The sequence below is a fragment of the Curtobacterium flaccumfaciens genome (genome assembly GCF_051548005.1).
Classification (GTDB): domain Bacteria; phylum Actinomycetota; class Actinomycetes; order Actinomycetales; family Microbacteriaceae; genus Curtobacterium.
The window spans coordinates 1-57,085 of record NZ_JBPUGH010000003.1 but is presented as its reverse complement, the minus strand read 5'-3'; the positions used below and the strand labels follow the sequence as shown (position 1 = coordinate 57,085).

54 protein-coding genes (1 of these 54 cut by a window edge) are annotated in these 57,085 nt (G+C 70.9%); 29 read left to right on the top strand and 25 right to left on the bottom strand.

From position 1 onward, the window contains the following. Positions 1 to 1,042, top strand: the 3' portion of a protein-coding gene (gene alr / locus ACSW7Y_RS01065) for an alanine racemase (RefSeq protein WP_438124504.1). The gene continues 119 nt to the left of window position 1, outside the view; 1,042 of the gene's 1,161 nt are visible here — the last part of the coding sequence; the start codon falls outside the window, past its left edge; its stop codon occupies positions 1,040 to 1,042. Then, a complete protein-coding gene (gene tsaE / locus ACSW7Y_RS01060) occupies positions 1,039 to 1,551 on the top strand; it encodes a tRNA (adenosine(37)-N6)-threonylcarbamoyltransferase complex ATPase subunit type 1 TsaE (protein ID WP_438124503.1) in 513 nt (170 codons plus the stop codon). The genes alr (ACSW7Y_RS01065) and tsaE overlap by 4 nt, the downstream gene beginning before the upstream one ends. A 6-nt stretch (positions 1,552 to 1,557) precedes the next feature. Here the strand turns inward: tsaE and ACSW7Y_RS01055 are convergent, their stop codons facing one another. Next, complete coding sequence (locus ACSW7Y_RS01055; protein ID WP_438124502.1) at positions 1,558 to 2,262, bottom strand: alpha/beta hydrolase; 705 nt, start codon at positions 2,260 to 2,262, stop codon at positions 1,558 to 1,560. A gap of 89 nt (positions 2,263 to 2,351) precedes the next feature. Here ACSW7Y_RS01055 and tsaB point away from each other — a divergent pair, with 89 nt between their 5' ends. From tsaB to ACSW7Y_RS01035, 4 genes are all read left to right on the top strand, one after another. After that, a complete protein-coding gene (gene tsaB, locus ACSW7Y_RS01050; RefSeq protein WP_438124501.1) occupies positions 2,352 to 2,993 on the top strand; it encodes a tRNA (adenosine(37)-N6)-threonylcarbamoyltransferase complex dimerization subunit type 1 TsaB in 642 nt (213 codons plus the stop codon). Beyond that, a complete protein-coding gene (gene rimI / locus ACSW7Y_RS01045) occupies positions 2,990 to 3,562 on the top strand; it encodes a ribosomal protein S18-alanine N-acetyltransferase (protein WP_438124500.1) in 573 nt (190 codons plus the stop codon). Before tsaB ends, rimI begins: the two co-directional genes overlap by 4 nt. Further along, on the top strand, positions 3,549 to 4,604 hold the full coding sequence (gene tsaD / locus ACSW7Y_RS01040) for a tRNA (adenosine(37)-N6)-threonylcarbamoyltransferase complex transferase subunit TsaD (protein WP_438124499.1): 1,056 nt from the start codon (positions 3,549 to 3,551) through the stop codon (positions 4,602 to 4,604). Before rimI ends, tsaD begins: the two co-directional genes overlap by 14 nt. Positions 4,605 to 4,702: 98 nt before the next feature. Continuing rightward, positions 4,703 to 5,488 carry a DUF4190 domain-containing protein gene (locus ACSW7Y_RS01035; RefSeq protein WP_438124498.1) on the top strand — a complete coding sequence of 262 codons (786 nt, stop codon included), beginning with the start codon at positions 4,703 to 4,705 and terminating at the stop codon, positions 5,486 to 5,488. 63 nt (positions 5,489 to 5,551) lie between these two features. Here ACSW7Y_RS01035 and ACSW7Y_RS01030 read toward each other — a convergent pair whose 3' ends face one another. Further along, entirely contained in the window at positions 5,552 to 6,754 is a 1,203-nt protein-coding gene (locus tag ACSW7Y_RS01030) for a class I SAM-dependent methyltransferase (RefSeq protein ID WP_438124497.1), read from the bottom strand. A 159-nt stretch (positions 6,755 to 6,913) separates the two neighbouring features. Between ACSW7Y_RS01030 and groES the strand changes: the two genes are divergently transcribed. Together groES and rarD are read left to right on the top strand one after the other, a co-directional pair. Further along, positions 6,914 to 7,210, top strand: coding sequence for a co-chaperone GroES (gene groES / locus ACSW7Y_RS01025; RefSeq protein ID WP_022904625.1), 297 nt, complete (start codon positions 6,914 to 6,916; stop codon positions 7,208 to 7,210). A gap of 224 nt (positions 7,211 to 7,434) precedes the next feature. Continuing rightward, the gene (rarD, locus tag ACSW7Y_RS01020) at positions 7,435 to 8,397 is read left to right on the top strand and encodes an EamA family transporter RarD (protein WP_438124496.1); all 963 of its coding nucleotides are present in this window, start codon (positions 7,435 to 7,437) and stop codon (positions 8,395 to 8,397) included. A gap of 213 nt (positions 8,398 to 8,610) precedes the next feature. On the opposite strand, the gene ACSW7Y_RS01015 is transcribed toward rarD, so the two are convergent. Beyond that, positions 8,611 to 9,945, bottom strand: coding sequence for an ABC transporter substrate-binding protein (locus tag ACSW7Y_RS01015; RefSeq protein ID WP_438124495.1), 1,335 nt, complete (start codon positions 9,943 to 9,945; stop codon positions 8,611 to 8,613). A gap of 235 nt (positions 9,946 to 10,180) precedes the next feature. Continuing rightward, the gene (gene guaB / locus ACSW7Y_RS01010; protein WP_290133608.1) at positions 10,181 to 11,683 is read right to left on the bottom strand and encodes an IMP dehydrogenase; all 1,503 of its coding nucleotides are present in this window, start codon (positions 11,681 to 11,683) and stop codon (positions 10,181 to 10,183) included. 454 nt (positions 11,684 to 12,137) lie between these two features. Between guaB and ACSW7Y_RS01005 the strand changes: the two genes are divergently transcribed. The 10 genes from ACSW7Y_RS01005 to ACSW7Y_RS00960 all read left to right on the top strand — a co-directional run bounded on the left by ACSW7Y_RS01005 (position 12,138) and on the right by ACSW7Y_RS00960 (position 22,607). Then, positions 12,138 to 13,349, top strand: a complete 1,212-nt coding sequence (locus tag ACSW7Y_RS01005; protein ID WP_438124494.1) for a branched-chain amino acid ABC transporter permease — start codon at positions 12,138 to 12,140, stop codon at positions 13,347 to 13,349. An 11-nt stretch (positions 13,350 to 13,360) separates the two neighbouring features. Beyond that, positions 13,361 to 14,347: a branched-chain amino acid ABC transporter permease gene (locus ACSW7Y_RS01000; RefSeq protein WP_058725419.1), complete on the top strand. Its 987-nt coding sequence runs from the start codon at positions 13,361 to 13,363 to the stop codon at positions 14,345 to 14,347. Next, entirely contained in the window at positions 14,340 to 15,224 is an 885-nt protein-coding gene (locus ACSW7Y_RS00995; protein WP_058725420.1) for an ABC transporter ATP-binding protein, read from the top strand. The genes ACSW7Y_RS01000 and ACSW7Y_RS00995 overlap by 8 nt, the downstream gene beginning before the upstream one ends. Beyond that, entirely contained in the window at positions 15,221 to 16,048 is an 828-nt protein-coding gene (locus ACSW7Y_RS00990) for an ABC transporter ATP-binding protein (protein WP_438124493.1), read from the top strand. The genes ACSW7Y_RS00995 and ACSW7Y_RS00990 overlap by 4 nt, the downstream gene beginning before the upstream one ends. Before the next feature lie 186 nt (positions 16,049 to 16,234). Continuing rightward, complete coding sequence (locus tag ACSW7Y_RS00985; RefSeq protein ID WP_438124492.1) at positions 16,235 to 16,450, top strand: hypothetical protein; 216 nt, start codon at positions 16,235 to 16,237, stop codon at positions 16,448 to 16,450. 75 nt (positions 16,451 to 16,525) lie between these two features. After that, complete coding sequence (locus ACSW7Y_RS00980; RefSeq protein ID WP_438124491.1) at positions 16,526 to 17,173, top strand: M15 family metallopeptidase; 648 nt, start codon at positions 16,526 to 16,528, stop codon at positions 17,171 to 17,173. A 29-nt stretch (positions 17,174 to 17,202) separates the two neighbouring features. After that, positions 17,203 to 18,456 carry an alanine racemase gene (gene alr, locus ACSW7Y_RS00975; RefSeq protein ID WP_438124490.1) on the top strand — a complete coding sequence of 418 codons (1,254 nt, stop codon included), beginning with the start codon at positions 17,203 to 17,205 and terminating at the stop codon, positions 18,454 to 18,456. Next, positions 18,453 to 19,571 (top strand): D-alanine--D-alanine ligase family protein, encoded by a 1,119-nt coding sequence (locus tag ACSW7Y_RS00970; protein WP_438124489.1) that lies wholly within the window; start codon positions 18,453 to 18,455, stop codon positions 19,569 to 19,571. Before alr (ACSW7Y_RS00975) ends, ACSW7Y_RS00970 begins: the two co-directional genes overlap by 4 nt. Positions 19,572 to 19,580: 9 nt before the next feature. Continuing rightward, the gene (locus tag ACSW7Y_RS00965; protein WP_290133616.1) at positions 19,581 to 20,702 is read left to right on the top strand and encodes a GuaB3 family IMP dehydrogenase-related protein; all 1,122 of its coding nucleotides are present in this window, start codon (positions 19,581 to 19,583) and stop codon (positions 20,700 to 20,702) included. 33 nt (positions 20,703 to 20,735) lie between these two features. Then, entirely contained in the window at positions 20,736 to 22,607 is a 1,872-nt protein-coding gene (locus ACSW7Y_RS00960) for a glycerol-3-phosphate dehydrogenase/oxidase (protein ID WP_438124488.1), read from the top strand. 63 nt (positions 22,608 to 22,670) lie between these two features. Here ACSW7Y_RS00960 and ACSW7Y_RS00955 read toward each other — a convergent pair whose 3' ends face one another. Continuing rightward, complete coding sequence (locus ACSW7Y_RS00955; RefSeq protein ID WP_438124487.1) at positions 22,671 to 23,174, bottom strand: hypothetical protein; 504 nt, start codon at positions 23,172 to 23,174, stop codon at positions 22,671 to 22,673. 113 nt (positions 23,175 to 23,287) lie between these two features. On the opposite strand from ACSW7Y_RS00955, the gene ACSW7Y_RS00950 reads away from it, so the two are divergent. From ACSW7Y_RS00950 to guaA, 5 genes are read left to right on the top strand one after another with little or no spacing between them, the layout of a single operon-like run. Continuing rightward, complete coding sequence (locus tag ACSW7Y_RS00950) at positions 23,288 to 23,818, top strand: cation:proton antiporter regulatory subunit (RefSeq protein WP_058725426.1); 531 nt, start codon at positions 23,288 to 23,290, stop codon at positions 23,816 to 23,818. A 3-nt stretch (positions 23,819 to 23,821) separates the two neighbouring features. Next, positions 23,822 to 25,312, top strand: a complete 1,491-nt coding sequence (locus ACSW7Y_RS00945) for a cation:proton antiporter (protein ID WP_438124486.1) — start codon at positions 23,822 to 23,824, stop codon at positions 25,310 to 25,312. 5 nt (positions 25,313 to 25,317) lie between these two features. Next, entirely contained in the window at positions 25,318 to 26,097 is a 780-nt protein-coding gene (locus ACSW7Y_RS00940; RefSeq protein WP_438124485.1) for an SURF1 family cytochrome oxidase biogenesis protein, read from the top strand. 10 nt (positions 26,098 to 26,107) lie between these two features. After that, positions 26,108 to 26,554 (top strand): DUF3817 domain-containing protein, encoded by a 447-nt coding sequence (locus ACSW7Y_RS00935; RefSeq protein WP_290133622.1) that lies wholly within the window; start codon positions 26,108 to 26,110, stop codon positions 26,552 to 26,554. Then, on the top strand, positions 26,551 to 28,146 hold the full coding sequence (gene guaA, locus ACSW7Y_RS00930; protein WP_438124484.1) for a glutamine-hydrolyzing GMP synthase: 1,596 nt from the start codon (positions 26,551 to 26,553) through the stop codon (positions 28,144 to 28,146). Before ACSW7Y_RS00935 ends, guaA begins: the two co-directional genes overlap by 4 nt. A 288-nt stretch (positions 28,147 to 28,434) precedes the next feature. Here the strand turns inward: guaA and ACSW7Y_RS00925 are convergent, their stop codons facing one another. Further along, positions 28,435 to 29,286 (bottom strand): Bax inhibitor-1/YccA family protein, encoded by an 852-nt coding sequence (locus tag ACSW7Y_RS00925; RefSeq protein WP_438124483.1) that lies wholly within the window; start codon positions 29,284 to 29,286, stop codon positions 28,435 to 28,437. Between the two features lie 214 nt (positions 29,287 to 29,500). Between ACSW7Y_RS00925 and ACSW7Y_RS00920 the strand changes: the two genes are divergently transcribed. After that, positions 29,501 to 30,511: a glycerophosphodiester phosphodiesterase family protein gene (locus ACSW7Y_RS00920; RefSeq protein ID WP_438124482.1), complete on the top strand. Its 1,011-nt coding sequence runs from the start codon at positions 29,501 to 29,503 to the stop codon at positions 30,509 to 30,511. 12 nt (positions 30,512 to 30,523) lie between these two features. After that, positions 30,524 to 32,986: an ATP-dependent helicase gene (locus tag ACSW7Y_RS00915; protein WP_438124481.1), complete on the top strand. Its 2,463-nt coding sequence runs from the start codon at positions 30,524 to 30,526 to the stop codon at positions 32,984 to 32,986. Between the two features lie 36 nt (positions 32,987 to 33,022). Here the strand turns inward: ACSW7Y_RS00915 and ACSW7Y_RS00910 are convergent, their stop codons facing one another. The 14 genes from ACSW7Y_RS00910 to ACSW7Y_RS00845 all read right to left on the bottom strand — a co-directional run bounded on the left by ACSW7Y_RS00910 (position 33,023) and on the right by ACSW7Y_RS00845 (position 48,062). Further along, entirely contained in the window at positions 33,023 to 33,658 is a 636-nt protein-coding gene (locus tag ACSW7Y_RS00910) for a pyridoxal 5'-phosphate synthase (protein WP_438124480.1), read from the bottom strand. An 18-nt stretch (positions 33,659 to 33,676) separates the two neighbouring features. Then, positions 33,677 to 34,390, bottom strand: coding sequence for an NUDIX domain-containing protein (locus ACSW7Y_RS00905; RefSeq protein ID WP_438124479.1), 714 nt, complete (start codon positions 34,388 to 34,390; stop codon positions 33,677 to 33,679). After that, positions 34,387 to 35,958: a nicotinate phosphoribosyltransferase gene (locus ACSW7Y_RS00900; RefSeq protein WP_438124478.1), complete on the bottom strand. Its 1,572-nt coding sequence runs from the start codon at positions 35,956 to 35,958 to the stop codon at positions 34,387 to 34,389. The genes ACSW7Y_RS00905 and ACSW7Y_RS00900 overlap by 4 nt, the downstream gene beginning before the upstream one ends. Further along, positions 35,955 to 36,785 (bottom strand): ribose-phosphate pyrophosphokinase, encoded by an 831-nt coding sequence (locus ACSW7Y_RS00895; protein ID WP_438124477.1) that lies wholly within the window; start codon positions 36,783 to 36,785, stop codon positions 35,955 to 35,957. Before ACSW7Y_RS00895 ends, ACSW7Y_RS00900 begins: the two co-directional genes overlap by 4 nt. Before the next feature lie 70 nt (positions 36,786 to 36,855). Then, a complete protein-coding gene (locus tag ACSW7Y_RS00890; protein WP_438124476.1) occupies positions 36,856 to 41,229 on the bottom strand; it encodes an FtsK/SpoIIIE domain-containing protein in 4,374 nt (1,457 codons plus the stop codon). Between the two features lie 180 nt (positions 41,230 to 41,409). Beyond that, the gene (locus ACSW7Y_RS00885) at positions 41,410 to 41,958 is read right to left on the bottom strand and encodes a hypothetical protein (protein WP_438124475.1); all 549 of its coding nucleotides are present in this window, start codon (positions 41,956 to 41,958) and stop codon (positions 41,410 to 41,412) included. A 70-nt stretch (positions 41,959 to 42,028) separates the two neighbouring features. Continuing rightward, positions 42,029 to 42,895, bottom strand: coding sequence for a hypothetical protein (locus ACSW7Y_RS00880; protein WP_438124474.1), 867 nt, complete (start codon positions 42,893 to 42,895; stop codon positions 42,029 to 42,031). Next, entirely contained in the window at positions 42,867 to 43,487 is a 621-nt protein-coding gene (locus tag ACSW7Y_RS00875; RefSeq protein WP_438124473.1) for a hypothetical protein, read from the bottom strand. The genes ACSW7Y_RS00880 and ACSW7Y_RS00875 overlap by 29 nt, the downstream gene beginning before the upstream one ends. Beyond that, positions 43,484 to 44,962 (bottom strand): hypothetical protein, encoded by a 1,479-nt coding sequence (locus ACSW7Y_RS00870; protein ID WP_438124472.1) that lies wholly within the window; start codon positions 44,960 to 44,962, stop codon positions 43,484 to 43,486. The genes ACSW7Y_RS00875 and ACSW7Y_RS00870 overlap by 4 nt, the downstream gene beginning before the upstream one ends. Continuing rightward, positions 44,955 to 45,413: a hypothetical protein gene (locus tag ACSW7Y_RS00865; protein ID WP_438124471.1), complete on the bottom strand. Its 459-nt coding sequence runs from the start codon at positions 45,411 to 45,413 to the stop codon at positions 44,955 to 44,957. The genes ACSW7Y_RS00870 and ACSW7Y_RS00865 overlap by 8 nt, the downstream gene beginning before the upstream one ends. Before the next feature lie 2 nt (positions 45,414 to 45,415). Beyond that, the gene (locus ACSW7Y_RS00860; RefSeq protein ID WP_438124470.1) at positions 45,416 to 46,081 is read right to left on the bottom strand and encodes a hypothetical protein; all 666 of its coding nucleotides are present in this window, start codon (positions 46,079 to 46,081) and stop codon (positions 45,416 to 45,418) included. Positions 46,082 to 46,083: 2 nt separating this feature from the next. Next, positions 46,084 to 47,370, bottom strand: coding sequence for a WXG100 family type VII secretion target (locus tag ACSW7Y_RS00855; RefSeq protein WP_438124469.1), 1,287 nt, complete (start codon positions 47,368 to 47,370; stop codon positions 46,084 to 46,086). After that, on the bottom strand, positions 47,370 to 47,663 hold the full coding sequence (locus ACSW7Y_RS00850) for a hypothetical protein (protein WP_412878931.1): 294 nt from the start codon (positions 47,661 to 47,663) through the stop codon (positions 47,370 to 47,372). Before ACSW7Y_RS00850 ends, ACSW7Y_RS00855 begins: the two co-directional genes overlap by 1 nt. Positions 47,664 to 47,768: 105 nt before the next feature. Continuing rightward, positions 47,769 to 48,062: a WXG100 family type VII secretion target gene (locus ACSW7Y_RS00845; RefSeq protein ID WP_058725445.1), complete on the bottom strand. Its 294-nt coding sequence runs from the start codon at positions 48,060 to 48,062 to the stop codon at positions 47,769 to 47,771. A 119-nt stretch (positions 48,063 to 48,181) separates the two neighbouring features. On the opposite strand from ACSW7Y_RS00845, the gene ACSW7Y_RS00840 reads away from it, so the two are divergent. Continuing rightward, on the top strand, positions 48,182 to 48,691 hold the full coding sequence (locus ACSW7Y_RS00840) for an FHA domain-containing protein (RefSeq protein ID WP_438124468.1): 510 nt from the start codon (positions 48,182 to 48,184) through the stop codon (positions 48,689 to 48,691). On the opposite strand, the gene ACSW7Y_RS00835 is transcribed toward ACSW7Y_RS00840, so the two are convergent. The 5 genes from ACSW7Y_RS00835 to ACSW7Y_RS00815 all read right to left on the bottom strand — a co-directional run bounded on the left by ACSW7Y_RS00835 (position 48,664) and on the right by ACSW7Y_RS00815 (position 52,696). Beyond that, entirely contained in the window at positions 48,664 to 49,491 is an 828-nt protein-coding gene (locus tag ACSW7Y_RS00835) for an oxygenase MpaB family protein (protein WP_438124467.1), read from the bottom strand. The genes ACSW7Y_RS00840 and ACSW7Y_RS00835 overlap by 28 nt on opposite strands. 88 nt (positions 49,492 to 49,579) lie before the next feature. Next, positions 49,580 to 49,987, bottom strand: coding sequence for a hypothetical protein (locus ACSW7Y_RS00830; RefSeq protein WP_438124466.1), 408 nt, complete (start codon positions 49,985 to 49,987; stop codon positions 49,580 to 49,582). 25 nt (positions 49,988 to 50,012) lie between these two features. Further along, positions 50,013 to 50,306 carry a hypothetical protein gene (locus ACSW7Y_RS00825; protein ID WP_438124465.1) on the bottom strand — a complete coding sequence of 98 codons (294 nt, stop codon included), beginning with the start codon at positions 50,304 to 50,306 and terminating at the stop codon, positions 50,013 to 50,015. A gap of 42 nt (positions 50,307 to 50,348) precedes the next feature. Next, positions 50,349 to 50,795: an ester cyclase gene (locus ACSW7Y_RS00820; RefSeq protein ID WP_438124464.1), complete on the bottom strand. Its 447-nt coding sequence runs from the start codon at positions 50,793 to 50,795 to the stop codon at positions 50,349 to 50,351. 275 nt (positions 50,796 to 51,070) lie between these two features. Then, entirely contained in the window at positions 51,071 to 52,696 is a 1,626-nt protein-coding gene (locus tag ACSW7Y_RS00815; protein WP_438124463.1) for a RecQ family ATP-dependent DNA helicase, read from the bottom strand. 261 nt (positions 52,697 to 52,957) lie between these two features. Here ACSW7Y_RS00815 and sucC point away from each other — a divergent pair, with 261 nt between their 5' ends. From sucC to ACSW7Y_RS00800, 3 genes are all read left to right on the top strand, one after another. Next, positions 52,958 to 54,127: an ADP-forming succinate--CoA ligase subunit beta gene (gene sucC, locus ACSW7Y_RS00810; protein ID WP_438124462.1), complete on the top strand. Its 1,170-nt coding sequence runs from the start codon at positions 52,958 to 52,960 to the stop codon at positions 54,125 to 54,127. Between the two features lie 15 nt (positions 54,128 to 54,142). After that, a complete protein-coding gene (gene sucD / locus ACSW7Y_RS00805; RefSeq protein ID WP_438124461.1) occupies positions 54,143 to 55,036 on the top strand; it encodes a succinate--CoA ligase subunit alpha in 894 nt (297 codons plus the stop codon). A 100-nt stretch (positions 55,037 to 55,136) separates the two neighbouring features. Then, the coding region (locus tag ACSW7Y_RS00800) for a cell division protein PerM (RefSeq protein ID WP_438124460.1) at positions 55,137 to 57,085 on the top strand (1,949 nt) is incomplete at its 3' end.

Below are 57,085 nucleotides of genomic sequence, written 5' to 3'. Positions count from 1 at the left end.
CGGACACGGACTCGAGCCGATCGCGCTCGCCGCGGTCGACGCCGGGATCCGGTGGATCGGCGTCCTCACGGTCCCGGCTGCACTCCGCCTGCGCGAGATCGGCGTCGACGAGGACGTCCGCGTGTTCACGTGGCAGCACGCTCCGGACCTCGACTTCCGTGACGCGATCGACTCGGCGGTCGACCTCGGGGTCTCCAACGTGCCGGAGCTGCAGCGCGTCGTCGACGCGGTCGACCAGCGGCCTGCTCGGGTGCACCTCGGGTTCGACTCCGGCCTGCACCGCGACGGCGCGACACCGGAGGACTGGCCGGACCTCGTCGCCGCGGCGCTCGACGCGCAGCGTGCCGGACGGATCGAGGTCGTCGCCGCGTACACCCACCTGGCGGAGTCGTCGGACGACGAGGACACCGCCGCCGTCGCCGCGTTCGACGCCGCCGTCGAGCAGGCCGACGATGCCGGTCTCGACATCCCGATGCGCCACGTGGCGGCGTCGCTCGCGGGGCTCGAGCGCAAGGAGTTCCGGAAGGACATGGTCCGGATGGGGGCGAACCTGTTCGGCATCCCCGGCGCGGACGGGGTCTCGGCGGCCGATCTCGGTCTCGAGGCCGTGATGACACTGCGGGCCTCCGTCGCGAAGACGAAGCGCGTGCCCGTCGGCACCGGTGTCTCGTACGACTACACGTACCGGACCGCCGCGGAGACGACCCTCGCGCTCGTGCCCGTCGGATACGCGGACGGTGTCCCGCGACTCGCGCAGGGGCGGCTGGACGTCGCGATCAACGGGAAGCGCTACCCGATCGCGGGCCGGGTCGCGATGGACCAGTTCCTCGTGGACGTCGGCGACGACGAGGTGCGGGTCGGGGACACCGTGACGCTGTTCGGCACGGGGGAGCACGGCGAGATGACGGTGCTGCAGTGGGGCGAGGCGCTCGACACCATCGGTGAGGAGATCGTCTGCCGCATCGGTGAGCGCGTGCCGCGTGTGTACGAGGGCCACGAGGCCGAGGGGCACGTGGCGGAGTACCTCCGGGGGGAGCGGTGACCGGACCGCGCGTCCTCCTGGACACCACGGTCGCGACGACCGACGAGATGGGCGTGATCGGTGCTCGGTTGGCAGCGGTCCTCCGCGCCGGCGACCTCGTCGTGCTCACGGGGCCGCTCGGTGCGGGCAAGACGACGCTCACGCGGGGGCTCGGAGGTGCGCTCGGGGCGCGCGGTCAGGTGTCGAGTCCGACCTTCGTGCTCGCCCGGACCCACCCCACGTCGAGCGGGCCGGACCTCGTGCACGTCGATGCCTACCGGCTGAGCGACCCCGTGGAGCTCGACGACCTCGACCTGGACTGGGACGGCTCGATCGTGGTGGTCGAGTGGGGCCGCGGCTTCGTCGACGGCATCTCCGACGACGTGCTCGACGTCGAGATCGTCCGCGCGACGGGAAGCGCCGGCGGATCGGACGCCGACGAGGACCTCGACCCGGACGACGTGCCCGACGAACCCCGGCGGGTCATCGTCACCGGCAGCGGATCCCGCTGGGCCGACGTCCGGCTCTGATCCTCGTCACCGCAGCGCGAGCACCCGTTCCGCGACGAGGTCCGGTCGGGTGGTGAACGGGTGGTGTCCCGTGGGGACGTCCACCGTCCGCGTCGCTCGTCGCGCGTGGGAGCGCTGGAGGTTGACGGTGGTGCTCCGGTCGTCGGTGCACACGAGGTAGGTCGAGTCGACTCCCTGCCAGCCCGCGGCGGTCGTCGGGGTGACGAACGAGGTCGCGTCCTGCGGAACCACGCGGTCCCAGCCCGCACGCTGCGTGTCCGGGTCGGCGTCCTGCAGGAACCGTGCGCCGAACGACGCAGCGTCGTACCCGCTGACCGCGAGCCGCCCCTCGCCGCCGTCGCCGATCGAGACCGGGTCCGGCTCGTCGGCCATGATCGCGCCCTGGGCGGTACCGACGTCGGGCAGGTACGACGACACGAACAGCAGCCGTGCGACGGCGGGGTGGTGGCCCGCTGCAGCGATCACGGTACCGCCGTACGAGTGCCCGACGACGATCGCGCCCGCCGGGTCGTCCACGTCGTCGAGTGCGGCGCGGAGTGCGGCCGCATCGGCCACGAGGCCGGACTCGCCTGCCGGTGCGGACGCCTCGCCGCAGCTCGGGAGCGCCACGGCCCGGCTGGTGACGCCGGCGCGGTCGAGCAGGGCCGCCGTCGGCGACCACCACCAGTCGCCGTCGCGGACGAGGGCGCCGTGCACGAAGAGCAGTTCCATGTCGGTGACGCTACGTCGTGGGCCCATCGGTGTCGCGGCGTTCCGCTCACAGCGATGGAGCCGCTGTCCGGGACGCCTACGATGGACGGGTGCTGCTCGCGATCGACACCTCCGCCGGGACGTCCGTCGCCCTCGTCGCCCCCGAGACCGGGCAGGCGCTGGCAGAACGCAGCACCGACGACTCCCGTCGCCACGCCGAGGTCATCGGCCCGTTCCTCGCCGAGGTCCTCGACGAGGCCGGCACCACCCCCGCCGAGGTCACCGGCGTCGTCGCCGGCATGGGCCCGGGACCCTTCACCGGCCTCCGCGTCGGCATCGCCGCCGCCCGGACCTTCGCCGCGGCACGCGGCGTTCCGTTCCTCCCACTCGTCAGCCACGACGCCGTCGCGGCCGACCAGCCCCAGACCGACCAGCCGCACGCCGGCCCGTTCGTCGTCGTGACGGACGCCCGCCGCCGTGAGGTCTACTGGTCGGCGTACGACGCCGCAGGCGTCCGTGTCGCGGGTCCCGGTCTCGCCAAGCCGGCAGACCTCGACGAGGCGATCCGCGCCTCCGGTCCGGATGCTGCCACGTGGGAGCGGGTCACCGCCGCCACGATCCCGGCCTGGAGGCTCGGCTCGCTCGCCGCGGAGCGTCTCGCCTCCGGCGCTCCCTTCGCCGACGACACCCCGCTCTACCTGCGCGACCCCGACGTGACGATGCCGGGAGCCCCGAAGCGGGTCGTCCGGTGACGGCGCTCCCCGACGGACTGCGACTCCGGCCGGCCCACCCGCAGGACCTCGACGACATCATGTGGCTCGAGCACGCGTCGTTCCCGACGGACGCGTGGTCGGCGTCGCAGATGTCCGGCGAGCTGTACTCGTCACACGGGTACTACGTCGTGGTGGAGACCGTGGCCGACGGGGCGGCGCCGACGATCGTCGGGTACGCGGGGCTCTCCTCGCTCTCGGGCAACCCGGTCGCCGACGTGCAGACGATCGCGGTCGCGTCGGACCAGCGGGGCAGGGGCATCGGCAGGGTCCTCTTCGAGGAGCTGCTCGCCGAGGCCCGGCGTCGAGGCGTCCACGAGGTCTTCCTCGAGGTGCGCGCCGACAACCCCGTGGCGCAGTCCATGTACGCCGCGTTCGGGTTCGAGCAGATCGCGACCCGGCCCCGCTACTACCAGCCGGACGGCGTCGACGCGTGGGTGATGCGCGCGGAGTTGTCCGCCGCTGCCGGCGCACCGGCCGCCGGCGCCGGGGCCGTCGGCACCGGGCCCGTCGGCCCCATCGGACAGGAGACGCTCGATGAGCACCGCTGAACCCCTCGTGCTCGGGATCGAGACGAGCTGCGACGAGACGGGGGTGGGGATCGTCCGCGGGAACACCCTGCTCGCGAACGTCATCGCGTCGAGCATGGAGGAGCACGCCCGGTACGGGGGCGTCGTGCCCGAGGTCGCGGCCCGAGCGCACCTCGAGGCCATGACGCCGACGCTGCACGAAGCACTCGACCGCGCCGGTGTCACCCTCGACGAGCTCGACGCCGTCGCGGTCACCGCCGGGCCGGGGCTCGCCGGTGCGCTCATGGTGGGTGTCGGCGCCGCGAAGGCGCTCGCCGTGGCGGCGGGCAAGCCGCTGTACGGGGTGAACCACCTCGTCGGGCACGTCGGCGCCGACGTGCTGCGCTCGGACGGCTCCGAGATCGACCTCCCCACCGTTGCGTTGCTCGTCTCCGGCGGGCACACCTCGCTCCTGCTCGTGCGCGGCCTCGTCGGTGACGTCGAGCTCCTCGGCGAGACGATCGACGACGCCGCGGGCGAGGCGTTCGACAAGGTCGCGCGGCTCCTCGGCCTGCCGTACCCCGGCGGCCCGCAGATCGACCGGGCTGCCGCGGACGGCGACCCGACCGCGATCCGCTTCCCCCGAGGGCTGACGCTGCCGAAGGACATGGCGGCGCACCGCTACGACTTCTCGTTCTCCGGGCTGAAGACAGCGGTCGCGCGCTGGGTCGAGAAGTGCCGCGACGAGGGGCGCGAGGTCCCCGTGGCCGACGTCGCCGCGTCCTTCCGCGAGGCAGTGGTCGACGTGCTCCTGACCAAGGCGCTGAACGCCTGCCGCGACACCGGGGTCGACCGGCTCCTGCTCGGCGGAGGCGTCGTGGCGAACGCCCGCCTCCGGGCCGTCGCGACCGAGCGCTGTGCTGCGGCCGGGGTCGAACTCCGCATCCCGCCGTTCGACCTCTGCACCGACAACGGGGCGATGATCGCCGCGATCGGCGCTCGGCTCGTCGCCGAGGGACACCCGCCGAGCGACCTCGGGATCGCCGCCGACTCGACGTTGCCGGTCACCACCGTCCAGGTCTGAGGCCCGCCGGCACCGCTCAGCGCCTGCACGGGCTCGGGCTCCGTGTGGAACGATGGGGACCGGTGTCCGACGAGTGGGTACCGGGAGGGGTGGACGCGGTGTCCGATCAGAACCAGTGGCCGAGGGCCGGCCGATCCGACGAGCAGGCGAGCAGCGGGTACCCCGGCGCGCAGCAGCCCGACGGCAGCCACGCGTCCGACCCGTCGTCGACCCCGGCGCCCGGAGAGGCACCGAGCGCACCCCAGCCGCCCAGCGCTCCGCAACCGCCCGAGAACCCGTACGGCCAGAACCCGTACGGCCAGAACCCGTACGGCCAGAACCCGTACGGCCAGAACCCGTACGGCCAGAATCCGCACGGTGCGCCGGGCCAGCAGCCGGGGTACGGCGGGCCACAGAACCCGTACGCCGCGCCGAGCAACCCGTACGCCGCGCCGAGCAACCCGTACGCCGCGCCGAGCAACCCGTACGCTGCGCCGAACCAGCAGCAGTACGGCGGTCAGCAGTACGGGCAGCAGCAGTACGGCCAGCAGCAGTACGGCGGCCAGTACGCCGCAGCGGGCTACCAGCCCTACGCACAGCGCCCGAGGACGAACACCCTCTCGATCCTCTCGATCGTGTTCGCGTTCGCCGGCATCCTGATCTGGCCGATCATCATCCTCACGAGCCCGGCCGGCGCGATCATGGGGCACCTCGCCCTCGGCAAGATCAAGCAGACCGGGGAGAGCGGCCGCGGGCTCGCGCTCACCGGGGTCATCGGCGGGTGGATCATGACAGCGCTGTACATCCTCGGCATCGTCGCGTTCTTCGCACTCATCGGTGTCGCGAACTCGCACGGGACCAGCGTCCACGACGACGGCGGGACCTCGGGCGCCTTCATCGGGTAGCTCGAGACGGGGCGGACCGGACGGCGGCGCGTGCTGGACGGGCACCCGTCGCCGTCGACGTCATCAGCCAGCCACCTCGCCCAGTCGCTCGCACAGGACCGCCGTGTGCCGTCCCTCCAGGCGGGTGAGCACGAGCGTCACCGCGCGCCGCCCGCGCAACCGCAACCGCTTGCGGAACTGCGCCGGGTCCACGTCGACCCCGCGCTTCTTGATCTCGACCGTCCCGACGTCGTCCGCCGCCAGCCGGGCCGCGAGCTGCTTCACGTCGAGCGGCATCGTGTCGACCACACGGAACCCCTGCGCGAACGGCGTCGACACCGGGCGGTCGGACGTCACGTACGCGATGCCGTCCGAGAGCATGCGGCCGTCGATCGACCGCGCGAGGTCCCCGATGAGCCGTGCGCGGATGACGGCCCCGTCGGGCTCGTAGAGGTAGCTCCCCAGCTCGCCGACGGGGACGTCCGGGGCATCGGCGCCCGCGGTCAGCTCGGCGACCCCGTGCGCCCCGATCACGGTCGCGGCACGGCGGACCCCGTCACGAGCGAGCGGGCCGAACCAGAGGGCGAGCTCGACGACCTCGCGGTCGACGGACACCCACTGCGCCTCGGCGGTGTCGGGGATGAGGTCGCGGTCGATGCCCGGTCCGAGCTTGACGCCGGTCGGGGTCGTGGTGGCGGCGGCGAACACGGTGTCGAGCGACGGCGACCAGTCGTCCGGGTCGGACAGGCGTCGGGTGTTCCCGTGCCCGGCCGTGCGGCGTGCCGGGTCCATCCACACGCCGTCCACACGGGAGAGGTCGAACGCCGCTGCGTCGCCCAGCTCCACGCGGGCGGAGTCCCACGGCGCGAGGTTGTGCGTGGCGACCGCTGCCGTGACCTCGTCGCGGTCCACCGCGGTGACGTCGAGGTCGAGCGCGGCCATCGCCATCGCGTCGCCGCCGATCCCGCAGCCGAGGTCGGCGACCCGGGTCAGTCCGGCCGCGGCGAACCGTCCGGCGTGCTGCGCGGCGACCTGCAGCCGTGTCGCCTGCTCGAGACCGGCCTCGGTGAAGAGCATGCGCGACGCGAACGGGCCGAACTTCGCGCCCGCCTTCTGCCGCAGCTTCGCCTGGGTCAGGACGGCGGCGACGAGCCCGGGGTCGTGCCCCTCGCCGCGGAGGCGCGAGACGACCCGGACGATCTCCCCGCCGTCGGAGACACTCGGGGTACGGTCGAGCAGGGCCATCCCCTCGGGGGTGAGCAGCTGGGCGAGTTCGGCGGCGTCCACCCGACGATCCTCCCAGGTCGCCGGGGAGCCCGACACGTGCTGGCACTCGGATTGACCGAGTGCCAGACTGTCCCTAGAGTTGGCGTTGGCACTCTCCTGTGCGTAGTGCCAACCGGTTCCCATCTGTACCGAGTCAGTACCGAGAAAGAAGAGGTCACCGTGGCCGTCAGCATCAAGCCGCTCGAGGATCGCATCGTCATCCGCCAGGTCGAAGCGGAGCAGACCACCGCTTCCGGTCTGGTCATCCCCGACACCGCCAAGGAGAAGCCCCAGGAGGGCGAGGTCGTGGCCGTGGGCCCGGGCCGTGTCGACGACAACGGCAACCGCATCCCGCTGGACATCGCCGTCGGCGACAAGGTCATCTACTCCAAGTACGGCGGCACCGAGGTCAAGTACTCGGGCGAGGACCTGCTGGTCCTCTCGGCCCGCGACGTCCTCGCGGTCGTCGTGCGCTGATCCAGCCCACACCGCGAACGCCCCGTCGACCAGCCGGTCGACGGGGCGTTCGTGTGTCCGGCGTTCGTGCGTCCGCCCCAGGTCCGGCAGGTGGCTGCCGCGGGTTCCGGCCTGGGCCCACGTCGCCGGTTCCGACGCGACGCGCCAGCGGCGTGGCGGCCGTGCCGATGAGGGGAGGCACGGTGCTGGTCGGCGGCGTCGGCACTCGTTCCTAGGATGGTTCCGTGAGTGAACCGACGTCCGTGCAACCCGCCCGCAGCGAGGCATCCGTCGGTGTCGTCCAGGCGATCGTCGCGTACGGGCTGTGGGGACTCATGCCGCTGCTGTTCGCGGCGATGTCCCCGGCCGGCGCGTTCGAGATCGTGGCGTGGCGGATCGTCTTCGGCCTGGTGTTCTGCGTCGTCGCGATCGCGGTGACCCGGTCGTGGGTGCGGACCCGCTCCCTGATCGCCCGGCGCCGGGTGATGCTCGTGATGGGGCTCGCCGCGGTGCTCATCCTCGTGAACTGGACCGTGTACGTCGCCGCGACGACCTCCGGCCACACGGTCGAGGCCGCGCTCGGCTACTTCATCAACCCGCTCGTCACGATCGCGCTCGGCGTGGTCGTGCTCCGCGAGCGCCTCCGTCCGGCGCAGTGGGCGGCCGTCGGCATCAGCATCGTCGCGGTCGTCGTCATCGCGGTCGGGTACGGGCAGATGCCGTGGATCTCGCTCGCGCTGGCGTTCTCGTTCGGGCTGTACGGGCTCGTGAAGAAGCGCGTGGGCGGGACGGTCGACGCGTTGAGCGGCCTGACGATCGAGACGGTGTGGCTGCTGCCGCTCGCGGTCGTCGCGCTCGTGGTGATGGGGGCGACGGGCCTCGGCGGTGGGGTGACGTTCACGAGCGAGGGGTGGGTGCACGTCCTCGTCACGGTGCTGACCGGCCCGGCGACGGCGGTGCCGCTGCTGCTCTTCGCGTCCTCGGCCAGGCGGGTGAGCCTGTCGACGCTCGGGCTGACGCAGTACCTCGCGCCGGTGATGCAGCTGCTCGTCGGTGTGGTCGTGCAGCACGAGCCGATGCCGCCCGAGCGGTGGATCGGCTTCGCGATCGTGTGGTTGGCGCTCGTCGTGCTCACGGTGGACAGCTTCGCTGCGGCACGGTCCTCGCGGCGTCGTGCCCAGGCCGCACCGGTGGCGGACCCGGCCTGACCCGTCGGACGCGCACCGTGCCTCCCGGCCGTCCCGCCGTGCCCGCGTCACCCGCCCCGCGAGAGCGACAGGACTCGCCGACCGGTCCCAACGCGAAAGCGACAGGACTCGCCGGCCGCAACGCGAAAGCGACAGTCCCCCGCGGGCGCACCGCGGGGGACTGTCGCTTTCGCGTACCGGGTCGGACCGACTGGTCGGGCCGCCTGGTCGGACCTACTTCGAGACCGAACCCTGGATGGCGCTCTGGTACACGGGCTTGTTGTCCGCGTCGAACTTGTAGATGCCGATGTAGGCGCTCGACGGGTCGTTGTTTTCGTCGAACGGTCCGATGCCGGACGGACCCGTGTAGTGGATGTCCTTGCCGTCACCGAGGAGCGCTGAGCAGTCCTTGAACGTCGAGCACTCGGTGCCGCCGTCCGCGCCGGAGACCGCAGCCATGTTCGCCTGGATCGTGCCGGAGTCGGTGCCCTTGCCCTTCACCGCGGCGAGGGCGGCGAGCATGGTGGCGTCGTAGGACTCGGCCGCGTACGAGTAGTCGGCGAGGTCCTTGCCCGACGACTGCTTGTAGAACTCGGCGAGCTTCTTCTTCAGGTCGTCCTTCGGCGAGGCGCCGGGGATCGTGCCCTGCGCGCCCTCGAGGGTGCCCTTGTCGAAGTCCTTCGAGTAGTCAGCGGTGTTGCCGTCGGACATGTAGATGCTCGACATCTTCGCGTTCTGCGCCTTGAGCTCCGGGATGATCGACTTCGTCTCGTCGAAGGCCAGGACGACGATCGCGTCCGGCTTCGAGTCGAGTGCTGCGGTCACCTCGGACGAGAACGTGGTCTGTCCGGGCGGGAACTCCTGACCCTTGCCCTTGCCGCCGTAGACGACCTGGCCACCGGACGCCTCGACCGCGGCCTGGACCGAGTTGCGGAGGCCCGTGCCGTAGGTGTCGTTGAAGACGAGGAACGCGACCTTGGCGTTGCCGTCACCCGTGATGAGCTGGCCGAGCGCCGAACCCTGCACCGAGTCCGGCGGTGCCGTCCGGAAGTAGTACGACGAGTAGCCGGAGAGGTCGGTCGCGGTGTTCGCGGGGGAGATCTCCACGATGCAGTTGCTCGTCAGCTGGTCGATCACGTTGAGCGTGACCGACGAGGACTCGGCACCGATCGCGACCGGCACCTTCGCGTTGACGAGCTTGGTGGCCGCGGCGCTCGACACGGTCATGTCGTTGCTGTCGCCGGAGTCCGTCGCCGGGCTGATCGAGACGTCCTTGCCGAGCACGCCGCCGGCCGCGTTGATGTCCTCGACCGCGAGGCCCACACCGGACTCGGCGGGCGGGTTGAGGTAGGCGAGCGAACCGGTGAGCGGCAGGATCGTGCCGATCTTCAGCGCATCGGTGCTGGGGGAGTCCGGAGCCTTGCAGCTCGCGGCCGGGTCCTTCTTCGCGCCGCCGGAGGCGGACTCCGAAGGCGAGCTGCCGCCCGAGGTGGTGGAACACGCGGCGAGCAGGAGCGCTGCAACTCCCGCCACTGCCAGTGCCGAGGTGGCACGGGTGGTTCTGATCATCCGTGGAGCCCTTTCTCTGCGCGGGGGCCGGACCGCATCGGGTCGAGCGCGGTGTCCTCCGCGTGGGATGTCGAGAAAGCTAGAGCGGATCTGTTTCGCCCGTGTGTCGATCATCCACCCCTGGATGTTTCGTTACAGACCCGTGATGAAAGCTGAGCGGCCGCACAACCCCGTCGTACCCCGGACGCGCGAACGCCCCGCTCCTCAGCAGGAACGGGGCATTCGGATGACCGGGTCAGCGGCTGTAGTTCGGCGCCTCGACGACCATCTGCACGTCGTGCGGGTGCGACTCCTTGAGCCCTGCGGGGGTGATCCGGACGAACTTGCCACGGGCCTTGAGCTCCGGGACCGTCCGACCGCCGACGTAGAACATCGACTGCCGCAGGCCACCGACGAGCTGGTACACGGCGTTCGCGACCGAGCCGCGGTACGGCACCTGGCCCTCGATGCCCTCCGGGATCAGCTTGTCGTCCGACGGGACGTCGGCCTGGAAGTAGCGGTCCTTCGAGTACGACGTCTTCTTGCCGCGGGTCTGCAGCGCGCCGAGGGAGCCCATCCCGCGGTACGCCTTGAACTGCTTGCCGTTGACGAAGACGAGGTCGCCGGGGGACTCGTCCGTGCCCGCGAGGAGCGAGCCGAGCATCACGGTGTCGGCACCGGCCACGAGGGCCTTCGCGATGTCGCCGGAGTACTGCAGGCCGCCGTCGGCGATGACCGGGACACCGGCCTCGCGCGCCGCGAGGGAGGCCTCGTAGACGGCGGTCACCTGCGGGACGCCGACGCCGGCCACGACGCGCGTGGTGCAGATCGAGCCGGGGCCCACCCCGACCTTGACCGCGTCCACGCCCGCATCGATGAGCGCCTGCGCCCCCGCACGGGTCGCCACGTTGCCGCCGATCACGTCGACGCCCGCGAACGCCGGGTCGGCCTTGATCCGGCGCACCATGTCGAGCACACCCTCGCTCTCGCCGTTGGCGGTGTCGACGACGAGCACGTCCACGCCGGCCTCGAGCAGGGCGGTCGCGCGCTGCCACGCGTCGCCGAAGAAGCCGATGGCCGCACCGACGCGCAGGCGTCCGGCGTCGTCCTTCGTGGCGTCCGGGTACTTCTCGCTCTTGTCGAAGTCCTTGACGGTGATGAGGCCCTTGAGGCGACCGGACTCGTCCACGAGGGGGAGCTTCTCGATCTTGTGCTCGGCGAAGATCGCGACGGCGTCGTCGGGGTCGATGCCGACCGGGGCCGTGATGAGCGGCGCCTTCGTCATGACGTCGCGCACGAGCGTGGTCTGGTGCTCGAACGGGGCGACGAAGCGCATGTCGCGGTTCGTGATGATGCCGACGAGCTTGCCGTCGCCCTCGACCACGGGCAGGCCCGAGACGCGGAACTGGCCGCAGATCGCGTCGACCTCGGCCACGGTGGCGTCCGGGGTGGTGGTCACCGGGTTCGTGATCATGCCCGACTCGGAGCGCTTCACCTTGTCGACCGCTGCAGCCTGGTCCGCGATGGACATGTTGCGGTGCAGGATGCCGATGCCGCCCTGGCGCGCCATCGCGATCGCCATGCGGGCCTCGGTGACGGTGTCCATCGCTGCGGAGAGCAGCGGGACGTGCACCTGGATGCGCTTGGTGAGCCGGGACGTCGTGGACGCCTCGCTCGGGATGACGTCGGTGTGCCCGGGCAGGAGCATGACGTCGTCGTACGTGAGTCCGATGAATCCGAACGGATCCGGCTGGTCCATGAGTCCCCTTCGTGGGCTGGGTGCCGTGGGGCGGCACCTGAAGTGGTCGAGACACCGGGAACGCAGCGACGGGTTCCGGATGAGCAATGGTAACGCGCGGGCGTGGGCGCGCATTCCGGACCGGACGCGACCGCAGAACCTGTGCAGGATCACGGTCAGGGCACGATTTCTCCAGGGAACGTGGTGGAAACACGGGGGACACAAAAACTCCCTAGGGTCCTCGACTATCCGAACGAGAGGCTCATCCGTGGGTTCCATCACTCCGCCGGGATCAGCGCTGCGGCGCCGGTTCCGCCGAGGAGCGCCAGGCCGCAGCCGCCTGGTCCTCGCCGCAGTACTCTTCCTCGCTTTCCTCGCCACCTTCGCGGTCGACTGGGCAGTGTCGCCCGCGGCCCACGCGGCGACGAGCAGTCCCTCCGCCAGCGCCAGCACGTCGGCGCCGAGCGGCCCGTGCGTGGTCAGCCCGACGAACGGGTGCATCCGCGGCACGATCCTCGACTCCGAGCGGGATCCCGCTGCGGGTGTCGCCGTGGACGTCGCGGGTGCCGGCGGCTTCGCCCAGACCGCGACGACCGACGACTCCGGTCGCTGGTCCGTGACGATCACGACGCCGGGGCAGTACACCGTCAGCGTCGACCAGGACTCCCTGCCGAAGGGCCAGTACCTGACGAACGCCGCGGACGCCGAGCGGAAGGTGACCGCGACGCTGAACGCCAACGTCGGGCAGATCTTCCAGCTCTCCGACCAGCAGGGCGCGACGACCCAGGCGGACACGAGCAGCTTCAGCTTCACGCGTGCCTGGCAGCAGTTCGCCTCCGGCATCCGGCTCGGACTCCTCATCGCGCTCGCCTCGATCGGCCTCTCGCTCATCTACGGCACGACCGGGCTCTCGAGCTTCTCGCACGGCGAGCAGGTCACCCTCGGCGGGCTCCTCGCCTACGTCTTCGCGAACCAGCTCGGCTGGAACATCTGGGTGACGGGCATCGTGGTCACCCTGCTGTGCGCCGCGACCGGGTACCTGCAGGACGCCGCGATCTGGCGCCCACTCCGTCGGAAGCGGATCAGCCTGACGCAGCTCATGATCGTCACGATCGGTCTGTCGATCGCCGCGCAGTACGCCTTCCAGTACTTCTTCGGCGCCGCGACCGTCCGGATCCAGCAGGGCAACCCGGAGACGGTGTCGTTCGCCGGCATCACCCTCACGGTGCAGTCCTACGTCGCGATGGCGATCGCGCTCGTCGTGCTCGTCGCCACCGGGCTCTTCCTCGCCAAGACCCGCTTCGGCCGGGCGACCCGTGCGGTGTCGGACAACCCGGCGCTCGCCGCGGCGTCCGGCATCGACGTCGACCGGGTGATCCGGTTCGTCTGGACGCTCGCCGCCGGCCTCGCGGGCCTGTCCGGCGTCATGCTCGGCCTCGTGCTGAACGGCGTGAACTGGCAGACCGGCCTCCAGCTGCTGCTCCTCATGTTCGCGTCGGTGACCCTCGGCGGTCTCGGCACCGCGTACGGGGCGCTCGTCGGCTCGATGATCATCGGCATCGTCGTGGAGCTCACGAACCTCGTGCTGCCGGGTGACTTCAAGTACGCGACGGCCCTCGTGATCCTCATCCTCATCCTGCTGTTCCGGCCGCAGGGCATCTTCGGCCGCGCCGAGCGGATCGGCTAAGGGAGCGCGTCATGGACTACTTCGTCAACCTGCTCAGCAGCCTCAGCCAGGAGGCCCTGGCACCCACCACGGCCGCGTTCGCCCTCGCCGCGATCGGCCTGAACGTGCACTTCGGCCTCACCGGGCTCGTCAACATGGGCCAGGCGGCGTTCCTGCTGCTCGGCGCCTACGGCTTCGCGATCTCGATCACGAACGGGCTGCCCTTCGTGGTGGCGGTGCTCATCGCCCTCGCCATCGCGATCGTCTTCGCGATCATCCTCGGCATCCCCACCCTGCGGCTCCGCGGCGACTACCTGGCGATCGTGACGATCTCCGGCGCCGAGATCATCCGCATGGTCGGCCGGTCGAGCCTGCTCACCGACACGACCGGCGGCTCGAACGGCATCGCCGGCTCGACCTACCGCGACCCGTTCAACGCGATCAGCCCCCTGCCGGACGGCACCACCACGATCCTGTGGTTCACGTACTCGAACAACGGCGTCAACGGCTGGTGGATCCGACTCGCGGCGTGGGGCCTCGTCGCCCTGTTCACCCTCGTGCTCTTCCTCCTCATGCGCAGCCCGTGGGGCCGTGTCGTGAAGGCGATCCGCGAGGACGAGGACGCCGTCCGCTCCCTCGGCAAGAACGTCTACTCGTACAAGATGCAGGCGCTCGTGTTCGGTGGCGCGCTCGGAGCCCTGGCCGGCGTCATCTACGTCCTGCCGAGCTCCGTCCAGCCCGACGCCATGGGCCGCTCGATGACCTTCTTCATCTGGACGGCGCTCATCCTCGGCGGCGCGGCGACGGTGTTCGGGCCGGTGCTCGGCGCGGTGCTGTTCTTCGTCGTCCGGCTCTTCATCCGCACGGTGGCGAGCGACTTCATCCCCGACTCGATCATGAACCAGCAGCAGGCGGAGCAGTTCTCCTACGTGCTCGTCGGCGTCGCGCTCATGCTCCTCATCGTCTTCCGTCCACAGGGACTCCTCGGCAACAAGAAGGAGCTGACGTTCAGTGTCTGAGTACAGCCACCCCAAGGCCGACCCGATCCTCACGGTCGACACCGTCACCCGACGCTTCGGCGGCATGACCGCGGTCGACGTCGACCACCTCGAGGTCCAGCGCGGCTCGATCACCGCCTTGATCGGGCCGAACGGCGCCGGCAAGACCACGTTCTTCAACCTGCTCACCGGGTTCGACAAGCCGAGCCCCGGCGCGACGACCCGCTTCAACGGCGACACGCTGCAGAAGACGAGCGCGACGCACATCGCGAACAAGGGCATGGTCCGCACGTTCCAGCTCACCAAGGCGCTCTCGCGGCTCACGGTGATGCAGAACATGCTCCTCGGCGCCCGCGACCAGCCGGGGGAGAACTTCTTCGCCGCGCTCGTCCCGGCGCTCTGGCGGCCCCGCGAACGGGCGATCACCGCGAAGGCCGAGGAGATCCTCGCCCGCTTCAAGCTCGACACGAAGGCCGACGACTACGCCGGCTCGCTCTCGGGCGGCCAGCGGAAGCTCCTCGAGATGGCCCGCGCGCTGATGTCCGACCCGACGATGATCATGCTCGACGAGCCGATGGCCGGCGTGAACCCGGCGCTGACCCAGTCGCTCCTCGGACACATCCAGTCCCTCCGCGACGACGGCATGACCGTGCTGTTCGTCGAGCACGACATGCACATGGTCCGGCACATCTCGGACTGGGTGGTCGTGATGGCCGAGGGCAAGGTCGTCGCCGAGGGGCCGGCGGACACCGTGATGGACGACCAGGCCGTCATCGACGCGTACCTCGGCGCCCACCACGACACCGACCTGGGCGACGACTCGCTCCTCACCGAGGAGACCTACGAGGAGCTCGCCGAAGAGGTCAAGGAAGAAGACGAGCAGGAGGCGACCCGATGACCGACGCAACGGACCCCACGAACGCGAGCCCTGCCTCCAGTCCGGAAGAGCGGGGAGCGCCGCAGGCGGCGACCGCCACCCTGGACCGCGAGCCGGTCCTGAGCGCCAAGAACCTCGTCGCCGGCTACCTGCCCGGCGTGAACATCCTCAACGGCTGCGACCTCGACTGCTACCCCGGCGAGCTCATCGGCATCATCGGCCCGAACGGTGCCGGCAAGTCGACGCTCCTCAAGGCGCTCTTCGGGCTCGTCTCCATCCGCGAGGGCTCGGTGAGCCTGCAGGGCGAGGACATCACGAACCTCAAGGCGAACAAGCTCGTCCAGGCGGGCGTCGGCTTCGTCCCGCAGACGAACAACGTGTTCCCGTCGCTCTCCATCGAGGAGAACCTCCAGATGGGGCTGTACCTCCGGCCCCGGAAGTTCGCCGAGCGCCTCGAGGTCATCTACGACCTCTTCCCGGTGCTCGCGCAGCGGCGCAACCAGCGGGCGGGGTCGCTCAGTGGCGGTGAACGTCAGTCGGTCGCGATGGCCAGGGCGCTCATGATGGACCCGAAGGTGCTGCTGCTGGACGAGCCGAGCGCCGGCCTCTCACCCGTGCGGCAGGACGAGACGTTCATCCGGACCCGCCGGATCAACAAGGCCGGTGTGTCGATCATCATGGTGGAGCAGAACGCGCGACGCTGTCTGCAGATCTGCGATCGTGGGTACGTGCTCGACCAGGGGAGGAACGCGTACTCGGGCACCGGGCGCGAGCTCGCCGACGACCCGAAGGTCATCGAGCTCTACCTGGGGACGCTCGCCAAGGACGTCGACTCGGCGCGGTAGCGCCGGTCGGCCGCGGGTCCCGCTGTGGGGGTGGGATCCGCACCGGGTGGGGCCGTGCGTGGACGCTCCGCGCCGCACGGCCCCATTCCCGAGACCGGGCGCGTCGGTCACCCGGTCGCCGTCGGCCGCGCCGCACACCGGCCTGGAGGCACGGGTCGGCCCCGCCGGTCGGCTACCGTTGCGCGCGTGCGCACCTCCGGCTCCCGTCCGCCCGGACTCCGTCCGCTCGGTCCTCGCGCGCTGGACGCCGTCGTCTGGCTGCTCTTCGTGGCGCTGTTCGTCGGCGCCGCACTGCTCGTGAAGGTCGCCGCGGTGCTCCTCGTCGTCCTCGTCGTGCTCGCGGTCCTCCTCGGTCTCGCACTGCGGATCCTCAGGAAGCGTCGGTCCCGCGGACGATCCTGAGGTCATCCTCCCGGACCAGCGCAGATCAGCCGAGCAACCGATCTGCTGGAACATCAGCGCTGCCACCATCATGAGGTGACCACGCTCATCAACGACCCTCGCGTCCTCGCGGTCCCCGTCCGCCCGGTAGGCGAGCCGCTGGTGCGCCTGGCCGACCGCGGTGTGCGCAGCGCGTCGTCCGGTCCCGGTGGGCTCGTCCGGCTCGGCGTGGCCGACCGTCTCGCCCGTGCCGACCGAGCGCTCCCCGATGGTGTGCACCTGCTCGTCGTCGAGGGGTACCGCACATTCGAAGCCCAGTGCGCGATCATCGACGACTACCGCGCGACCCTGACTCCACTGCACCCCGACGCGACCGCCGGCGAGCTCGACGACCTCGTCTCCCGCTTCGTCGCACCCGCGCAGGCCGCGCCGCACGTCGCCGGGGCCGCGGTCGACTGCACGCTCGTGGACGACGACGGCGCCCGGCTCTGGATGGGGACGGCGATCGACGACACCCCGGAGCAGAGCGGCGGCAGGTGCTTCACCGGTTCCCCGGACATCGACGACGAGGCCCGGGCGAACCGAGCGGTGCTGGCCTCGGTCCTCGAGCCGGTCGGCATGGTCAACTACGAGACCGAGTGGTGGCACTGGAGCCACGGCGACCGGTACTGGGCGTACCGGACCGGTGCCGCCGCTGCACGGTACGAAGCGGTCCCCGCTGCTGCGTCGGGAGCGGTGGCGTGATCGCCGGGGCGGCGCCGGTAGCGGCAGCCGTGCCCGATCGGGTGGCGACGTCCCGGACGGTCGTGCCCGATCGGGTGGCGACGTCCCCGACGGTCGTGCCCGATCGGGTGGCGACGTCCCGGACGGTCGTGCCGCTCCGTACCGTGCACCCCGCCGCGATCGCCTCGAACGTCCGCCGGGTCACCGCCCGTGGGCACGAGCTCGTCGCGGTGGTGAAGGCCGACGGCTACGGACACGGTGCCGAGGTCGTCGGCCGCACGGCGCTCGCCGCGGGTGCCGTCGCGCTCGGCACCGCCACGCTGGCCGAGGCACTCGCGCTCCGGGCTGCCGGCATCGACGCCCGCCTCCTGTGCTGGCTGCACCTCCCCGGTGCCGACTTCGCCGCCGCCGCACAGGAGCGGATCGAGGTCGCGGTCGGGGACGAGGACACGCTGGCTGCCGTCGCGATCGCCGGACGGCTCGCCCGCACCCCCGTCGTCGTGCACCTCCACGTCGACACCGGCATGGCCCGCGAGGGCGCCGAACCCCACCGCTGGCAAGGCCTCCTCGACGCCGCGGCCGCCGCCGAACGCGCCGGGGAGGTCGTCGTGCGCGCGGTGATGGGGCACGTGCCGAACGCCGACCGGGCCTCGGCGGCGCGAGCGGCGACCCTGCTGCGGCTCGCCGGACTCGCGGCCGACCTCACGCTCGGGCACCCCGTCGACCTCCACCTCGGCGGGACCCCGGCGGCGTTCGCCGGAGCCGACCTCACCGGCATCGCCGTGCGGGTGGGTGCGGCACTCGTCGGCATCGGCCCCTCGGACGCCGGGCTCGTCCCCGCGATGACGGTCACCGCGCCGGTCGTCGCGGTGCGCTCGGTCCGTGCCGGCACCCCGGTCGGCTACGACGGGACGTGGACCGCGCCGCGGGACGCCGTGCTCGCCGTGCTGCCGGTCGGGTACGCCGACGGGGTGCCCCGCGCCGCGTCGGGGTCCGCGCGGGTGCGCCTCCGAGGGCTCCTGGTGCCGGTGGTCGGTCGGATCAACATGGACCAGGTCGTGCTCGACGTGACCGGGGTGCCTGCGCCGCCGGTGGAGGCGGGAGAGCTCGCCACGCTGATCGGACCCGCCGACGCTGCCAGCCCGACCGGCACCGCCGGTCCCGCGGGTCGGTCCGGCGGCACCGGGCCGACGGCCGCGGACTGGGCCACCTGGGCCGACACGAACGCCCACGAGATCGTCACCGGACTCGGCGGCCGCATCGCCCGCACCGTCGACACCACGAACAGCAGGAGTACCGCATGAGCACCACCGAGCCCGTCCGCGTCGTCGTCATCGGCGGGGGTGCCAACAGCGAGCACGGGGTGGGGCTCGCGAGCGCCGCCTCCGTCGCGGCCGCCCTCGACCCGACCCGGTACGAGGTCGTGCGGCTGACGATCGACCGTGACGGCGGGTGGCGCTCCGCCGACCTGCCGTGCTCGTTCCCCGAGGCCGCCGCCGTGCTCGCCTCCGCCGACGTGGTCTTCCCCGCGGTCCACGGACCGGACGGCGAGGACGGCTCGCTCGCCGCTCTGGCGCAGCTCGCCGGGGTCCCGGTCGTCGGGTCGCCCGTGGGTGCCGGGGCGATCGCGATGGACAAGTGGGTGACGAAGCTCGTCGCCGAGGCCTCCGGGGTCGCCGTCGCACCGGGCGCACTGCGGACGCGCGACGAGCGTCTGGGTGCGGACGCGACGACGCTCGGAGCATCGGTCGGTCCGTTGCCGTGGATCGTCAAGCCCGTGACGGGCGGGTCGAGCTTCGGCGTGAGCCGCGTCGACGTGCCCGAGCAGCTCGACGCCGCGCTCGCCGAGGCCTTCGCCCACGACGACCGCGTGCTCATCGAGCGGATGGTCACCGGGCGCGAGGTCGACGTCGCCGTGCTCGAACGCCCGGACGGCGAGCTCGTCGTGGGGCCGCCGCTCGAGGTGCTGAACGACGCGGACGGGTTCTTCGACGCCGACACGAAGTACGACGGGTCCGCCCGGTTCGTGCTGCCCGCACTGCTCGACCCCGCCGTCGCGGAGCGCATCGAGGAGGTCGCCCGGATCCTGTTCAGCCGGCTCGGCTGCGCCGGTCTCGCGCGCGTGGACTGCTTCGTCACCCCCGAGGGCGAGGTCGTGCTCAACGAGGTGAACACGATGCCCGGCCTGACCGCGCAGTCCCAGCTGCCGAAGATGTTCGCGTCGGTCGGCATCGACTACCCCGACCTGCTGTCGGAGCTGGTCGAGACGGCCCTGCGGACGACGGCCCGCACGACGGCCCGCACGACGGCCGGCACGGCGGCCCGCACGACGGCCGGCACGGCGGCCCGCACGACGGCCGCGACGAGCGGTCCGGCACCGTCCACCCGGTCGGGGACCCCCGCGGAGGCCGCCCGCTAGGCTGTGCGCGTGAGTGAAGTCGAGATCGGTGCAGGCAAGCGCGGACGACGGGCGTACGCGTTCGACGACATCGCGGTGGTCCCCTCGCGACGCACGCGAGACCCGCGCGACGTCAGCGTGCAGTGGACGATCGACGCGTTCACCTTCGAGTCGCCGATCCTCTCCGCCCCGATGGACTCCGTCGCCTCCCCGGCCACGGTCATCCAGATGGGCAAGCTCGGCATCCTCGGCGTGCTCGACCTCGAGGGCCTGTGGACCCGCTACGAGGACCCGGCGCCGTACTACGAGGAGATCAAGGCCCTCGCCGACGGCAACGTCACCAAGCGCATGCAGGAGATCTACTCGGAGCCGATCAAGGCCGAGCTGATCACCGCGCGCCTGGCCGAGATCCGCGCGGCGGGTGTCCCCGTCGCCGGCTCCCTCAGCCCGCAGCGCACGCAGGAGTTCTCGCAGACCGTCGTCGACGCCGGTGTCGACCTGTTCGTCATCCGCGGCACGACCGTCTCCGCCGAGCACGTCTCGCAGGACGAAGAGCCCCTCAACCTCAAGAAGTTCATCTACGAGCTCGACGTCCCGGTGATCGTCGGCGGCGCCTCGACCTACACGTCGGCGCTCCACCTCATGCGCACCGGTGCCGCCGGCGTCCTCGTCGGCTTCGGCGGGGGAGCGGCGTCGACCACCCGGGCCGCGCTCGGCATCCACGCGCCGATGGCGACCGCGGTGGCGGACGTCGCCGGTGCCCGACGTGACTACATGGACGAGTCCGGCGGCCGGTACGTGCACGTCATCGCCGACGGCGGGCTCGACACCGCCGGCGACGTCGTCAAGGCGATCGCCGTGGGAGCCGACGCCGTCATGCTCGGCACCGCGCTGGCCCGCGCGACCGAGGCTCCCGGCGGTGGCTTCCACTGGGGCGCCGAGGCGCACCACCCCGAGCTGCCCCGCGGGCGCCGGGTCGAGGTCGGCACGATCGCCCCGCTCGAGAACGTCCTGCACGGCCCGACCCCCACGTGGGACGGCCGCGCGAACATCGTCGGCGCGCTGCGTCGGTCGATGGCGACGACCGGATACTCCGACGTCAAGGAGTTCCAGCGAGTAGAAGTGGTCGTGGCGCCGTACCACCAGCAGTGACGCTCCGGCGCCGACCGTGAACCGGAGGCGACCATGGCGAAGGCAACGACCACCAGCACCACGACCGACGGGCTGCCCGGCGGTGTCGGGTTCGACCCGACCGTGAAGCTCGGCCCCGACGAACGCGCAGCGGCGATCGCTGCGCTCAAGGAGCACGAGGTCGACGTCCTCGTCGTCGGGGGTGGCATCGTCGGCGCCGGGAGCGCGCTCGACGCCGCCACCCGTGGTCTGAGCGTCGGCATCGTCGAGGCACGCGACTGGGGATCGGGCACGTCGAGCCGGTCGTCGAAGCTCGTGCACGGCGGCATCCGCTACCTCGAGCAGCTCAACTTCGCGCTCGTCCGCGAGGCACTGATCGAACGCGGCCTGCTCCTCCAGCGCATCGCCCCGCACCTGGTGAAGCCCGTCCGCTTCCTCTACCCGCTCAACCACCGCGTGTGGGAGCGCTTCTACATCGGCATCGGCATGGCGATGTACGACGTGTTCAGCTGGTCCGGCGGCCGCCCGCCCGGCGTCCCGCACCACCGGCACCTCAGCCGCAAGCAGGTGCTCAAGAACATGCCGGGCCTGAAGAAGGACGCCTTCGTCGGCGGCATGACGTACTACGACGCCCAGGTCGACGACGCGCGCTACGTCGCCTCACTCGTCCGCACCGCCGCGTCCTACGGCGCCCACGCCGCGAGCCGGGTCCGCATCGAGGGCTTCATCAAGGTCGGGGAACGCGTCGTCGGTGCCCACGCGCACGACATCCAGACCGGCGAGAGGTTCGACATCCGCGCCAAGCAGGTCGTCAACGCGACGGGCGTCTGGACCGACGACACGCAGGCGATGGTCGGCACCCGCGGGCAGTTCAAGGTCCGCGCGTCGAAGGGCGTCCACCTGGTGATCCCGCGCGACCGTTTCCAGTCGAACACGGGCATGATCCTCCGCACCGAGAAGAGCGTCCTCTTCGTGATCCCGTGGGGCCGGCACTGGCTCGTCGGCACCACCGACACCGACTGGAACCTCGACAAGGCCCACCCGGCGGCGACCGCGGCGGACATCGACTACATCCTCGAGCACGTCAACAAGGTGCTCGCCGTCCCGCTCACCCGCGAGGACGTCGAGGGCGTGTACGCCGGCCTCCGCCCGCTGCTCGCCGGGGAGTCCGACCAGACTTCGCAGCTCAGCCGTGAGCACGTCGTCGCGCACACCGCCCCCGGACTCGTCGTGGTCGCCGGTGGCAAGTGGACGACGTACCGGGTGATGGGCAAGGACGCCATCGACGAGGCCGTCGCCGCGATGGACGGCAGGATCCCGGAGTCGACGACCGAGGACATCCCGCTGCTCGGTGCCGAGGGGTACCCGGCCGCGTGGAACCGCCGCGGTCGCACCGCTCGGCAGGTCGGCGTGCACAAGGTCCGGATCGAGCACCTGCTCAACCGCTACGGGACCCTCGCGACCGAGGTCCTGCAGCTCGTCGAGCAGGACCCGTCGCTGGCCGAACCGCTGCCCCAGGCGGACGACTACATCGGCGCCGAGGTCGTGTACGCGGCCTCGCACGAGGGCGCACTGCACCTCGAGGACGTCCTCGCCCGCCGCACCCGCATCTCGATCGAAGCGTGGGACCGCGGGGAGTCGGCGGCCCCGGTCGCGGCGAAGCTGATGGCCGACGTCCTCGGCTGGGACCAGGAGACCACCGAGAACGAGGTCTCGAACTACCTCAAGCGCGTCGCCGCCGAGCGCGAGTCGCAGCTCCAGCCCGACGACGAGTCGGCGGACCGCGTCCGCCTCGAGGCGCCCGACATCGCGTTCGGCTTCGACGAGGACGACGTCGTCGTCGGCGGTGGCCGGTCGAGCGGCGCGGACGGTGCGAAGGCGTCCGACGAGCAGGTGGTGGGGGAGAAGACGAGCGAACCCCGGTAGGCGACGGACGTCGCCGAATCGCACCGTGCCTCCAGACCGGCCTGGAGGCGCGGTGCGCGCCCGTCAGGCGGCCCGCGTCCGGCGTCGGCTGCGTCGGACGTGCACCGCCTGCCCGACGACGAGGACGAAGGGGAGCGCCGCCAGGCCTACGGTGCTCATGCCGACCAGGACCGTGAACCACGCGGTGTGGTACCCGCCGCCCACCATGAAGGCGTCCGCGACGTCCATCCCCAGGGCCGTCCCGCTCGCCCACGCGGGGAAGATCCCGGCCGCGAGGACGCCGAGGTTCGCGGCGACCATCGCGAACAGGGGTGCCCGCTGCTCCGCGAGGACCCACTGCACTCCTGCAGCGAGCAGGATCCCGACCAGACCGACGCCGACGACGACCACGATGTCGAGACCGGTGTGGAACCCCTGCCGCTCGAGCTCGGCGTAGATCGCGGCGAGCGACCGCCCCGGGACCGCCGCCAGCGGATCGAGCACCAGCTGGACGAGTACGAGCAGCGCGGCGTACACCGCGACGACCGACACCCCGGCGACGGCCACGACCCCCCGAGAACGCTGCATCCCCCGACGCTAGACCGGGCACGGTACGGCACGCGTCCGTCGCCCGGATGACCCGGAATGCGCGGCCACCGCCGGTGGTTATCATCGTGGTACTCGGAAAGGGAGGCCATCTCATGGTCGACGTCCATCGCGTCAAGCTCCCCGGAGTCGGCGTGCTGCACAGCTTCTACACCGACGACGGTGGCAAGTGCGGTGTCATCACGCACCGGTCGGGACACTCCGACCTCATCTCCTTCGCGGACGTCTCGGACGGCGCGGACAAGTCGGAGAAGGTGTCGCTCCGCCTCAGCGAGGACGAAGCGCACACGCTCGCGGAGCTGCTCGGCGGCACGCGCATCACCGAGGGCCTCGACAAGCTCGACGAGATCCCCGGCCTCAGCATCGACTGGTTCTCCGTCGACTACGAGGACGCCATCGCGGGCAAGCCCCTCGGCGACCTCCACGACTCGGGGTTCATCGGCCTGACCGTCGTCGCGGTGGTCCGTGGTGACAGCGCCAACCCCGCTCCCTCCCCGGACTTCGTCGTGTTCCCCGGCGACACCATCGTCGTCGCGGGCGCGCCCGAGAAGGTCGCGAAGGCCTTCTCGTTCTACCGCAGCGGAGAGCTTGCGGCCGCCTCGGCCGAGGCCCCGCGCCGGAGCTAGCGCGTGCACCTGGGTGGTGAGCTGCTCACCATCGGTGTGCTCTTCGTCATCGCCTACGTCCTCGGACGCCTGGGCAAGACCATCGGTCTGCCCGCCATCCCGATCTACATGGTCGTCGGGCTCATCGCGAGCCCGCACACGCCGTGGATCGGGCTGAACGTCGAGTCGCACACGATCGAGCTGATCGCGACGTTCGGCCTCGTGCTCCTCTTGTTCAACCTCGGGCTCGAGTTCGACCAGGAGGAGTTCTACGGCAACGCCGGCAAGCTCCTCGTCTCCGGTGGCACGTACGTCGCCATCAACATGGGGATCGGCTTCGCGTTCGGGTTCTCGCTCGGCTGGGGCACCCGCGAGGCCCTGATCATCGCGGGCATGACCGCGACGTCGTCGAGTGCGATCGTCACGAAGCTCCTCATCGAGCTGCGGCGGCTCGCGAACGACGAGACCCCGATGATCCTCGGCGTCACCGTCATCGAGGACGTCTTCATCGCCATCTACCTGGCGATCGTGTCCGTCGTGCTCTCGGGCGACACGAACATCTGGGGCGTCGTCGGGAAGCTCGCGTTGGCGTTCGGCTTCCTCATCGTGATGTTCACCCTCGCCCGGTTCGCCGGCAAGTGGGTCTCCCGGATCTTCGCCACCCGCGACGACGAGCTCTTCACGGTGCTGTTCTTCGGACTCGCGGTGATGTTCGGCGGCATCGGCGAGATCCTCGGCGTGACCGACGCCATCGGTGCGTTCGTGATCGGCCTGCTCTGTGGTGCCACGCGGTACCGCGACCGCATCGAGCAGCTCGCCCTGCCGATGCGCGACGTCTTCGCGGCGTTCTTCTTCGTGAACTTCGGCCTCGGCCTCGACCTGTCGACCTTCGGCGAGGTGCTCTGGCCGGTCCTCGGCGCGATCAGCATGACGGTCGTCCTCAACGCCGTCGCCGGGCAGATCGTCGCCCGCATGAACGGCTTCAACGTCCAGCAGGGGATCAACACCGCGGTCATCCTGGTCAACCGCGGCGAGTTCGCGCTGATCCTCGCGACACTCTCGGCCGCCGCCGGCCTGGAGGCGCGGATCACCGCGTTCGCGGGCCTCTACGTCCTCGTCATGGCCGTCCTGGGTCCGCTGCTCGCCGTGAACTCGGACCGCATCGGCCGCCTCGTGGTGCGTCCGGCGCGGGTCGCGCGGCTGCGCCAGCGCCTCCGCGCCCGACTCGGGCGCCGTGGCGGTGCTGTGCCGGTCGGAGCGTCCGGACCCGCGCTCGACGAGGCGATCGACTCCGCCGCGGAGGCCGGGGTCGCCGACGAGGACGCCTCCCGGGCCGCCCGTCGTGCCGAACGCGACCGGCAGTTCGCGGAGGAGTTCGCGCTCGTGGAGGCCGCTGGGAGGGAAGAGCGCGAGAATGGTGCACCGGAGCCCCGCGACGAACCCGTGACCTCGTCGGTGGAGATCCCCGCCGAGCGTCTGGAACGCCCGGTGCGACAGCGCGATCCGGAGTACTGATACAGATGTGGGCCGTTGCCCGACGACCGAAGTGGATCGCGCTGCTGCTGTTGGCGCTCGTGCTCGCGGCGGTGTTCGCGTTCCTCGGCAAGTGGCAGCTCGAGCGGAGCATCCAGAACGGGAAGCCCCTGCCCGCGACCACCGAGACCCGGCAGGCGCTCGACGACGCCCTCGCGCCGATGAAGCCCGTCACCGAGGCCCTCGCAGGGCAGAAGGTCACCGTCTCCGGCACCTTCGTCGCGGGTGACACGACCGTCCTGACGGGCCGCAGCGGCGGTGGGACGTACCAGACCGTCGGACACCTGGTCGACTCCGGGACCGGTGCGAGCCTCCCGGTCGTGATCGGCTGGTCCGACCAGCGCTCCGCAGCCGTCGCCGGCGGTGACCGACTCGCCGACGGGCAGACGATGACCATCGAGGGCCGCCTGTACCCGGAAGAGTCCCCGGACCAGGACACCTACGACAAGGGCGAGTACTCCGCCGTGGCGCCGGCGCGGTTCGTGAACACCTGGAAGCAGTTCGACGACCGGATGTACCTCGGGTACGTGGTCGCCGACGGGTCCACCGCGAAGGCCGCCGACCTCGGCACCATCGCCGACCGTGCCCCGACGCGTGAGGTCCAGTTCGACTGGCTCAACCTCTTCTACGCGGTCGAGTGGGCGGTGTTCGCCGGGTTCGCCGTCTTCCTCTGGTACCGCTTCGTCAAGGACGCCTGGGAGCGCGAGGAAGAGGACCGCCGTGAGCGCCTCCACAGCGCCGACGGTGCCCTCGTCGACCGACGGTAGGATGGCCGATATGGCTCTGACCGTCCGACCGCGCGACGTCCCGAAGATCCCGGGCGCGGTGAAGTGGTACCGCGTCTCCGCGTACATCACCGGTGTGCTGCTCCTGGCCCTCGTGGTCGAGGTCATCATCAAGTACACGCCGCTGCAGCTCGAGATGCAGCTCGGCAACGGCCCGTTCTTCGTCCCGAACGGTACGGCCGGCGAAGCCCCCGGCACGTTCAACCTGTCGATCGCGATCCTCATCGCGCACGGCTGGCTGTACGTCCTCTACCTCTTCACGGACTTCCGTCTGTGGAGCATCATGCGCTGGAGGCCCTCGCGCTTCCTGCTCATCGCCCTCGGCGGCATCATCCCGTTCATGTCCTTCGTCGTCGAGCACCGCATGCAGCAGAAGGCCATGGACACCTACCACGAGCTGACCGCTGCCCAGCAGCGCGAGAAGGAGGCCGCTCGGTGAGCGAGACCGACCAGCGTCCCGTCCTCGTCGTCGACTTCGGAGCCCAGTACGCGCAGCTCATCGCTCGTCGCGTGCGTGAGGCCAACGTCTACAGCGAGATCGTCCCCCACTCGATCACCGCGGACGAGGTGAAGGCGAAGGACCCCTCGGCCATCGTGCTGTCCGGTGGTCCGTCGTCCGTCTACGAGGAAGGCGCCCCGTCCCTCGACGGCGACATCCTCGACCTCGGCGTCCCGGTGCTCGGCATCTGCTACGGCTTCCAGGCCATGGCGACCGCCCTCGGCGGTGAGGTCGCCCAGACCGGCCAGCGCGAGTACGGCGCGACCGACGTCACCGTGACGGGCACCGACAGCGTGCTGTTGGGCGACCAACCGGCGTCCCAGGTCACGTGGATGTCGCACGGCGACTCCGTGGCGAAGGCTCCCGAGGGCTTCGAGGTCCTCGCGTCGAGCGCCTCGACCCCGGTCGCCGCGTTCGCCTCCGACGAGCGCAAGCTCTACGGTGTGCAGTGGCACCCGGAGGTCAAGCACTCGGTGTTCGGGCAGGCCGTGCTCGAGAACTTCCTGCACCGCGCCGCCGGACTCCCCGGTGACTGGAACTCCGCCAACGTCATCGAGGAGCAGGTCGCGCGGATCAAGGAGCAGGTCGGTTCCGCACGCGTGATCGCCGGGCTCTCCGGTGGTGTCGACTCGGCCGTGGCCGCTGCCCTCGTGCACGAGGCCGTCGGTGACCAGCTCACGTGCGTCTTCGTCGACCACGGGCTCCTCCGCGCTGACGAGCGCAAGCAGGTGGAAGAGGACTACGTCGCCTCGACCGGCGTCCGGCTCGTCACGGTCGACGCCGAGCAGCAGTTCCTCGACGCGCTCGCCGGTGTGAGCGACCCGGAGCAGAAGCGCAAGATCATCGGCCGCGAGTTCATCCGCACGTTCGAGGCGGCGGCCGAGGCCCTCGTGCTCGAAGCCCGCGCCGATGCCGCGGCGTCGGACTCCGACTCGGGCGAGGTCAAGTTCCTCGTCCAGGGCACGCTCTACCCCGACGTCGTCGAGTCCGGTGGCGGTTCCGGCACGGCGAACATCAAGTCGCACCACAACGTCGGCGGCCTGCCCGAGGACATGACGTTCGAACTCGTCGAGCCGCTCCGCACGCTGTTCAAGGACGAGGTCCGCGCGGTCGGCCGCGAGCTCGGGCTGCCCGAGGTCATCGTCGGACGCCAGCCGTTCCCCGGCCCGGGGCTCGGTATCCGCATCGTCGGTGAGGTCACGAAGGACCGCCTCGAGCTGCTCCGTGCCGCCGACAAGATCGCCCGCGAGGAACTCACCGCGGCCGGCCTCGACGAAGAGATCTGGCAGTGCCCGGTCGTCCTGCTCGCCGACGTCCGCTCCGTGGGTGTCCAGGGCGACGGCCGCACCTACGGCCACCCGATCGTGCTGCGTCCGGTGTCCTCCGAGGACGCCATGACCGCCGACTGGACGCGCCTGCCCTACGACACCCTCGCGAAGATCTCGAACCGCATCACGAACGAGGTCCCGGACGTGAACCGCGTCGTGCTCGACGTCACGTCGAAGCCGCCGGGGACGATCGAGTGGGAGTAGCCACTCCCTGACACACGAGGGCCCGGCACGCGGACTGCGTGCCGGGCCCTCGTGTGTCCGGGCCCGGTGCGTCGTGCGTGCCGGGCCGATTCGTCGAGGTTCCGAAATGCTGGCACCTCGACGCCCCTTGCTTGTGGTCCCTGGAACCTCGACGGACGTGAGCGGCGAGTCGTGGAATCTCACGGCGGGTCCAGGACCGCTGCGCGCGGGTGCCCCCGCGACACCGGCACGACGAAGGGCCCCGGCGTGTTCGCCGGGGCCCTTCGTGTCGTGCGAGTCGCGCTGGTGCTAGTTGCGCGAGCTGTTCGCCACGATGGCGAGGATCCGCAGGATCTCGAGGTACAGCCACACGATCGTGACGATGAGGCCGAACGCCGCCGTCCACGCGTAGATCCGCGGAGCACCCCGCTGGACACCCGTCTTGATCTGGTCGAAGTCGAGGACGAGCGAGTACGCCGCCATGAGCACCACGAGGATGCCGATGACCACGCCGAGCGGGATGCCGAAGACCTCGAACCCGAGGGCGCCGAACGCGGTGTTCGTCACCCCGGTCCACATGAGGACCAGGTTGATCAGCGAGAACACCAGGTAGCCGATCATCGCGACGAGGAAGAACCGGGTGGCCTTCGGCGTCGCGCGGATCTTGCCCGAGGTGAAGAGCAGGAGGGTGATCGCGAACACGCCGAGCGTCCCGAAGACCGCCTGCGGGACGATGCCGCCGAACGCGTACTGGTACGCGTGCGAGATGCCACCGACGAACACGCCCTGCACGGCCGAGTAGGCCAGGACGAGGGCAGGCGAGGGCTTCTTCTTGAAGGTGTTCACCAGCGCGAGGACGAACCCGACGATGGCGGCGACGATCCACACGCCGGCCGGGAGGTTCCAGCCCGCGACCGCACCGACGACGAGCACGCCGAAGGCGAGGAGCGTCTTGACGATGGTGTCCTCGTACGACATGCGGTCCGTGTCGACGGTGGAGGCCGACGGACGGTCGTACATGTACTGCAGCTGGTCGGGCGTCATGCCGGCCTGCGGCGTCTGACCCCAGCCAGCCTGCTGCTGTCCGGCGCCCGCGCCCCAGGCGTTCCGGCCCGCGTCGTTGAAGGCGGGGGACTGGTCGAAACCGGGCTTGAAGGCCATGGTGTCCTCTCCTGAATGTTCGAGTCCTCTCAGCCTACGGACCGGGTGGCCCGGAAGGCTGTGGATTCGCGGCGAGCGGAACGGCTGTCCCGTGGTCGCCTGCGGCGATCGTCGCAGCCCCGGCTCGGAGTTCGCCGTGCCGGGCCTGAGCACCTGACGGAGGTGGGCTGGAAGGCGGGCGCGAGCCGTGCCTCCAGGCCGGTACCGTGCACGCATGACCCTCGTCATCGCCCACCGTGGCGCGTCCGGACACCGTCCCGAGCATTCGCGCAGCGCCTACGAGCTCGCGATCGCGATGGGCTGCGACGCGATCGAACCGGACCTCGTCCCGTCGCGGGACGGCGTCCTCGTGCTGCGCCACGAGAACGAGATCTCGGGGACCACCGACGTCGCCGACCACCGCGAGTTCGCCGACCGCCGGACGACGAAGACGGTCGACGGGCAGACGCTGAGCGGCTGGTTCACCGAGGACTTCACGTGGGCGGAGCTGCAGACGTTGCGGACCCGGGAGCGCCTGCCCGCCCTGCGGCCCGCGTCGGCGTCGCACGACGGCGAGGACCCGATCCTGCGGCTGGAGGACCTCCTGGCGATCCTCGACGACGCCCCGCGGCCGGTGGGCCTCGTCGCCGAGGTCAAGCACGCCACGTACTTCGAGCAGGCCGGGTTCCCGATGGGCGCGCTGCTCGACGAGGTGCTCGGTGTGGCCGGGTGGCGACAGGACGAGCGGCTCACGGTCGAGAGCTTCGAGAAGGGCGTGCTCCGCGACCTCCGCCCGCGTCGCACGGGTGGTCGGCTCGTGTACCTCCAGGAGGCACGGGGCAGCGCCGCCGACGAGGTCGCGTCCCACGGGTCGCTGGCTCCGTCCTACGCGTCCGAGCGGTCGGACGAGGCACTCGCGGAGCTCGCGACCGAGTTCCACGGGATCAGCGTCGACCTGAAGACGCTGATGGCGGGGGTCGACACCCGCGCGGTGGACGACCGCGCCCCGGTCCGCAGCTCCATCGTCGACCGCGCGCACGACGCCGGGCTCGACGTGTTCACGTGGACCCTGCGGCCGGAGAACCGCTTCCTGCCGGCGCCGCTCAGGCGAGGCGGGGACGTCGCGGCGCACGGCGACTGGGAGCGGTGGTTCACGTCGGTCGTCCGGACGGGCGTCGACGGCGTGTTCGCGGACCACACGGACCTCGCGGTCGCGGCCCGTTCGGCTGTCGGAGGCCCCGCCTAGACTGTCCGGGACATGACGATCGTGCTGGACCCATTCGACTCGTCCCCTGAGCAGGGTGGCGGGGCCGCTGCCTACGAGGACCCGTTCACCGCGGGTCTGAACCCCCAGCAGAAGGAAGCCGTGGAGTACCGCGGCGAGTCGCTCCTGATCGTGGCCGGTGCCGGCTCGGGCAAGACGAGCGTGCTGACGCGGCGCATCGCACTGCTGCTCGCCAACCGTGAAGCCTGGCCGTCCCAGATCCTGGCGATCACGTTCACGAACAAGGCCGCCGCCGAGATGCGCGAGCGGGTGCGGGCCCTCGTCGGCAACGAGGCCGAGGGCATGTGGATCTCGACGTTCCACTCCGCGTGCGTCCGGATCCTGCGGCGTGAGGCCGAGCGGTTCGGGTTCTCGCAGTCGTTCACGATCTACGACTCCGCCGACTCCCGCGCGCTCCTCAAGCGGATCATCAAGGAGTACGAGGCCGATCAGCTCGGGCTCACCGTCGGGGCGGCGTCGTCGAAGATCTCGAAGCTCAAGAACGAGCTGCAGGACATTGACACCTACGTCCGGAACATCAACGCGAACGACCCGCAAGAGGTCATGTTCGCCCAGGTCTTCCGTCGGTACACGGACGAGCTCCGTCGCGCGAACGCCTTCGACTTCGACGACCTCATCGGGCAGACGGTGTTCCTGTTCCGCGCGTTCCCGGACGTCGCGGCGCTGTACCAACGGCGGTTCCGGTTCATCCTCGTCGACGAGTACCAGGACACCAACCACGCGCAGTACGCCCTGATCCGTGAACTCACGCGTCCGGTGCCGGTCGAGCAGGTCGACGCGCTCGAGGACGCCGGTCAGCACGTCGAACGGATGCGGGAGCGCGACGGGTCGATCGCCCCCGCGTCGCTCACGGTCGTCGGTGACTCCGACCAGTCGATCTACGCCTTCCGCGGGGCCGACATCCGCAACATCGTCGAGTTCGAGCGGGACTTCCCGAACTCGAAGGTCATCCTGCTCGAGCAGAACTACCGCTCGACGCAGAACATCCTCGACGCCGCGAACGCCGTCATCGCGAACAACTTCGACCGGCAGGCGAAGAACCTGTTCACCGACGTCGGCGCCGGCGACAAGATCGTCGGCTTCACCGGGTACACCGGCCACGACGAGGCCCAGTTCGTGGCGGACGAGGTCCAGCGGCTGCACGAGGGCGGCACGGCCTACCGCGACATGGCGGTCTTCTACCGGACGAACTCGCAGACGCGTGCGCTCGAGGAGATCTTCATCCGGGCGGCGATCCCGTACCGGGTGCTCGGCGGCACGAAGTTCTACGAGCGCGCCGAGATCAAGGACGCGATGGCGTACCTGATCACGATCGCGAACCCGGCCGACCCGATGGCGCTCCGCCGCATCCTCAACGTCCCGAAGCGCGGCATCGGAGCGGTCACCGAGACGACCCTGCAGCGCTACGCCGACGAGCACGAGACGACCATGCGCGACGCCCTCCGGCACGCGGACGAGCTCGGCTTCGGTCCGAAGGTGCGGAACGCGATCACCGCGTTCGCGGCACTGCTCGACGAGGTCTCCGCGAAGGCGCAGGACCAGCCGGTCGTCGACACGCTGACGCAGCTGCTCGACGGCTCCGGGCTGCTCGAGAACCTGCGGAAGTCGCCGGACGCGCAGGACGCCGCGCGCGCGGACAACATCGACGAGCTCGTCGCGGTGACGCGCGAGTTCCAGAAGAACAACCCGGACGGCACGCTGTCCGACTTCCTCACCGAGGTGTCCCTCGTCGCGGCGGCGGACGAGCTCGACGACTCCTCCGGAACGGTGTCCCTGATGACGCTGCACACGGCGAAGGGCCTCGAGTACGACGCGGTGTTCCTCACCGGTGTCGAGGAAGACCTGCTCCCGCACCGGATGTCGGCGAACGAGCCGGGCGGTCCGGCAGAGGAACGCCGGCTGTTCTACGTGGGTATCACCCGCGCGAAGAAGTCCCTCTTCCTCTCGCTCGCGATGACCCGCGCGCAGTTCGGTGACGTCAACGTGGCGATGCCCTCCCGCTTCCTCCAGGAGATCCCCGAGGGTCTCATCGAGTGGAAGCAGTCGCCCGGTATGGCGAACAGCCGCGGTGGCACCGAGCCCCGCGCGCTGAACGCCCGACGCGGTGGCTTCGGCGGCGCTGGCGGTGCCGGTGGCGCGGGCGGTGGCGGTGGCTACCGGGGCGGCGGCGGTTGGGGTGGTGGCTCCTACGACCGGGCCGCTGCCGCGGCGAAGACCCGCCCGAAGACCGAGTGGGCGAACCGGGTGTCCGGGCAGGTCCGCGACAACGGTGACCTCGAGCTGGCAGCTGGCGATCGCATCAAGCACGTCGACTTCGGTGAGGGCACGGTGTCGGCGGTCACAGGCCAGGGTGCCAAACGGATCGCTGAGATCGCGTTCGACTCTGCCGGGCGGAAGAAGCTGCTCATCAAGATCGCCCCGATCGAGAAGCTCTAGCGGGCCCGGAACGGGACGTCCCGCGGCGGGATCCCGCTAAGGCTGCAAGCGGGCGGCGTCCCAGCTCTCCGGCGTCCGGACGTACTGCAGCCGCCGGTGCATCCGGTCGCGGCTGCCGTGCCAGAACTCCACGATCTCGGGTTCGAGCCGCCAGGCCACCCAGCCCTCCGGACGGGGCACGTCGTCGTCCGTGTCCGACAGCAGCACGTTCGCGTCGTCGATGAGGTCCTGCAGCGTCCGCGGTTCGAGGACGTCCGACTGGTCGGCGATCGCGGTCGCGGCGCGGGACTTCGGCGACCGGTCGGCGAACAGGGCGTCGGACGCTTCGTCGGAGAGCTGCACGGCCCGGCCCTCGAACCGGAGTTGCTGCATGGTCTCGCGCCAGTACACCTGGAGCGCCGCGTGCGGGTTCTCGGCGAGCTGCCGACCCTTGGGGCTCAGCGTGGAGGTGCCGAACACGAGCCCGTCGTCCTCGAGGCGCTTCACGTCGACCGTCCGCGCGGACACCCGGCCGTCGGCGCCCGCGGTGGCGAGGGTCATCGACATCGGCTCGGACACGTCGCGCTCGTCGGCGTCGTGGAGCCACTGCCGGGCGAGGTCGATCGGGGACGCGGGCGGCGCGTCGAACTCGGGCAGGTGCAGGGAGTCGTCACCGGACAACGAAGCGGACATGACCCCAGCCAACCGCGCTCAGTCCGCCCACGTCCAGGTCGCCGGGGGACGCCCGCCCCGCGTGCTCGCCGTCGCAGGGACGGTGGCACGGATGAGCGCCGGGTTCGTGCGGAGGGAGCGGTTTAGGTTGCCCGCGTCCGGTGCGCTGCCGTGCAGCGCCGCGTGTAGCTGCGCCGCCGCCGAGGTCGGGAAGACCTCGCCGAGCAGCGCGCGCGTCAACGGGACGTCGCGCCACAGTCGCGTGCGCACCTGGTCGACGGCGGCTGCGACGATCGTGTCGTGGTCGAACGGGAGGCCCGGCTCGGCTCCGTCGACCGGCCGCCACACCGCGGGCGCTCCGTCGACCGGCTTCCACGCCGCGGGCGCTCCGTCGACCGGCCGCCACAGCTCGGGCGCTCCGTCCACAGCCGGGGCCACGACCGCCAGGAACGCGATGCTGATCGCGGCGTCCCGCGGGTCGCGCGACGGTCCGTCGAACGCGCCGACCTGCGCGAGGTGCCGGACCGCAGCCGCCTCGATCCCGGTCTTGGTCCGCAGTGCGCGTCCTGCGCCGTCGACGAGGCGTTCCGCAGCGTCCAGGAGCACGCCGGGCAGTGCCTCCCGGCCGGCGAAGGGGGCGTACGGCCGACGCGCGGTCGCGACCCGTAGACCGTCCGCCGTCGTGAACGACATCGGGACGACGTCGATCGCGATGAGCGGCTGGTCGCGGGCCGCGGTGGCGGCGTCGGTCACGCGTCCGCTCGGCGGGCGGCGCGGGCGGCCCGTTCCGCGCGGAGGGTGGCCCGGACGTCCGCGAACGACTGCAGGACCGTGAACCGGCCGTCGACCCAGACGGTCTGGAGGAGGCTCGTGGCTTCGTCCTCCGCGCTCGCCTCGTCGGTCTGCCGGATCTCTCCGTCCGCATCGCGGTGCAGCGCGATCCGTCCCTTCGCGCTCTTCTTGCCGCTGCCGGTCTTCGGGTCCTTCTGGATGTCGACCGGCTCCCCGTCGACGAGTGCCCAGGTCGCCTTCACCGCGCTCCCGAGGTTGTCGCGGGTCATGTACTGGTACGTGTACGACCCGATCCCGAGCACGATGTTGTCGCTCGCGTAGCCCTTGGCGGCGAGGCGTTCGTAGATGCGACGGGCGCGGTCGAGGGTGATGCTGTCGCCGTAGATCACGCCGATGTGCTGGTCGAGGACCTTGAAGCCCTGCTCGTTCACGGTGTGGCCGAACAGCTCGTCGAGGAGCTCGACGACGCCCTTCTCCTCGTGGCTCCGACCGGGGCGGAAGAGCTCGTCCTCGGGGACGCCGTGCACGGTGCCCGTGACGATGTCCACCGGGTCGCCCGAGTCCGGGCGGATGACGAGCTTGCCGTCACGTGCGGTGATGCGGTCCTTGAGCCGCGGGAGCGTCTCGGTGATCACCTTGAACAGGTCGAAGCCGTCGCTCACCGCGGAGACGATGCCGGTCGGGTAGACGTCGAGGATCTGCTCGAAGGTCTCGAGCTCGCCGTCGGCACCGCGCACGCACATGACGCTGTGCTCGGTCGCCGGGACGCTCGCGCCGACCCAGCCGTTGTCGCCGGGGTAGTAGCGGTCGATGAAGTCCAGCGACGGCATCGAGTCGGTGCCGAGGAACGAGAGGAGGTGCCCGGCGCCGGCAGCGGCCGCCGACTCGATGCTCGACTGCCCCCGGAAGGAGAAGTCGTGCGCGGCGAAGTCGATGCTCGCCGGGTCCGCACCGGTGCGCGCTGCCCAGTCCTCCATGAGGTCGCGGTACTCGAGCGCCTTCGTCGCGACGGTGGACGGGTGCCAGATCGACGACGACAGCGCGGTCTCGATGTAGTTCGGCAGCCAGAAGAACTCGTCGACGGTGTTCTCGATGGTCAGGGTGGCGACGCCGATCGGCGCGAGGGTGCCCTCCGGGAGCGCCTTGACGTCGAGCGGCAGGTACCCGAGCCGGTGCAGCGCTCGGACGTGGTCGGTGCCGATGTGGTTCGGGCCGAAGTAGCCCTGGAGCGCCTGCTCGAACAGGTCGGCGACCTCGTCCTCGTCGGCGGCGAAGAACGGCGCCCAGGCCTCGACGAGGTGGCGCTGGATGAACGCCTGCAGACCGAACACCACGGCGTGCGTCGACTCCGGCATGTGGCTGTTCGACCGGTTCGTCCAGTTGATCAGGATCCGTGTCGTGCCGGCCGGGTAGACCTGGCGGTGCGAGTGCTTGTAGCCGTCGACTGCGAGGAGTGGCGCGATCGGGCTCGCGGTGGTGATGCGGGGCTCGAGGCCCGTCGTCGTGACGGTGCTGGCGGTGTTCGTCATCGGATCTCCTTCGTGAGGTACGGGCTGAGCGGGACGGTGCGGAGGCCGGGGACGTCCTGCTGTGCGGGGTAGCTGTCGGTCGTGACGATCTCGCCGAAGTGGTCGGCGAGCTGCGGGGCGCGGCCGGAGAAGACGCCGTGCGAGACCCAGAGGCCGAGACGTTCCTTCGGGAGGCCGGTCGACCCGGCGAGGCCCATGAAGGTCCCGCCGCCGTCGCAGATGTCGTCGACGACGAGCAGGCGACCGGTCTCCGGCAGTGGCTCGCAGGAGAACCCGTCGAGCTTCCCGGTGTCGGGGTTGCGGTGCTTCTCGGCGCGGAAGAGCGGCAGGCCCGCTGCCTCGGCGACCGCCGAGGCTCGCGCGACCGCGCCCTTGTCCGGGGCGATGACACCGCTGTAGTCGGATCCGGCGAGCACGGCGTCGCGCACGACCTGCTCGCTCATGACCACCGTGAGTCCCTCGACCAGTCCGACGATGACCGGCGAGTGCGGGTCGAACGCGATCACCTGGTCGATGCGGAAGCCGTTGAGGACGTCGGCGTAGACCTTCGCGCCGAACGGGAGGCCGCGGTCCTGCCGCGCGCCGGGGAGGTACGGGACGAGCGCGACGGACCGCGCGCCCCGCTGCCGGACGGCGTCCGCCCACATGCCGAGCATGAGGAGGTCGTCACCGCTCGTGCCGCGCAGGGTCGCGATCTCAGTGGTCGCACCCGCGTCGGCGTCGTCCACGACCTTGACGTGCGCCTCACCCGCGGGGAACCGCATGGTGGAGAACGTCGGTGTCGTCGGTGTGCCCTGAGCGTTCCAGGTGCTGAGTTCGACTGCCATGACCCGACCGTACCATGGTAATTGTCGCAATGACAATTACTTGGGCCTCAGTGCCACGAGGATCGCTCGGTCACGGCACGGGGACCTGCACCGAGACGAGCTCTCCGTCTCCGAGGTGCACGATCGCCGACCCCGGCTGCACCCGGTCGACCACGGAGCTCCGGGGCAGGCGCATGCCGAGCAGGTCGCCCTCCGTGATCGCCTGCGGGCTGAGGAGCGCGCCCGAACGAGCTCGCTTCATGTCGACCTGCCAGCCTGTGAACCCGACCCCGAACTCGGCGGTCAGCCCCGCTGCGACGATCGCCTGACCGCTGTCCGCCGCGCGCTTCACGAAGCCCTGCAGCCACGTCTTCGCCGGTGCGTCCTTGACGAGTTCGGCGTCGTCGATGACGAGGACGCGTCGGCCGGGCTGGTCGTCGAACCACGGCGCGAGGAGGTCGTCCGTGAGGTCCGCGCCCTCGTGCGCGGCGAGCACGCCCGGTTCCGAGGCGAGGGCTCGCAGCGGTGACTGCCTCGGCGTGACGAGCACGACCTGGCCGCCGGACCGCAGGACCGACCGGGTCATCGACAGGAGCACCGAGCTCCGGCCGGACTTCGCCGGACCGCCGATCGCGAACGAACCGGCCCGCGCGAGGTCCGGGCCGATCGCGGCGAGGTCGTCGCCCCCGATGCCGACGAGCCCGAAGAGGTCGGCGTCGTCGTTCCGCATCTCCCATGCACGGTCGAACGGCACGGGGCCGCTGAGCTGGTCGACCCGGAACGGTCGACGGGAGCGCTCGACGCCGGCGTCCCGCCCGGTCGCGAAGGTCGCCAGCGCCGTGATGGCGGCGGCCTGCGCCTGACCCGTCCCGGCCGCGGCGAGCAGGGCGATCTGCGTCTCGACGGCGGTCTCCGAGGTGAAGGCCCGACCGTCCGGGATCTGCTCCGGCAGCTTCCGCGGGTTCAGCGCCGCGAGGCCGTAGTCGCCCCGGTCGGAGAGGCGCAGCACGAGCTTGTCCTCCACCAGGGTGGCCATCCGGCTCGACAGGAGTTGCCGGTCGCCCGTCACCACCAGGTGGATGCCCACGCTGGCCCCTTCGCGGAGCATCGTCATGACCTGGTCGGTCGGGGCGCCGTGGTCGAGTTCGCCGAGCGACCCGACGAACCCCTCCCACCGGTCGAGCATGAACACGATGTGCGGCAGACGGTCGGCCGGCGAGACCGCCGCGGCGCGCTGCTCGACGATGCTCGCGAACCCGCCGTCGGCGAGGACCTGCTGGCGACGGGCGAGCTCCTGCGTCAGCTTGGCGAGGAGCCGCTGCGCCCGCTCGGTCTGCACGCGCTGGACGACCGCACCGGCGTGCGGGAGTGCCTGGACCGGCAGGAGCGCACCGTTCCCACAGTCCAACGCGTACACGTGCACGTCGGCAGCCGAGGTGTTGCGGGCGATGGCCGCCGCGATCGTCCGGAGCACCTGGGACCGCCCGCTGCGCGGTGCACCGACGACGTAGAGGTGGCCGTCGGTGTCGAGGTCGAGGCTGCGGACACGCTGAGCCTGTTCGCCCGGGAAGTCCTGGAGGGCGAACGGCAGCGGGTTCACGCGCGACGACGTCGTCGACGGCTCGTCGAGCTCCCAGGCGGAGTCGTTCACGTCCGTGAAGAGCAGGGTCTCGGGCAGAGCGTCGAGCCACGGACGGTACGGCTCCGGCCCACCGAGGGTCTCGGCAGCGCCCGCCACCGCGGCGACGAGCTCCTGCAGGTCCGTGCGGTCGTCGTCGGAGCGGTCCTCGGACTTCGGCGGAGCGGGCGGCGGGGTGCCGAGCGAGGACCAGGTCACCGAACCCGCCCACACCGGGCGCCGCCGGTTCGACGTCGTGCCCGGCCGACGGCCCCCGACCCGGCCGGACTGGAACGGCAGCAGGGCTCCGGCTCCGAGACGGATGTACCCGCGCCCGGGCGTGCTCTTCTGGATCTGCGCGGCGTCCCCGGCGTCGATGACGTCGGTGCTCTCGCTCGAGTCCGTCACGCGCAACGCGATCCGCAGGTTCGTGTTCGCCCGGATGTCGTTCGACACCACGCCCGTCGGCCGCTGCGTGGCGAGGATGAGGTGGATGCCGAGGGAACGCCCGCGCTGGGCGATGTTCACGAGGCCGGTGACGAAGTCGGGGAGCTCGCGGACCAGGCTGGCGAACTCGTCGATCACGATGAGCAGCCGCGGCATCGGGGGCAGCGGCTCACCCCGACCGAGGCGCTCGACGTAGTCCTCGATGTCCTTCGCCGCGGCCTCGGCGAGGAGGTGCTCGCGGCGGCGCAGCTCGGCTCCGAGGGACTCGAGCGCGCGCTCGACGAGGTGCGTGTCGAGGTCGGTGACCATGCCGACCGTGTGGGGGAGCGGCGCGAAGTCCCGGAAGGCGGCCCCGCCCTTGTAGTCGATGAGGACGAAGTTCATCCCCTCCGGCGTGTTCGTGGCCGCGAGCGAGGCGACGATCGTCTGCAGGAGCTCGGACTTGCCGGAACCGGTCGTCCCGGCGACGAGGCCGTGCGGGCCGTCCCGACGCAGGTCGAAGGCGAACGGTCCGTCGAGGCTCTCGCCGATGACGACCTCGGTCGTGCGGGGTCGGACTCCCCACTTGCCCGTGATCGCCCTCGCCGTGGGTGGCTCGAGCAGCATGACGTCGAGCAGGCGCGAAGACGTCGGGAGCCCACCCGCATCGCTCTCGTCGTCGGCGTCGACCATCGGCGCGATCGCACGGCTGACCGACTCGAACCAGCCGTCCGGCACCCGGTCGGGACGGACGTCGGTGATCGTCGCCTGCCGCTGGGCAGCCACCCGGATGCGTTTGGGACCCACCGTCACGACGACCGAGCACTCCTCGGGCAGCAGCCGGGACTCTTCCTCGATGCAGATCGCCCGCACACCGACTGCCGGGCCCTCCTTGAGGATGCGGATGAGCCCGGGCAGGGCCCGGAGCCGTCGGGCGCCGTCCAGCACGACGACCACGTCCGGCCCCGTGACGACCCGCGCCCCGGACTCCCGCAGCGCCCGCTGCCGCGAGTCGATCACCTGCCCCAGTTCGGCCACCCGTGAGCCGAGCGTCTCGGCGTCGTTGCCGATCGCGATGACGGCGTCCTGCCCGAAGCCCGGGCGGGCCTGCGGCACCCAGCGGAGCCACGCCCACTCGGCCGACGACTGCGCGTCCGTCAGCACCACGAACTGCGTGTCCCGGGGGCTCTGCAGCACGGCGAGCTGCGCGACGAGCCACGACGTCAGGTGCTTGGTGTGCTCCTCCCGCCCGGCGACACCGACGACACCGCTCTCGGCGAGGTCGACGACGACGGGGACGTCCTCGGCGAGCTTGTCCACCGCTCGTCGGTGCTCGAGCGCCGTGGGGTCCTCGAGCACCACACCGGACGGGACGTCCGCCGTCCCGACCCGCAGGGTCAGGTAGTCGGGGTCGGTCCGCCGACGCTCCCACAGGCGGGCGCGACGCCGCAGGGCGATGTCGAGCACCGTCGCCGGGTCGGGTGCGCTGGCACGGGACTCGCGCTGGTACCGGGCCACTGCCTCCAGGGCGTCCGCCTCGACCGCCTGCTTCGTCTCCTCGTACTCGGCCACCCGCTGCCGGTGCGTCTTCTTGCCGTTCCGACGGTCCCACCAGGCGTTGCCGAACATGATGATCGGCGACATGAGGCCGAAGGCCAGGTAGGCGACGTTGTGGAAGATCGAGATCATCACGGCCGCCATGCCGAGCGGCGCCAGCGCCGCGATGATCGGGATCGACCGCCGCGACTGCTGCCCCGGCGCGGCCGGCAGCTTGAAGACCGTCGGGGTCTCCTCCGGCAGCAGACGCGGCGGCCGCGTGTAGTCGAGGGTCCCGCCGCCCGGCGTCAGCGTGATCGCAGCACGGTCGGCATCGGGCACCGCGACCGACAGGAGCGTGTCGCCGATCGCGACGACGACCCCTGGTTCGACCGCGGTCTCGACGTCGACCTCCGACCCGTCGACGAGGACGCGTGAACCCTTCGTCGGGATGATCGTGAAGCGACGGTTGAGGTCGAGCCGCAGCACCGCCGCGTACTCCGGAGCCGTACGGTCCGGCAGGTGCACCGTCGCGTCCGGCGCCGACCCGACGTGCGCGATCCCGGCGTCGAGCACCACGACGGTGCCGGCGCCCGGGCCGCCGACGATGCGGACGCTGGGCAGGTCGGCCGGGAGGGGCAGGACCGGTGCGGGTGCGCCGAACGTCAGCCGAGCACCCTCGAGCAGGACACCGTCGCCGAGGCGGGCGTGCGGGGTCGTCGGTACCGCGTCGACCGCCACCTCGACGATGGACTCGGCGCTCAGGCCGAACCGGCGGGCGACGATCTCGACGACCTCGCCGAGGACGGTGTCCTCGTCGCACTCCACCACGAAGTCGGCGGAGGCGTCGGTCAGCAGGTGGGTCGCGGTGAACGTCAGGCGCACGCGGCACCTGCCACGTGGTGGGTCGTGGTCGTCGCGGAACACCCCGTCGAGGCCCCCCGCAGCGTCGTGCTGCCGCTCATGGATCGATTCTCGCAGGTTCCTGCGGCGCGCAGGTCGGGTTGCGTCCGGTCTGTGGACGGGCGGGCGGACTGGAGGCGCGGTGCAGGGGAGCTGGTCGGCTCACGTCGCTCCGCGGATGCGTTCGACGAAGGCTTCCAGCGACGTCGCAGCGGCAGCGAAGGCCGCAGGGTGATCGCCGATCCCGGTGACGGTGATGGTCGAGGAGCCCGAGCGGAACTGCCAGCGACGGGCGACCACAGCCCCTGTCGCGTCCAGGAACGGCCAGGTCTCGGCCGCTTCGCCCCACCGGGTACCTGTGCCGGTACGGAGACCGTCGGCTGGAGCGCGACCGGGACCGACGAGCAGCTCGTCGGTCGTGGTGACCGCGACGGTGGTCGTGTCGGTGATCGAAGTGACCGTTGGCCGGAACACGGCGAGCCGCAGGTCAGGTGCGCTCATCCTGCAGAGCGCCTCGAGCGACCCCGCGGTCGCGACCACCTCCACCGTCTTGAAGGGGCGGATGTACCAGGGGACGAGCCGGTAGGTGGCCGAGTTCGCCCAGCGCTTCGGTTTCCCACGGACGTCCTGCGGGAGCGGGACGACGAGCCAGTCCTCGCCCGCGAGGCCCTCGAGGTCGGGGAGTACGGTGCCGGATCGACTCGCGTTCATGTGGATGTAGGACTCCGTTCTTCGTTCATCTGGTGTGGGTCGGCCGTCACGAGGAGGCGAATGTGCGTTCTCATCGCGAGCGTCGTGACCAGATCAGTCTCAGGAGTCCCTGCGCGATCAGTACCAACGAGAGGACGAACAGGATGTTGATGCACGTCGGGTACCACCCCGGCCTCGTCTCAGTGATGCCGAAGGCTTGCAGGAACAAGTAGCAGGCGACGAGAACTCCAGATCCTCGCCCGCCGATACCGTCGCTCATCGCAAGCGGTGTCGGCGTGATCGAGATGCAGATGAAGGCAAGGACTGCGCCGAGGACGCATGCGGCAAGCGACAGGTTCCTGACCCGCTCGAGGGGGCTCTGTGGACCGTTGCGGAACGCCCGAGCGACCAAGTCCGAAGTCGCTGCGATCCCGAGAGTGACGGCGAAGACACTGACCAGGGCGACGATGCCGATGCCGGCGTAGAGGACCCCGATCCCCGGACCGATCAGCAGTGCGTCGAGCGCAACGATGAGGCGATGCGACGCCGGTACGACCATCAGGAGCAGTCCGACCGCCAGCGCAAGGTGGACGACGAGGACGAACGCGGCCCATCGAAGCACGGTCCGCCCGGAAGGTTGTGGGCCGAGGAGCGCGTTGACGAAGTGGCACATCACGAGCGAGCAGTAGAGGACGTCGAGCGGCCACGTATCGGGCCGCGCAGGGACATCGCGATGCGTGATGATCCATGCCGACCCCGCGCTCCAGCCGATGATGATGGCCGACAATGCTATGCAGATGCGGATCCGCGCGGGAACGTGGACCCTGTCCACCGCCAGCAGGAGCCCCGTCAGTAGGCGAGGTTCAGCTCCGCTCGGCGCCGTCATCGCCCGTCCTCGGACCGAGAGGACCGACTGCCAGCGGTCGTCTTCACTCGTCGCTCCGAGCATGGGGCTCATCGCCGACCCCGCGAGGTTTGTCACTGATGTCGAGCACGAAGCGATCAATCTCGGGCACCGCGATGTCAGCATCTGCTTCATCGGGGATGATCCCTGTCACGAGGCAGACGCGGTCTCGGGCGTCTTCCTGGTAGGACAGGACCCACCGCACGGAGACCATCGTCGGCGTCCGACGAAGGAAGCCGCCTGTGGCGGGTTTGTGTCGTAGGAGGACCCGCGTGCCCGGTCCGAGCTTCGTTCTTGTGCCGGAGATCGCCGGGTCGCTGAGCAGACGGCCGGAACGGCGTTCATCCCAAGCATCCTTGACGATGCGCTCGAGGCTGCTCTCGTCGTCGATGAGGTGCACCGAGGCGAAGGCCAGGACCCGGATCGTCGGCGCGATCGATGTCAGGACGGCGAAGTCTGGTGCCCCCACCTGGGCCTGGTACTGGGCGAGTTCCGTGAGGCGCCTGCGGAGCTGTTCGCCCTCCCGCGCCTTGAGTGGCTTGCGGGCATCCATCTCGAGTCTCGTCGCCACCAGCGCGGCCTCGTGTTCCGGTGATCCCGGCGGGATGAAGGACCAAGCCGGACTCGTGTGGAAGTAGATCGTCACGTCGCTGTTCCTTCGACAGGCGGCGCTCCGCTTGCCCACCAGGATGGTAACCGAAGGTACCCGCTGCCCGAGATGAGCGACCGTCGACGGTACGACGCCCACATCACGGTCGGCGCTGCGAAGAGGATCGCGGCTGAGATCGCGACGAGGTCCCAGCGGGTGGCGCGACCGGCGATGACGGCAACGAGAAGACAGACGACCGCCAAGACGGCGAGCAGGAGCGCTCTCCCGCCCAGGCGGAAATCCTGCGGACGGATCGGCCGGATCCTGCCGACGCCGATCCGCACGGAGGATTCGACCCAGCTGATCCGTGCAATGGCAGCCACGTTGACCAGAGCAGCCAAGAGGCACAATGCGGCAGCCCACTCGTACCCCGCGCCGGCCGGGACAGAAGCGGCGATGCAGGGGAAGAGGACGCCTCCGGCGAGTGGAGTCACGCGAGCAACGCAAAGGTCGTTCTGTTCCGCAAGGGAGCGCTTCGGTTCCTCGACGTGCGTCAGGAGACCGAGCGCAACATCTGGTGAGTCTCGCTGGTCTGACCCGATCTTCGTGAGGATTCCGATCGCATGAAAGACGTTGCGCAGTCCTTCGGCTCCATCCGGGTACCACAGAGCAGCGCTGAGCTGGAGCCGCACGGTGCCGGTGCCGTCGATGAGGAGCGCGGCACCGCCGTTTTGATCCGAGAAGATGACGGTGGAGATCGCTTTGGGTCCCGATGTCGACCGAGCAGTCTCCAGGCGGTGCCACAACCCTTGTCCGTCGGTGATTACGAGTAGGCCGCGGTCATCGACTGCGAGGGAGGCGTTCTCCGCGAACCACCTCGGCCCGGAGGGCTTCACCTCGACGTCGAAGGTGAACGCCGCTGTTCTGACTCGCTTCCGGCCTTGCACAACACTTGCGGTCGCTGCAACGGTGGCGAGAGACGTCGTGATCTGAGGCAGAGTCCACAAAGCCTCGGGCAGAACGTGTGCGAATGCCGCCACGAGTAATGCAACCATGACGGACACTGGGAGGAGTGCGCCGCTTGCGAGGAGCAAGAGCCGCATCGCCCGCTCCGACCGGCTGGCCGCCGATTTCGGAAGCGGGCGGATGACTTTGGTGTGCTGATCGATCATCTCGACCGGGGACCCCGTGCGGTACTGATCGACGAGGGCGGACAGCCCGCTCGACCGCAGAGCGACCTCAAGGGTGGTCGGTACTGGGGGCGCCATCCACCAGGGATCGATCGGGATGACGTACGACTTGCCGAGGTCGTCTCGGATGGCGATCGCACCGTTCCCGGGTTTGGGGAGGATCTTTCGAGGTACCTCCATCCGATCCAGAACTCGGGCAGCGACGACCTTCCCCGTGAGCGGGATCGTGCCGTCTGTGATCTGTGCCACCAGGCGGCCGTCGGCGAGCAGGAGAGCTTCGTACTGTCCTCTGGCCGAACGGCGATCACTGAGGAGGGCTGCGTGAGCGATCGTCTCAGACATCGTCTTCCATGCGGAGCGTGGCCGCGGCCAGGTCGACGATCTCGGCGACGTAGTCCGCGATCACGAGGAACAGCGTATGTGACGAGAGCACGAGCAGATGGGTGCCTCGGCTCCAGGACCACAACACCTCATCGACGACGACCGGGAGTTCGCCGTCGCGCGTACGGGTCGTGCGGCCGCGCAAGCGGCGCGCCGGGCCTGACTCGGTTTCTCGGTACTCCTCGTCGAATGCGGCGTCAGCGCGGTCCTCGCGGAGTTGATGACGCACTCCTCCGGGCGTTTCACCTTCGAGGTTGACCCACCATGCTGCCATCTCTCCGACCGCGCGATCGGACAGGTGCACTGTCCAGCGAGCCTGCGCGTCGTCAGCCGCAGGCCGAGTGGAGCTGATCGTCGACACACCTGCTTGCGCGAGAGCGATCGGCAGCGAAGGAGACAGGAGAAGTTGCATCGTCATTCGTCACCTTCCCATGCGAAACCAGCCATCAAGAGGTCGAAGTGGTTGACCCGGGCCTCGAGGTGCTCGGCTCCGACGAAGCGGCCGCTGAGCACGGCGAAGAGTTCGTCTGCTCCCGGGATCGCGATCAGGTACGTCACCGAGGTGCGAGACTCTTGCTCCGGAAGCTCGCCGAGCGTTCGACCTATCTCACTCAGCGCTACAGAGGCTTCTGCGACCGCAGAAGCGAGGCTGGCGCGTTCCGCCGACGTCGATGGTCGGAGATCATGGATCTCGTCTTGGCGCATGCGAAGTGCGCGACCCGCCGGTATGTCGAGACAGAACCCCGCCTCGTTCGTCGTCGACATCTCGTCAGCGATCACCTCCAGCTCACGCGGCCCGAAACGCGGCCCGAGGTAGGCCAAACCCACGGTGAACATCATCGTGAGTCGCGCTCCGGCGACGACGTCACTGAAGGCGTACACGTCAACGGATCCGGCGTCTCGGGCGATCGAGAACGCGTGTCGCGCGTCCTCGAGTAACCGATGTCGAGCCTGCACGATCCGCGGGTCATCGCCTGTCATGAATCCTGACGCCCAATCGGCGACGAAGCGTCTTGCCGCGTTCGGATTGCTCAGCCCGTAGCGATGCCAGCCTTCGGGGAGAGTGAGTCTATAACGCATCGTCACAACGAACCGACGTGCACTTCGGATTTCGTCGCCCAGTAGTCCTGCCACCCCTTGCTGAGGTCTTTGCCTAGGTCAGACGCACCGGTGAGCTCGTCGTACGCGCCGATACCGCCGACTCCAGCCTGGCCCCATGCCGCGACTTTCATCGGAAGTGTCAGTTTCTTGATGGTCTCCGTGGACTCGGCGAGCGATGTCAATCGGTGAATCTTGTAGACGTCGCCGACTGGCGTTTCGCCGATCAATCTCGTCTTCTCACTGCTGAGGATGTCGTCGATGGCGTTCAACGTTGACGAACGTGACCGCAGGAACGATGACGCTTCATCGGCGAGTGATCCTCCCCGAGCCGCCGTGGTCTTCGCTCCCATGAGCCCGCCAGACTCGGCGACGGCAGTCCGTAGGGCGGGCAGACCCTTGGCGACGAGCTTGCCCGCCGCACCACCCACGGCGGAGAGTGCCAACATCCCCGCCGCCTTCGCCACCTCTCGGCCCGATACGTCACCCGCGAACCCCTGCGCCGCGGTGATCGCGAAGGACAGGGCCGAAGCGACGACCCCGATCGCGAGGGCGATCGGCATGAAGGCAGGTACGAAGACACCGACCACGAGCAGGATCGGCATGACGAAGGTGCTGACGAAGTCCAGCGCGTCCTTGATCACGTTGAGCACGCCGCGGATGTCGTGGATCCCCTGCTTCACGAAATCGAGCAGCCCGTCCTTCAGCCCGTCGTCCGCCCCCTGTCGGATGCGATCAGCAACTCGACCGGCAAGCTCCCCGTACTCGCCCTCTTCGCCGAACGGGCCGCCGATCCGTCGCACGATCGCCTTCGCCGCATCGATGTCGCCCTGCGCCGCACTCAGCGCGCGGTCCTGCGCATCGACCTGGTCCTGGTGCTCCGGGCTGTCGGCCTCGGCCGTGATCGTCTGGTTCGCCGCGGCCCGGTGCGCGTCTTGCGCGTCCTGCGCCCGCAGCAGTGCAGCGTCGGCTTCGCGCTGCAGCCCCTCGAGTCCGTCCGCCCACTCGTCGAGCGCGGCGGCGAGCTCGGTGTAGCGGCCCTTGGCTTTCTCGATGGCACCGGCGAGATCGCCGGCGGAGTCGCGGAACTTCGTCCCCGACTCGCTCTCCCAGCCCTCGCCGTCCTTGAGGCTGTCGAGACGCTGGACCTGCTGGGCGATGGCCTGCTCGATCGAACGGGCACTTGAGGCGGACTGCCGGATCTCTGCCGGGTCGCCGGGTACCGGGTCGAGCTGCATGCCGACGGCGCTCCAGTCGGTGGGGCGGGCCATCAGCTGTCCTTCCCGAGGATCTTGTTCGCGAGCTCGACCTCGGTCTGCGTGAAGCCGTCGTGCGCGCTCTCGGCCATCTCGGCGACGGCCTTGATCGACTCCTGGAGGCGTCCGCGCCGGATGTCCCAGTTGCCGGCGAACTCGTCGATGGCGCTGGTGATCGTCATCGAACCGACGCCGGTCTTGTAGTCGGCCGCACTCGAGGCGACGTGTTCGAAGTCGCCGTGCAGCCGGGAGAGGTCAGATGCGAGATTGCCGATCAGGTCGAGATCGAGCTTGATGGTGCCGGCCACGGTTCCCCCGGTGGATTCCTGGTCTTCTTGTTCCTGGTCGCCGCCCCTGCGGCGAGAGCGGTGGCCGGCACCCGAGAGTGCCGGCCACCGTCGTGCAGAGCCTGACTAGCCGATGCTCGACGCGAGCTGCTCGTCCGTGGACTCGAGCGTGTTCGCGGCGCTCTCGAGGAAGCCGGCCATGCCGTCGATCGCCTGGATCGTCTGCGTCGCGCCGGAGTTGAACTCCGAGTACGTCGCGTCGAACGCCTTCGACGACTTGTCGGTGACGTAGCCCGACGACACGAGGTTGTCGATCTGGCTCTTGAGCTGGCTCAGCTGGTCCTCGATGGCCTTCTGGCCGTTGCGGAGCTGCGAAGCCTGGTTGCGGAGATCGTCGTAGGTGACGTTGACGTTTGCCATGTGCATACCCTCCCGATGCGGTATTTGATGTACCGGGAGCCCCCCGGCCGACTCGACGATACTGGATTCCGTTGCATCTCGCAGCAGTTGGGGACAAGAACCAGAACGAGGGGTACACCGTGGCACGACGTCGGAAGGACGAGGGGACACCGGAACGACCGGTGGTCACGCACGCCGAGGTCGAGCGCGACCGTCGGGCCGGGCACCTCTCCCGCGCGTGGGTCCTCCCGAGCGCTCCGGTGTCCGACCACGAGCCCGACGCCGTGGTGCACACCGAGCCACCGCTCCCGACGATCGGGGTGGTGCCGCGGCTCGTGCTCGAGGTCGCGCCGGGCAACGTGGTCCCCCTGGACCAGCCGGTGGTCCTGGGCCGCAAGGTCACGACGGCGCCTGGTCGACGGGCGGTGCTGCTCGACGATCCCGGCCGCTCGGTCTCGCGCGAGCACGCGGCGATCCGTCCGACGGGGGACGGTGGCCTCGTTGTCGAGGACCTCGGTTCGGCGAACGGCACGGTGGTGGTCCGGGCCTCCGGCGCGCAGGAGCCGAGCGTCGGCGGTGCCCAGGTCGTGGCGCGCCCCGGGGACGTGGTCATGGTCGGCGACTACGCGGTCCGCGTCCTCGCCGGCTGACGCCACCCGTGCCGCTGGGCCGCCCGCCGCATCGCCCGCACCAGCAACGGCCCCGGCAGCCGCAGCAGCCACCCTGGCACCAGCCCCCGGACGACGCGGAGCACCCGTACGACCCGTTCGTACCGCCGCTGCTCCCGGGGCCCCCACGCGAAGCCGTAGTCCGCACGCAGCCGATCCGGCAGCATGCCCACGGTCACGATCCGCACGAGCGGCATCGCCACCCGCACCCACCACGGCGCGAACCGCGGGTGCAGGAGGTCCCGCACGACACCGCGGGCGTCGTCGGTCACGGTCAGCCGGTCGAGCGTCGCCGCCCAGTACCGGTCGAACGCGGCCACCGACCCCGGCCAGCGCGACGGCGGTACCCGCAGGGCGGTCCCGATCGGTGCGTACGCCTGCAGAACCTCCTCCGCACGTGCGGCGAAGACGTCGGACCCGAAGGCCGCGTGTGCCTGCCGCGCCGAGTCGAACAGGGTCGCGGCGACCCAGAGCTGCCGGTCCTCGTCGTCTGCACCGGCGACGGGCACGTGCGCGTGGTTCACGAAGGAGGCCGCGATCGCCGCGTCCTCCGGGCTGCCCGAGACGACCGCGAAGACGAACGAGAGGGTGTGCGCGAGCCGCTGCTGCGGCCGCCGCGCGAAGTCGGAGTGCCGACGGACGCCCGCCGCGACGACGGGGTCCGCGATCTGCAGCAGGATGGCGCGACCGCCGGCCGCGACGGGCGTGCTGTCCGCGAGCAGGTGGCGGAACGCACGGTCGCGACCAGACGACGGACGGGAGGCGCGGTGCGGGTCGTGCACCGCGCCTCCCGTCCGCGAAGCGCCCGTCGACCGCGAAGCGTCCGTCGACTGCGTAGCGTCCGCCGACCGCGCATCCTGCGTCGACCGGTCAGCGGTCACGTCGCGCCCGCCGCTGCCGTGCACGGGGCGAGACGTCCACCCAGATCGCCGCACCGAGCGCGACGAGGCCGACGGCGGTCGCCGCGACGACGAAGGTCGTGCTGCCGACGTCGCCGCGCGCCGTGGAGAGCAGCGCGGCGACCGTCCAGATCGCGGGGAGCGGCCAGAGGACGCCCGAGCCCGCGACGGTCGCGGCGAGGACGCCGACCGCGAGCAGGACGCCCCAGCCGGCGTTCTCGGCGGTGCAGGCGGGCCCGGACGTCTGCGGCCCGCAAGAGGCCACACCGGAGCGGACGCCGAGGGTGGCGGCGGCCGCGATCAGCAGCAGCCCCGCCACCGACACCAGCCGCGCCGCGCCGGGGTGGCGGCGCAGGCGCTGCTGGAGTCGGGAGATCACGCCCCGATGCTATTCAGTGTCGGTGTCAGAGCGGCTTGGTGCCGAGGTCGTTCCCGAGGTCGGGGTGGTCCTCGTCGCCGTCGTGCTCCCAGAGGTCCGGAGCCTCCTCGCGCTCGGCTCCGCCGGTCGGGCCGGACGCGGTCCCGTCGCCGGGCTGCGGTTCGACGGTCTCGCCGCCGACCGCGTCGTTCGTCACGGTCTCGAGGGCTTCCTCGCGGTCGTCGACCTCGTACGGGCCGGCGTGCTCGGTGTCCACGTCGTCGTCACGGAAGCCCTCCGTGTCGAAGCCGTCGTTCGGGGTGGTTCCCGGGTCACTCATGGGGTTCCTCTCGTTCGTGGGTGTCCTGTCTACGCGCCGCGCCTAGGCGGACACGAAGCGGACGTCGCCCTGCTCGCCCGCGCCGTCGAGTCCGAGCTGCTGCGCCAGACCCTGCTCGTCGGTGGCGCCCCAGCGCTCGACGATCTTGCCGTCGCGGAACTTCGCCACCTGGATGCCGCGTACCTCGAACGACTTCCCGGTCGGCTCGTGTCCCTGGAACGGTCCGGTGTGGGTGCCGCGGATCGTGAACACCGCGGTGACGAAGTCGTCGGTGACCACCAGCGGGTCCGGGGTCAGCTCGAGGTCGGGGAACGCCGTCGTGAAGTCCTGCCAGAAGTCGACGATGCCGGCGAGCCCGCGGGCCTGGCCCGGTGCCGGGTCGTGGTCGACGACGTCCTCCGCCCAGACCTCGCCGAAGCGGTCGAAGGCGCGGTCCTGGATGATGCCGCCGAGGCGCTCCTGGGCGGCCTGGTTGACGTCGGTGCTCATGTTCTGTTCCTCTCGTCGTGATCCTCCTGCGTACGCGTCGGGGGTCGGAGGAACAGGGCGGTCCGGGGGACGGGTGTCCGGTGCACGCACCGGGCCGGCCGGGAGGCGCGGGGAGCGGACCGGGTTCGGGTCGCGTTCACCGGCTGGTCACCTCCGCGACACGACATCGGTGCATGCTCTGGCGTGCTCGGGGGAGTGGAGCGCGGTCGCCGACGGGTGGTCGAGCGACCGCGCCTTCCCCCCCGGAGCCCGCGTCCCGATGCTCGGTGTCGCGATCAGACGCGCTCGAGCAGGTGCCGCTCCTCGACGTCGGCCAGGGCGAGCGTGCGGTAGCCCGCCGACTCGAAGAACACCGTGAGCCGGTCGTCCTCGGTGCTCATGACCGTCCCGCGGCCCCACTCCGCGTGCTCCACGGGTGCGTCCGGCGGCCACGACGCGTCGTTGGACCCGTCGGCCGCGTGGGCGCCCGCGGCGGTCCCCGAAGTGCAGGTGTCGCAGTTCCCGCAGGGCTCCGGGAGTTCGTCACCGAAGTACCCGAGCAGGAACTGGCGGCGGCACTCGTCGGTCTCCGCGAACCGGCGGATCATCGCGATGCGCGACTCCTCGATCTGCTCCCGCTCGGCCGCGCGGTCCTTCGCGCGCCCGGATGCTGCCTCGGCGGTGGTCGGCCCGCCGTCCGCGCGGCGGAGGCCGTCCGTGCCGTCGACGAGGACCCCGGCCTCGACGAGCGCGTTCGCGGCGCGTCCGGCGGTCCGTGCGGCGAGACCGGACCGCTCGGCGAGGCCGGACCGAGCGACGACCCCCTCGGCGGGGACGGCGTCGAACACGGCGCGCAGGGTCGCCGGTCGGGGGCTCCCGGAGGCGAAGAAGCGCCGCAGTCCGAGGTCCTCGGCCCGGTAGTGCATCGTCGCGACCCCGGGCTGCCCGTCGCGTCCCGCACGCCCGACCTCCTGGTAGTAGGCGTCCACGGACTCCGGCACGTCGACGTGCACGACGAAGCGGACGTCCGGCTTGTCGATGCCCATGCCGAACGCGCTCGTGGCGACGACCACGTCGATCTCCCCGTCGAGGAAGGCGTGGTGCACGGCCTCGCGGTCCCGGACGCGGAGGCCGGCGTGGTACGGCTTCGCACGCCGCCCCGCCTCGACGAGGACGTCCGCGTACTCGAGCGTCTCCGCGCGGGTGGCGACGTAGACGATGCCGGCGCCCTCGAGGCCGGCGACCTGCTCGGCGACCGCCTCGCGCTTGTCGTCGGAGTCGGCGTGCCGGACGACCTCGAAGCGGAGCTCCGGACGGTCGAAGCCCGTGGCGAGCACGAGGGGGTCGCGCATCCCGAGGCGCTCGACGATCTCGGCACGCACCGGGGACGACCCCGTCGCCGTCATCGCGAGCACCGGCGGCCGCCCGAGCCGTTCGACGACCTCGCCGAGGACGAGGTAGTCCGGGCGGAAGTCGTGGCCCCACGAGGACACGCAGTGCGCCTCGTCGACGGTCACGAGGGCGACCCCGGCAGCCACGAGCCGGTCGACGACCTCGTCCTTCGCGAGCTGCTCCGGAGCGAGGAAGACGTAGCGGACCTCCCCCGCCTCGACCTGCGCCCAGGCGTCGTCGAGGTCCCGGCGCGAGTGCGTCGCGTTCACCGTCACGGCCCGCGGGGCGTCGGGGTGGTCCTCCAGTCCGACGACCTGGTCCTCCTGCAGCGCGACGAGGGGGGAGACGACGACCACGAGGCCGTCGAGCGCGAGCCCGGCGACCTGGTAGATCGCGGACTTGCCGGAGCCCGTCGGCATCACGGCGACGGCGTCGCGGCCGTCCAGGACCGCGTCGATGACGGTCTCCTGTGCGGGTCGGAGGTCCCAGCCGAAGACGTCGGCGGCGCGGGTACGGAGTTCGTCGTGCACCCGATCACCATCGTCCGGTGCCCCTGGGTACCCGCCCGGCCGCGCGCCCTGCGGATGCCGCCCTGCGGAGACGACCCGTGCCTCCAGGCCGGTCGCGCGCCGCGCGCCTCACGTCACCGCACCTGCCGCGCACCGCGCGTCCACCTGCCGGCGCTAGGCTGACCCGCGGCCGTTGTCTCGACATCGAGCGACCCTCGATGTGGAGTGTGGCAACCAGGTGACCGATGCCGATCGCACGGAACGTGCGGGAAGAAGAACAGCGTGGATCTTTTCGAGTACCAGGCCAGGGACCTCTTCGAGTCCTACGGCGTCCCCGTCCTCCAGGGGATCATCGCCGACACCCCCGAGGAGGCGAAGGCAGCGGCCGAGAAGATCGGCGGCGTGGTCGTCGTCAAGGCGCAGGTGAAGGTCGGCGGTCGCGGCAAGGCCGGCGGCGTGAAGGTCGCGAAGACCCCGGACGAGGCGTACGAGCACGCGCAGGCGATCCTCGGCCTCGACATCAAGGGCCACACCGTGCAACGGGTGATGATCGCCCAGGGTGCGGACATCGCCGAGGAGTTCTACTTCTCCGTCCTGCTCGACCGCGCCAACCGCTCCTACCTGTCGCTCACCAGCGTCGAGGGCGGCATGGAGATCGAGCAGCTCGCGGTCGAGAAGCCCGAGGCCCTCGCCCGTGTCGAGGTGAACCCGCTGACCGGCATCAACAAGGAGGCCGCGCTGGACATCGCGCGGCAGGCGAACTTCCCCGCCGAGCTCCAGGACCAGGTCGCGGACGTCTTCGTGAAGCTCTACGACGTCTTCGCCGGCGAGGACGCCACCCTGGTCGAGGTCAACCCGCTCGTCCGCACCGGCGACGGCCAGATCCTCGCGCTCGACGGCAAGGTCTCGCTCGACGAGAACGCCGACTTCCGCCACGAGCAGCACAAGGAGCTCGAGGACACCGCCAGCGAGGACCCGCTCGAGGCGAAGGCGAAGCAGCACGGCCTCAACTACGTCAAGCTCGACGGCGCGGTCGGGGTCATCGGCAACGGCGCCGGACTCGTCATGTCGACGCTCGACGTCGTCGCCTACGCCGGTGAGCGCCACGGTGGCGTGAAGCCGGCGAACTTCCTCGACATCGGCGGCGGCGCCTCGGCCGAGGTCATGGCCAACGGGCTCGACGTCATCCTCGGCGACGAGCAGGTCAAGAGCGTCTTCGTGAACGTCTTCGGTGGCATCACCGCGTGCGACGCCGTCGCGAACGGCATCGTCGCCGCGCTCGGGATCCTCGGCGACTCGGCCACCAAGCCGCTCGTCGTGCGCCTCGACGGCAACAACGTGGAAGAGGGTCGTCGGATCCTGGCGGAGGCGGCGCACCCGCTCGTCACCGTCGCCGCGACCATGGACGATGCGGCCGAGAAGGCCGCCGAGCTCGCCGCGGCCGCGGCGTAAGGAGCCTGCAGAACAATGTCGATCTTCCTCAACAAGGACTCGAAGGTCATCGTCCAGGGCATCACCGGTGGCGAGGGCACGAAGCACACCGCGCTCATGCTCAAGGCCGGCACCCAGGTCGTCGGCGGCGTGAACGCCCGCAAGGCCGGCACGACCGTTCAGCACGGCGACGTCGAACTCCCGGTGTTCGGCTCCGTCCGCGAGGCCGTGGACACCACCGGCGCCGACGTCTCGATCGTCTTCGTCCCGCCGGCGTTCGCGAAGGACGCCGTGATGGAGGCCATCGACGCCGAGGTCCCGCTCGTCGTCGTCATCACCGAGGGCATCCCCGTGCAGGACTCCGCTGAGTTCTGGGCCCACGCGAAGGCGCTCGGCGGCAAGACCCGGATCATCGGCCCGAACTGCCCCGGCATCATCACCCCGGGGGAGTCCCTCGTCGGGATCACCCCGGCGACGATCACCGGCAAGGGCCCGATCGGTCTCGTCTCGAAGTCCGGCACGCTGACCTACCAGATGATGTACGAGCTGCGTGACCTCGGCTTCTCGACCGCCATCGGCATCGGTGGCGACCCGGTGATCGGCACGACGCACATCGACGCGCTCGCCGCGTTCGAGGCCGACCCGGAGACCGAAGCGATCGTGATGATCGGTGAGATCGGCGGTGACGCCGAGGAGCGTGCGGCCGACTACATCAAGGCGCACGTCACGAAGCCGGTCGTCGGATACGTCGCCGGCTTCACCGCGCCCGAGGGCAAGACCATGGGGCACGCGGGCGCGATCGTGTCCGGCTCCGCCGGCACCGCGGAGGCGAAGAAGCAGGCGCTCGAGGCCGCCGGCGTCAAGGTCGGCAAGACGCCGTCCGAGACGGCCGCGCTGCTCCGCGAGGTGGTCGCCGCCGCGACGGCGTAGCGGCTCCGTCGGGCCACGGGTCCGACCAGACGGGAGGCACGGTGCGGGTTCGCGCCGTGCCTCCCGTCGTTCGCGCCCTGCGGCACGTACCCTGGCCCGGATGAACCGCCTGGGAACCGCCGTGCTCGCCGCGATCGAGGGGATCGTGACGGTCGGTGTCGGCGTCGGGATCGCACTCGTACCGCTCACCCTGCTCTGGGGCTTCGAGTACGGGCTCCAGGTCGACTGGGACGTCTTCTGGAAGGCCAGCGGCAGCGTCTGGCTCGTCGGGCACGGCGTCGACGTCACGTTCTTGCTCGGGTCCGCGGCCGCGAAGGCCTCCGGGGTGAGCGGCGCGGCGGCGCCGATGCACGTCACGCTCGCAGCGCTCGGGTTCGCGATCGTCACGGCCTGGCTCGGGGCCCGTGCTGGACGCCGCTTCGCCGAGACCGCGCACCGGACCACCGGCGTGCTCGTCGGCACCGCGGTCGTCGCCGTGCTCGGTCTCGCGATCGCCCTGTCGTCGACGTCCGCTGCGACGGACCCGAGTGCCTGGCAGTCGGTCGTGTTCCCGGCACTCTGGTTCGGGATCCCGGCGTTCGTCGCCTCGGAGGTGTGTCGCGTGCGCCGGATGCTCCCGGCCGACGCGGTGTCGCAGCGGGCGATCGACCTCGTGGAGCGCATCCCGGCCGTCTGGCGAGCGATCGCCGGCTTCGGCCTCCGTGCCGGCACCGCTGCGACGGCGGCGGTGGTCGCGGTCGCCGGAGTGGTCGTGGCGGTCCTGCTCTTCGCCTCCTTCGCCGAGGTCATCACGCTGTACGAGCGTTCCCATGCGGGCGTCGTCGGTGGTGTCGCGCTGACGGTCGGGCAGCTCGCGTTCCTGCCGGACCTCGTCGGCTGGGCGACCGCGTGGCTCGTCGGCCCGGGGTTCGCGATCGGCACCGGTTCGAACGTCTCGCCGATCGGCACCGTCCTCGGTCCGATCCCCGGCATCCCCGTCTTCGGCGCATTGCCGGCGTCCGGGCACACGTTCGGCCTCGTCTGGGTCCTCGTGCCGGTGATCGCCGGGTTCGCGGTCGCCGGACTCCTGCGTCCGCGACTCGTCCGGGCCCTCGGTGCCGCGGACTCCGCACTGCACCGGGCCCTGGGTGGGGTGTCGGTCGGTGTCGTCGCCGGCGTCCTGACCGGCGCTGTGGCGTGGGTGTCGTCAGGGTCCCTCGGGCCGGGTCGCCTCGCGGACGTCGGCCCGCACGCGCTCGTCGTCGGGGCCTTCGCGGCGCTCGAGGTCGGGGTGCCGGCCGTCGTCGCACTCGCCGTCGGCAGCGACCTGGTCCGACTCCCGGAGCGGCGCCCGCGCTGGACCGAGACCGACGAGGACGACGCCGACGCGGTCGCTGCGGAGGGGTCACTGCTCGACGCGCTCGACCGTGCGGGCGCCGGGCGTACCACGGACGTGCACCGCTTCGTCGTCGAGGAGGTCCACGAACCGCACACCGCGCGGACCCCGCACGGCACCGGCGCCGGCGCAGCAGACGGCTCCGCCACCGGGGCCGTCACCGAGCCGGTCACCGGGCTCGACGACGAGCGAGCGGACCGCGTTCCGACGCCGACGGCGGGTCGGGACCGACCCGAGCGGGTGGACGACGAGGGCGTCGAGCTGCCCGAGTGGGCGCGCACCGACGTCGTCGCCTCCGACCGGGTCGACCGTACGACCGCCCCCGACGACGTCGGCCGCCCCGCGGGCAGCCAGTCGGCCCGCACGGGCCTCGGCAGCGTGCGGGACCGACTGCGCAGTGCGGCGGACGGGGTGCGCGGCGGCGTCCGGGACCGCGCGGCCGCCGTCCGTGACCGGATCGGCGGCGACCACGGCGGTGACGTCGGCGGAGAACGCGCCGGCGGCCACGCCGCGCCCCTGCCGACCGCCCCGGGCACCGAGCAGCAGCCGGCGTTCCCGTGGAGCACCGAGGAGTTCGTCGCCGGGCACCACGACGAGACCACCGAGGTCGACGACGCCCGCCCGGCGCGGTCCGTCGACCCCGTGCCGCCCCAGGACACCCGCCGCGCCGACGG

Coding starts and splice junctions, on each gene's coding strand:
- ACSW7Y_RS01055 (WP_438124502.1), bottom strand. CDS start 2,262: ATGGAACTGCTCTTCGTGCACGGCGCCCTCGTCCGCGACGGCGACTGG.
- tsaD (WP_438124499.1), top strand. CDS start 3,549: ATGAGCACCGCTGAACCCCTCGTGCTCGGGATCGAGACGAGCTGCGAC.
- ACSW7Y_RS01015 (WP_438124495.1), bottom strand. CDS start 9,945: ATGATCAGAACCACCCGTGCCACCTCGGCACTGGCAGTGGCGGGAGTT.
- guaB (WP_290133608.1), bottom strand. CDS start 11,683: ATGGACCAGCCGGATCCGTTCGGATTCATCGGACTCACGTACGACGAC.
- ACSW7Y_RS01000 (WP_058725419.1), top strand. CDS start 13,361: ATGGACTACTTCGTCAACCTGCTCAGCAGCCTCAGCCAGGAGGCCCTG.
- ACSW7Y_RS00990 (WP_438124493.1), top strand. CDS start 15,221: ATGACCGACGCAACGGACCCCACGAACGCGAGCCCTGCCTCCAGTCCG.
- ACSW7Y_RS00970 (WP_438124489.1), top strand. CDS start 18,453: ATGAGCACCACCGAGCCCGTCCGCGTCGTCGTCATCGGCGGGGGTGCC.
- ACSW7Y_RS00960 (WP_438124488.1), top strand. CDS start 20,736: ATGGCGAAGGCAACGACCACCAGCACCACGACCGACGGGCTGCCCGGC.
- ACSW7Y_RS00955 (WP_438124487.1), bottom strand. CDS start 23,174: ATGCAGCGTTCTCGGGGGGTCGTGGCCGTCGCCGGGGTGTCGGTCGTC.
- ACSW7Y_RS00950 (WP_058725426.1), top strand. CDS start 23,288: ATGGTCGACGTCCATCGCGTCAAGCTCCCCGGAGTCGGCGTGCTGCAC.
- ACSW7Y_RS00940 (WP_438124485.1), top strand. CDS start 25,318: ATGTGGGCCGTTGCCCGACGACCGAAGTGGATCGCGCTGCTGCTGTTG.
- ACSW7Y_RS00935 (WP_290133622.1), top strand. CDS start 26,108: ATGGCTCTGACCGTCCGACCGCGCGACGTCCCGAAGATCCCGGGCGCG.
- ACSW7Y_RS00925 (WP_438124483.1), bottom strand. CDS start 29,286: ATGGCCTTCAAGCCCGGTTTCGACCAGTCCCCCGCCTTCAACGACGCG.
- ACSW7Y_RS00920 (WP_438124482.1), top strand. CDS start 29,501: ATGACCCTCGTCATCGCCCACCGTGGCGCGTCCGGACACCGTCCCGAG.
- ACSW7Y_RS00915 (WP_438124481.1), top strand. CDS start 30,524: ATGACGATCGTGCTGGACCCATTCGACTCGTCCCCTGAGCAGGGTGGC.
- ACSW7Y_RS00910 (WP_438124480.1), bottom strand. CDS start 33,658: ATGTCCGCTTCGTTGTCCGGTGACGACTCCCTGCACCTGCCCGAGTTC.
- ACSW7Y_RS00900 (WP_438124478.1), bottom strand. CDS start 35,958: ATGACGAACACCGCCAGCACCGTCACGACGACGGGCCTCGAGCCCCGC.
- ACSW7Y_RS00895 (WP_438124477.1), bottom strand. CDS start 36,785: ATGGCAGTCGAACTCAGCACCTGGAACGCTCAGGGCACACCGACGACA.
- ACSW7Y_RS00885 (WP_438124475.1), bottom strand. CDS start 41,958: ATGAACGCGAGTCGATCCGGCACCGTACTCCCCGACCTCGAGGGCCTC.
- ACSW7Y_RS00880 (WP_438124474.1), bottom strand. CDS start 42,895: ATGAGCCCCATGCTCGGAGCGACGAGTGAAGACGACCGCTGGCAGTCG.
- ACSW7Y_RS00870 (WP_438124472.1), bottom strand. CDS start 44,962: ATGTCTGAGACGATCGCTCACGCAGCCCTCCTCAGTGATCGCCGTTCG.
- ACSW7Y_RS00865 (WP_438124471.1), bottom strand. CDS start 45,413: ATGCAACTTCTCCTGTCTCCTTCGCTGCCGATCGCTCTCGCGCAAGCA.
- ACSW7Y_RS00860 (WP_438124470.1), bottom strand. CDS start 46,081: ATGCGTTATAGACTCACTCTCCCCGAAGGCTGGCATCGCTACGGGCTG.
- ACSW7Y_RS00855 (WP_438124469.1), bottom strand. CDS start 47,370: ATGGCCCGCCCCACCGACTGGAGCGCCGTCGGCATGCAGCTCGACCCG.
- ACSW7Y_RS00845 (WP_058725445.1), bottom strand. CDS start 48,062: ATGGCAAACGTCAACGTCACCTACGACGATCTCCGCAACCAGGCTTCG.
- ACSW7Y_RS00825 (WP_438124465.1), bottom strand. CDS start 50,306: ATGAGTGACCCGGGAACCACCCCGAACGACGGCTTCGACACGGAGGGC.
- ACSW7Y_RS00820 (WP_438124464.1), bottom strand. CDS start 50,795: ATGAGCACCGACGTCAACCAGGCCGCCCAGGAGCGCCTCGGCGGCATC.
- sucD (WP_438124461.1), top strand. CDS start 54,143: ATGTCGATCTTCCTCAACAAGGACTCGAAGGTCATCGTCCAGGGCATC.